Consider the following 57,671-nt stretch of genomic DNA (forward strand, 5'->3'; position numbering starts at 1 on the left):
CAACGGGTAACAGTGCAATTGCTGCGGTAAAAGGAGTAAAAGAAACTAATCCAAAATCAATCAAATTTCTCTGTCTTTTGGCAGCGCCCGAAGGATTGATGGCTTTTCATGAGGAACACCCCGACGTGATTGTCTATACCGCGGCGATTGATGAAAGGATTAATGAAAAAGGGTATATCATACCTGGTTTGGGTGATGCTGGAGATCGTCTTTATGGCACAAAATTACATAATTGAATTGGTGATGATGTGGTTCAGAAAAGGGTTCGAGATCTGAGTGATCCTTCAAATTCTCTCCCGCGCTAGGAGTCTGAATAATGGATGAGGTTCTTTGCGGGAGAGGCTGCTGCACCTGACCTGGTTTATAGGTTTTACCTCTTAAGAAATATAAGTCATATTAAACATAAATCCATTGGTGTAAAGATGACGAAGCGTTGGCCCCCTACTACCTATCGATTGCCCAACCGCAGTTCCTAACTGGCTTTGACCCCAGTCAGCAAATTGGTACCCAATACCGATTTGCCAGTTATTCATCACATGACGCTGTATACCTATCCCCAAGGAATAGGTAAATGAATTTTTCGAATAGGCGTAAAAGTTATTATTAGGTAATGCTTCAGTAATAATTGGAGAATTTGCAAATTCATTCGCATTATTAAAACCAATACCCGCAGAGCCACTAATCCAAGGGGTTACCCATAAGTGCAGGTCTGCCAGTATTTTTGCTTTTAAAGTGACTTGAGAATGTCTTAATTGATAATGATAAACATGATTAGCGAATTCTGGATCAGCATCATCCCAAATAAGTCCTGAGAGTCTGGTGTAACTTGCCAACGCTGCAGCGACACCAACTTGGGCTTGAAGGACATCGAATAGGGGACGTTGTATTCCTAGGAAAATTTCGCCTTCTACTATGGAATGATTTGCTCGACGTGCAGTGTAGGTTTTTTCAATTTCAGGAGCAAGGAAGAGAGTTTGAGTTTCGCCATTATGGGTCCATTGAGGACCAACACTTAAATCGATAATCGGGGACCAGGAGCGTGCTGGCTTAGCTTCTCCCATCGTACCTCCGAATGCGATTGAAGATAAGAGGCTCAAAGCCATTACGAAACCCGTTTTATTCATGTTATCTCTCTTATGCAATGTCGTTGTCCAGCAAGCCCTATATACTAATACAAATTTTACTATTAATCATGGGGGAAGCGATGAACAGAATTATCTGCTATTTTAAGCAATTTCGCTTTCATAATGCTAGTAGTAAGAGAAACTCTATCTAGGATAAAGTCTGCATCAAAATATCCTCAAGAACGTTGCTTCAACCATCCAGTTATAAAAGTTCAATCTGGTTTTTTGTTTAAACTTAGCTAAGCTATAAAAATCGAACTCCTTAACTATTAAAAAAGATGAAGAAGAAAATAAACACGATTATGAAAGAAGCCGTTTATAAAGGTTATTTGCAACTTTATAAATTCGAATTAGAGATACCCAGTTTTAACGCCGAAAAAGATCACATCCCTTCGAAGAAGCGCGAAGTGGTCCAATCTAGAGATTCTGTTTTAGTACTTATTTATGCGTCGATGGTGGATAGCCTTGTGATGTGTCAAGAGTTTCGGCCTGGTGTTTTTTTTAATGTTGCCCATGATGATCCTTTTATTCTCGAATGTGTGTCAGGAACGATCGATGAAGGTAAAAAGCCTGAAGAAACGGCTAAAAAAGAAGTTTTTGAAGAAACAGGCCTCACCATTGATGCCGTTAAACTGATTGCTTGCGCTTATAAAAGTCCTGGCTTGATGACCGAAAAAACTTATATTTATTACGCCGAGGTCGAGGGAACTCCAGAAAGTGGTTTACATGGGGTGGACGACGATGAAGAAATAATGACCCATCTTATTCCTCGCAAAAAAGTATTTGAATTATTGGATGAGTTGAAAATAATTGATGGGGCAACGTTAATTGCTTTAAATTGGTTTAGGGCTGTGAGAGGAGAATGAGAGAAGGGGTTAGAAATAGGGATTCTTAATTCCCGGGTCTTCACACCTATCGTAGTGGGCCAAGGCCTTTATCTACGATAGGTGTATTAACTATTTCTCAAGACTATAACCCGCATCCAACCATCCTTGGGACCCGGTACTGAGAGAATAAACATGCTCATATCCCATTTTTTGGAGGCTATCTGCAACCAACGCGCAGCGGAAACCGCCACTGCAGTACACAACAATGGGCGTATGAAGCTCGGGAACTTCTTTTTCAATGTCGCGTTCAATGACGCCTTTTCCTATATGGATTGCTGAGGGAATATGTCCAGAAGGCCACTCATTGTCTTCACGTACATCAATTAGACGAAAAACCTCATGATGCTTAATTTTTTCATTGAGCATGTCGGGTGTGATTTCTTTGATGCGTTTTTTAGCATCAGTCACTAGGGCTAAAAACTGTGGTGAGTGTTGTTTCATGGGCTCTACTCCTGGTTAGATATACCAAGATACTGCAAATTGCTATTTTGAGTCCATTGTTTTAGGCTCAAAAACCTAGTGTTGATCAAAATAATCTGAGGGAACCCCATAAATCGAACAAGCTAATTGTTTATGGGATTTTTTCTCCCATTCAGGATTAGCAAGTACTTCGACGGTATTTTTATAGCCTGTTTCGAGACGATAATTAATTGCGGAGCGAATAAAATTAAAATCTTTAAAGGAATGTGAAAAAGGAGTGTCGTGATAAATAATATGTACCACGCTAAATCGTTTTTCATGTCCCAATGCAAGCAATTTTTGAATTTCAGGATCTGCTTGGGCTTCAGGTGTCAGATGCTGTCCTAAAAAATTAATCGCGGCTTGTAAATTTTGTCGACTCGTATACACATTGGTTAAACGGCGTGAATGACTCCCATAGCGAATATCTTTTTGTCGTTCTTCTAGCTCATCCATGGTTTCTGGCAAACGCCCCTTTAAACTAAAGCAATCGACAACGAAACAAAGTGTATCCTCTTCAGGTAAAGCATCAAGAACGGTCACTAAAGGAGTATTCGCGTAAATACCGCCATCCCAAAAATAATCCTCACCAATTTTAACAGCGGGAAGTCCGGGTGGAAGTGCGCCACTGGCCATAACGTGGTCAGGAGTAATTTCCATATTTTGATTGTTAAAAAATACCATTTCGCCGCTGACGACATTCACAGCGCCTAAGCAGAGAGTTATTTTTTTGGCATTAATTCGATCAAAATCAATTAATCGCTCCAAGGTACTCCGTAGCTCTGCAGTATCATAGTAGCTTAATTGATCCGGGGTATTTTTTGAGAAAATAGAAGGGGGAATGGGGCGTGGTTTAAAAAATCCATCGAGTCCAAAAAATAATGAATACAAAGCACCCATACGATTATGGAGGTGATGAATAGGGTCAAAAACGTCATGATCGATGGAATCGCACCAGATTTTAGGAGCAATGGTATCCCAAAAATCAGCTAATTTCTCAAGTTGTTTGTTTCGCGGGTTTCCCGCAATAATGGCGCTATTAATTGACCCAATAGAAACACCCGCAACGAAGTTAGGGTGGTAACCCCGTTCATGGATAGCGCGAAAAGCACCCACTTGATAGGCTCCCAGCGCTCCCCCTCCCTGAAACACGCAAGCAATTCGTTGGTAGGTTTGCTTTCCTGCAGTAGCTTTAGCGGGTTTGTTAATTAGACCAAGTGCTTTCTTTTGATGCTTATTTGTCTTATCCACTTTAATGGCTTTTGTCATGGCAAGTTTCTCTTCATCAATGCTCTATTTTACAAGTATATACCTAGTAATAATTTTTAGTAAAAATTTACCCATCTTCTTGGTAATAGAGAGATTATCGACGCAGAATTAGGGATTTTGCTGCTAAGCTAAGCTAATTGCCTTTAAATCAGTCAGAGCTTGAGTCAGTGGGAGTAGGGGAAGGCCTAGAATGGTACTTTCACTGCCTTGAATTTCTTTAAATAACCATTTTGCTGGTCCTTCATAATTATAGGCACCGCAACTTTGATAAGGTTGTGCAAGGCGCAAATAAGCTTCAATGGTTTCATCACTTAGCTCATGCATCGTTAAGCTTGCGATATCATCATGCTGCCAAACGATGGCATTATTTTTGGCAATACAGGTTGCGGCAATTTGCTGATGGGTTTTACCACTGAGCAAGCGCAGGTGTTTAACTGCGTTCTCATGGGTTAAGGGTTTATCTAAATATTGATCACCAACCACACAGAGTTGATCGGCAGCAATCACAAAATGTTCAGGATAACGTTGACTTAAAGCTAGGGCTTTAGCAGAGGCAAGGATAGCGGCCATATCAATCAAAGAGCCTGAAGTCTTAAAATTTTGTTTAATACTGTCCTCATCACAATGAGAAGGAATGACTTCGAAAAGAAGGCCCAGAGAACTTAATAACTTAGATCTAACCGGTGATGCCGAAGCTAAAATAAGAGGCTGTTGAGTGATAAAATTAGACATAAGAAGCGACCGCAGCCATTAAGCCAAAACCAATAATAACAAAACTAAAATCACCTAAGTTACAGCAACGTTCTACCAATACACAGCGCTCTAGGCCATGTAAAGTTCCTAAATAAAGGAAAGTTCCGGCTGAAGCGGCAATCAGAATCGGATCAAAAAGAGAGTGAGTTTCTACGCCATGACCAAAATACCAACCTATGAAAATGCCCAGTGGCGTCATTAAGCTAAAACTGAAGAAAAACCACATGGAGTTTGAGAGTGATAAGGCGCTTTTATTCAATTGTACAGCGATAGCAAAACTTTCAGCCCATTTATGGGTAATAATTGCTAAAAATAACATGATAATCATTGAGTTACTGTGGTTTAAACCAAGCGCTGTTCCCAGCATGATAGAATGAATTGAAAGCATCGCCCAAGCAAGGATAGCAAAACTAGGGTGTGAAGCATTGTGATGATGATAGAGCTCTTTTCCTAAGTGCTCGAACCATAAAAAAAATAAGAATACCGCCCCCGTAATAATATAGGCTAGGGGGTAGCTGTAGCCCATTTCCAGAAACAATGCGTTCGATTCAGGAAGCATATGCAAAAGCGCTGCACCCAAAAAGACACCAGTTGCCAGGGTTTCACCAACGGGAAAATCGATGTGTTTATCATCTTTAACTCGTTTTCTGAAGGGATACCAGCCAGCGAGTAAGATAACTACAAAAGTAACAATGGCAAAAATTAATTTTAAACTGCCCGCGGTCATATGCGTTATCCTCTATGAAGCTTGCACGACATTGATAGGTTGTCGATTAAGAAAACGAATAATATTTTCACAAACTGTATTTAGCAAGCGTTTTCTTGCAGTAAGAGATGCCCAAGCCATATGCGGGGTGATGATACAATTCTTTAATTGGAGTAGAGGATTGTCTGCTGCAGGTGGTTCTGTGCTAAGTACATCAAGATAAGCAGCTGTAATTCTTTGTTGTTGCAGAGCTTGAGCTAGCGCTTTTTCATCAATCAACCCTCCGCGACTCGTATTAATTAAAATACTGGACGGCTTCATTTGCTGCAGCGTGTTGCTGTTAATTATATTCTGCGTTGCCAGCGTGAAAGGACAGTGCAAACTCAGAACGTCAGCTTGTTGCAACAGTTCGGTTAGCGACACTGAGCGTACCTCTGGATCATGAATGCCGCTCGGTTGATGGGCAATCACTTGCATGCCTAATGCGGCAGCAATCAAGGCAACTTTTTGAGCGACGCGGCCAAACCCAAGTAAGCCGAGAGTCAGGTCTGTTAATTCGGTAATTGAATGGAGCCAATACGAAAAATAAGGTTGTGTCTGCCATTCATTTCGTTTAACCGATTGATTATGCAGTTCAACCTGATTGGTATGGGTAAGTAGCAGGGCAATGACATGCTGTGCGACACTGTCAGTGCCGTAGCAGGGGACATTCGTGACGATAATGCCTCGTTTGGTGGCGGCATGGATATCAACATTATCAGTGCCAGTTGCGGTGACACCAATGTATTGCAGACGAGGTAATTGGGCAAAATGGTAGTCATTTAATTTGACTTTATTCACCAAAATAATCTCAGCTGCTTGCGCGCGCTCTATAATTTCCGTCTCAGAAAGGGTTTGCTCAAAAAGTCTAACCTCTCCTAGTTGGCATAATTTGTCTAGGCTAAGGTTGTCGTTGATCAGTGGCTTAGCATCGAGAACAGCGATATTAGGCAGTTTCATCAACAATGACCTCTTGTGGGCACATTAAACGCACTTGCTGAATATCATTGTGCGACTTTAGATCATATTGGATTCGCTCGCGCAAAGTCTGCCATTGTTTAAAGTTTTTGGCACATTCAAGATCGATAAGCATTTTGCCGTCAAGATAATGGAGTGTCCAAGTTTGCAGTTCAGGGAAATCCCTTTTCCAGGCTAAAAATAATCCTTCTTGCACGGTTGTACGATTTTGCAGATGCAAGGAAGGGCAATTGAGTTCGTCATCTTCTGGATCAACATGCACGGTGACATCTTTCACGGCATCGAGTTGTTCCACCAAGGCTTTATCAACATGTTGCGCAATATAATGACCCTCCGATACGGATATGTAGGGGTTAACTAAAATATGTACGTCAATATAGATATCACCACCCATTGAGCGACTGCGTAATTGGTGGATTTTTTCTACGCCATCAACGGCTTGGATGATGTGGATAATTTTTTCCAACATCTGCGGCTCAACCGCGCTATCGACTAATTCTTTGACGCTGTTCCAACCATAGCTCATACCCATTTTGATAATCATACATCCGACAATAACTGCCGCAAGGGCATCAAGATAGGAAAACCCTAAAATACTTCCTAATAAACCGATTGCCACCACAATTGATGAAGCGGCATCAGAACGATGATGCCAAGCGTTAGCGATAATTAAAGGCGATTGAATGCGTAGGCCAACGTGATGGGTATAATGAAATAATCCTTCATTGGCAGCGATAGACAGCAAGGCGATCGGGAGGGCAAACCAGCCTGGTTTTTCCACTGCGGAATGAATGAGTTCATCGAGCGAATCCCAAGCAATCCCGGCACCTGCGAGAATAAGCAATACGGCTAAGAGCAGGGTAGCGGCTGTTTCGATACGTTGATGACCATAGGGGTGAGATTCATCAGCATCTTGGCTACCGTATTTGGAAGCAAAAACGACCATACAGTCCGTCAGTAAATCAGAAAAAGAATGCACACCATCTGCAATTAAAGCATGAGAGTGAAAGAAAAACCCACCCATTACCTTGATAAGGCCTAATAAGGCTGTAATCGTCGCTCCGATGAGAGTGATCTTTTTTGCCTGAAGGTAACGCTCCTTTTGTGTCATTCGCCTTCCTTTATTAATTGCAGAGTTATGTGGAATTCGCCATCCATTTCTTTTGATTCGATGACCTGATGTCCGTTGATACGACACCAACAGGGTAAATCATGTTGAGCGCCAGGATCAGTTGCAATAACCGTTAAGGTATCGCCATGTTCCAAGGTTTTGCTCATGTTTTGCGTTTTAATAACCGGCATAGGACAGAGTAAGCGCCGAGCATTTATTTCGTAATGTGCCATCGTAATCTCACAAATACCAATTAGGTTGAATCTCTTCAGCACGCATTGGCTGTATGTTTAAGGTTTTCGATTCGCCATTCGGATGATGTAAATCGATTTTAATTTCTGGTTCTTCGCGTCCTGAGCAAAATCGGCCAGCAATTCGTGCACAAATCATCAAATCGTCATCATTGGGTTGGCCTTCAATCAAAATGATTGGCCCACGATGTTCAATCACTTGCATGTGAATAAATTGCTTGCGATAGCCAGTTAAGAAATTACTTTCTGCCTCGTCTCGAGCAATAATCATTTTGTAATGAGGCATGAGTCGCAAATGTCTTCCTGCTTTTAAAAGAATAATATCTTCCATTTCGTAATCGCGTGAACCACGATGAGCCCACATATCACGCAGCCGTCGAGTATAATTTTCATCGGTCAACACGCAGCAACCGCCTGCAGGCTGTGCAAACTCTTCGATGGCCATGGAGGCAGCAAGTTGAAGTTGAGGTTTACGATTTCGTCCCCTGAAGTCATGCAAGGCTTCACGATTCACCCAACCTTCGCGCTCAGGCAAAGTAGGGGGTAGAAGTTTGGCACATAAGGGACGCAATAAACGATCCTCGGCACCTGATTCATGAGCAATGACTGGCATGGTGGCACTACGTTGGGATTTTGCTCGCTGCCCAATGACTTCACCAGTGATAATAAAGTCAAATTCATGCTCCAGCATCCATTGATAAGCTTGCTGAACCATAAAAATTTTACAATCTAGACAGGGGTTTGCATTTTTGCCATAACCATGTTTGGGATTTAGCAACACGTCTTTATAAGGTTCTACAATGTCAATGATATGAAGCTTAACGCCAAGTTGTTCTGCAACCCATAGTGCATCATTGCGCAAGGGTTTTTCATTTTTGCGATTACGAATGGCTGAAGTATGACCAGAATGGCAAAAACCAGTATAAAAATTGATTCCTTCAACATGGATACCTTGTTCTTGAATCACTTTTACAGCAAGCATGGAGTCGAGTCCGCCAGAAATTAGCGCGACTGCCTTAGGTTTTAATGACATGGAATGACCTGATAACAAAATGACCAGTATTTTACCCCAAATGCAGTGGGTCGATCTATAGCTGTTATTTGGCTAAAAATAGAACTGGTAACTTCTCGGGCATACCGACTTGGGGCTTTATTTTTAAGGTGTTTTACACCCTGTACACAGGATTATCCACAGATTTTGTGGATAAATGAATTTTAAATTAAATCGAGAAAAAATCAGATAACCGAGAACCCATCTGGTTTGGATTAATAGTCAAGGGGTAGAGCTGTTATTTTTACAGGAGTGGGAGAAAAACTTATCCACATGATGACTCATTGGCATGGAGAATTAGCCCAGCTATATTAGCTAAAGAAAAAATGAAATAACAGTCTTGACTGAAAGTATTTAATATATTTATTTTGTTAATGGATCTTGACTTGAAACACTAGTTGGTTCTTTGTATAAAAATCTAACCTTGAAGAAATTGTTCAAATTCGCCAAGCCAGCGTTTAGCGATTGTGTGAGCTAAACTTGGGTCTCGTATGACCAAATCTTTAGCGAGAGCAGCTACTGCAGAAAGAAGTTGCTGGTCGCGTTGTAGATTGGCAATTTTAAATTGGCGATAGCCTGTTTGTCTTGTGCCTAAGATTTCACCTGAACCTCTTAATTGGAGATCCTTTTCGGCGATGATGAAGCCATCGGTGGTAGCACGCATTACTCGCAAACGCTCTGCACCCAGTTGTGATAAAGGAGGTTGATAGAGTAAGAGACAATGTGATTGTGCACTGCCTCGTCCAACTCTGCCACGTAATTGGTGGAGCTGCGATAAGCCCAAACGCTCTGCGTTTTCGATGATCATCAAGCTAGCATTAGGGACATCAACCCCTACTTCAATCACGGTCGTGGCGACGAGTAAATCAATTTCACCTTGTTTAAACGCAGCCATCGTGGCTTCTTTTTCGGGGGTTTTCATGCGCCCATGAACCAAACCAATCCGCACTTCAGGTAATTGCTCTTTTAAACTGCTGGCAGTAGCCGTTGCTGCCATGCATTGTAGTTTTTCTGATTCTTCAATCAAAGTGCAGACCCAATACGCTTGACGTCCATTGGCTATTGCCGCTTGCAGCCGACCGATAATCGGTTCTCTCTTGGCTTGATTCACCACAGCAGTAGTGACTGCAGTTCGACCCGGTGGTAATTCATCAATAATCGATAAATCGAGGTGAGCGAATTGAGTCATGGCCAAGGTTCGCGGAATGGGCGTTGCTGTCATGAGCAATTGATGAGGAGTCAGTTCGTCTTGCTGACCTTTTTGTTGCAGAAGTAAGCGTTGTTCAACGCCAAAACGATGTTGCTCATCAATAATTACAAGCCCAAGTTTTGCAAAAGACACTTCTTCTTGGAAGAGCGCATGGGTCCCTATGAGTAGTTGGCATTCATGATTAGCAAGTTGTGCTAAAGTTTCTCTTCGTTCACTGACTTTCATTTTGCCAGTGAGTCTGCGGCAATTTAAACCGAGCGGAGTTAGCCATTTTTGTAGATTGTTAGTATGCTGTTCACTGAGTAATTCAGTGGGGGCCATGAAGGCAACTTGATAACCATTGGCAATGGCCTGTAAAGCAGACAGTGCGGCGACGACTGTTTTGCCCGAGCCCACATCACCTTGTACTAGACGTAGCATGGGCTTTGCTTGCGCTAAATCTTCCGCAATTTCATCATTCACACGCTGTTGGGCAGCAGTCAAATTAAAAGGTAATTGTTTAAGGAAGCGTTCACGGATAGCGGCGTTGATAGGAATCGCCGGGGCAAAGCGAAGACTACGATGCAGTCTGGCAAATTGCATACTTAATCGCTGTCCTAATAATTCATCAAAAACGAGCCTTTGCAAAGCCGGATGGGAACCTTCTTCTAAAGCCTGCAGAGAAATGTCCGGCGGTGGATTGTGCAGTAATTCCAAAGCGGTAGCTAGCGGCTGAAAATGGTAGTTGTTTAAGAGTTCCTCATTCATCCATTCTAATTGGTTCAACTGCTCGCGACTGCTTGTCAGAGCAAGTTTCACCAATTGTCGCAAACGAGTTTGGGTTAAGCCTTGAGTGGTAGGATAAATGGGAGTGAGTGTTTCATCGACAACACAATCATCTTCGCTGGCTAGAAGTTGGTATTCAGGATGAATCATCTCCAGGGTATTGGCAAATTCACGTACTTCACCAAAAGCTCTTATCATCTTGCTTTCATTCAAGGCTTTAATTTGTTGCTTATTGAAATGAAAAAAACGTAATTTCAACACCGCGGTTTTGTCTTCTATATAACAATAAAGCATCATGCGTTTACCGTATTTAATTTCGGTTTTACACACTTTGCCTGCAACAACGCTCCAATCATTGGGTCGTAAATCACAGATAGGCGTTATTCTTGTTCTATCTTGATAACGATAAGGAAGATGAAACAGCAGATCAGCAATGGTATTAATCCCGCATTTGCTGAGTTTGGCGCTAAGGGTTGGACCTACGCCTGAAAGCGTTTCACAAGATTGTTGAAGCACGGCATACTTTGTTAAGAAAAAAACTGATAATAGCAGGAAAATAAGTTAGAGTTGATGTGCCAGAGATAAAAAATCAGGAGCGACTGCATGAATAATCGTACCATCATCTTCACAGCAGGTTTAATTTTGGTATGGATTATTGGTTATTTGCTTATTATCGGTCGAAATATATTAATTCCTTTGGTTATTGCCATTTTTATCTGGCATTTACTCAATACAGCAAGAGAAGGGGTGCAGCGCATTCAATTTAGGGGAGTCCGACCTCCGTATTGGTTGAGTATGGTCTTAGCTCTATTGATTTTTGCGATCTTGATTAAAATTATAGTCAATATTATTACGAATAATGTCCACGAAGTCATTGCTGCCGCGCCGCGTTATCAGGAACATTTAAATAAAATTCTTAGCGTAGTTGATCAACGATTTCATGTTAAAGCATTGATGACTATGGATCAGTTTATGAAAAATCTCAGTGTGCAGGGTATTTTAGTGAATATCTATGCGGTTTTTAGTACCATCATGAGTTCGGCTGTATTAATTACTCTTTATGTCGTTTTTTTACTCGTCGAGCAACATTTTTTCAGTCAAAAATTGAATGCTCTTTTTCCGCAAAAGGAACACCGTTCTCTGGTGAATAATATCATTACGCACATCGTCAATGATACGCAAATCTATTTAGGTTTAAAAACGCTATTAAGTCTGATTACGGCAACAATGAGTTGGATTATTATGCGATTAGTCGGCTTAGATTTTGCTGAATTTTGGGCATTATTAATCTTTTTTCTTGATTTTATTCCTAATATTGGTGCCATCATCGCCACGGCTTTTCCCGCTGTATTGGCCTTAGTTCAGTTTGAAAGTTGGGGGCCCTTTATTATCATTACTTCTGGTATTGTCGTCATCCAATTTATTGTTGGTAATATCATTGAGCCACGCTTTCTTGGAAAATCCTTAAATTTAAGCCCGCTTGTCATTCTACTCTCTTTAGCATTATGGGGTGCAGTTTGGGGTATTTTAGGTATGTTTCTCTCGGTGCCTATTACCGTGATGATGATGATTATTTTTGCTCATTTTGAACCAACTAGACCTTTGGCAATTATGTTGTCACAAGATGGGCAAATCAAAAAAGCCTATGAAGCAGTTTAATACCAATAACTGGTATAGGAGCTTGGGATGTCTATTTGTAAAAAGTTGAAAAAATTTTATCAAGCCTCGGCAGAAAATAAGCGGCAGATTCATTTGCTGCTGGCATTTTTAATTATTCCCGTTATAGGAATGAGTTTGCTATATATTTATGTAAATCTATTTTGGTTATAGAGAAGAGCCATGACTCAAAGCAATCATTTGATTAACGAACCTAGTCCCTACTTGCAACAGCATGCTCATAATCCCGTGGATTGGTATCCCTGGGGCAAAGACGCTTTGGCAAAGGCACAACAAGAAAATAAACCGATTTTATTGTCGATTGGTTACGCGGCCTGTCATTGGTGTCATGTAATGGCTCATGAATCGTTTGAAGATCAAGAAACGGCTGAGTTAATGAATAAGTTATTTGTTAATATTAAAGTGGACAAAGAAGAACGCCCGGATTTAGATAAAATTTATCAAACTTCGCATTATTTTTTGAGTCAGCAAAATGGGGGTTGGCCTTTAACGATTTTTTTATCGCCGGATCTTACTCCTTTTTTTAGTGGTACTTATTTTCCTCGAGAAGAACATCATCAATTACCTTCTTTTAAACGTATTTTGCGACTTATTGCTGAACTTTATCAAAATAAAGCGCCTGAAATTAAGGAGCAAAACCAAGAATTACGAAGAATATTACAACAGCAACAAAAAGCGTCGCATGGCGTTGATTTAAATGAAAAGCCCCTGCAACTTGCTTTAACCCAGTTACAACAAAACTACGATGAAAATTATGGTGGTTTTGGCACAGCGCCGAAATTTCCTCAAGCAAGTAAATTAGAATATTTATTGCGGAATAAATCGCCGATGGCTTTATCCACATTAAGGCATATTGCCAAAGGGGGCATTTACGATCAGTTAGCCGGTGGTTTTTACCGCTATTCCGTTGACGAACAATGGAATATCCCGCATTTTGAAAAAATGCTATACGATAATGCTCAATTGCTAACGCTTTATCTGCTTGCTGGCCAACAATTTCAAGAGCCTTATTTTTACGACATTGCTCAAGAAACAGCTGCATGGATTTTGGATCAATTACAGGCACCTGAAGGAGGATATTTTTCAAGTTTTGATGCCGATTCTGAGGGCGAAGAAGGTAAATTTTATCGCTGGACTCCCAAAGAAGTTCGTGACTTATTAAGTCCAGAAGAATATGAACTAATAAGACTTTATTTTGGTTTAGATCAAAATCCAAATTTTGAAAATCATTGGCATTTTTATATTGCTCATTCTTTAGAGGAAACGGCGCAATTTTTAAAGATAAATCCAGAGAAAGCTAAACAGAGCTTGTTAACCGCAAAAAGAAAGCTATTAAACGCAAGAAACCAACGTATTCCACCTTTTCGCGATGAGAAAATTTTAACTTCATGGAATGGGTTAATGATCAAAGGATTATTGCTTGCAGGAGCGGCCTTGAATGAAGAGCGCTTTACAGTTTCAGCCCAGAAAACACTACAATTAATCCAACAAAAACTTTGGAAAGATGGTTATTTATTAGCAAGTTACAAAGAATCTAAAGCTTATCTGTCTGCTTATTTGGATGACTATGCCTTTTTGCTGGATGCCTTGCTGACCTCACTTCAACTGTCTTGGGATAGCAAGCAATTGCAGTTTGCTATCGCCATTACAGAGCGAATTTTAGCTTCGTTTCAAGATAAAAAGTCAGGGGGGTTCTTTTTTACTCCAGAAAATCATGAAGCCTTACTCTATCGACCTAAAACGATGATGGACGAGGCTATTCCAGCGGGCAATGGCGTTATTGTTCGCGCACTCTTAATTTTGGGTCATTTACTGGGCGAGTCTCGTTATTTAGTCGCTGCTGAAAAAACTTTACAAGCGGCTTGGCCAATTCTCATGCAATATCCCGCAGAACATTGTTCGTTGTTATTAGGATTAAAAGAATACCTAAATCCTTCGCAAATTATTGTGATTCGCGGTGATAAAAAAGAAATTATTAATTGGCAGACTGAAAGTAAAACCCTCAATAATTATGTTTTTGCCATTCCCGCGGATGCTTCCGAGCTTCCTGAGTCCCTCGCTTTAAAAAAAGCGCAAGGAAATAGCTGCGCTTATGTTTGTCAGGGTTTACAGTGTGAAGCGGCTGTAACAGACAAAAATCAGCTTAAAGCGTTAGTTAAAGAATAAGTCGTTGCAAAATGATTTCCAAGGTCCTGTGCTAAACTTTGAGGAAATGAGCTAAAAGGATTGATGCAAGTGAAAACCATATTAATTACCGGGGCAAGTCGTGGTTTAGGTCTGGAATTTGCCAGACAATTAAGTGCTCAGGGAGAAAACGTTATCGCCACTTGCCGTCATCCTGCGGGGGCGTCTGTCCTCCAAGACTTAGGCAAAAAGCGAGATAATCTCTCAATCATTACCCTCGATGTCAGTGATGAGCGAAGTATCGCTCGATTAGTTGATTTACTCGGCGATAGACCCATTGATTGGCTTATCAATAACGCCGGTATTACGGGTACGCAGGGAGTGACCATCGGTAACATCGAGCGAGAGAATTTTTTAAATGTCATGAATGTTAATTGCTTTGGGGCGCTTAAAGTCAGCGAAGCCTTATTGCCTAATCTTCTTAAAAGCGAGGATAAATTAATTGTTAATATGACTTCTCGTTTAGGATCTATTTCTGATAACCAATGGGGTCGAGCGTATGCTTACCGCGCGAGTAAAGCTGCTTTGAATTGTGTGATGCACGCTTTTGCGATGGATGTCGCTGAGTTAGGCGTTAAGGTTTTGCTTCTACACCCAGGCTGGGTGCAAACCGAATTAGGAGGATCCCAGGCCGATATTGATGCCGCCACTAGCATAACCGCTATGTTAAAAGTAATTGAGGCTAATAAAACGAATAGCCATGCGGATGTGATGCATACTTATGAGGGGAAAACGGTTGATTGGTGATTCGTTTAACTAGGTCGTTTGACGCTTTCAATAAGCTGGATTATTTCATCAGAATTAAAAAAATCGGTTAAGACGAAAGTGAATTTATTTTTAAGGATTTCGCCAAAGATAAGAAAATGTTTTTCGAAAAAAATGGACTCAAAATAATTAACGATATTTTTTTTAAAAATACTTTGTGGTTTTTTATTGTTCTTAAAGTGGTCTAGGCAAATAATATTTTCGTTTTTGCTTTCTTGCTCTTCAGCATTTATTTCTTTCATAATGAGCTTGTTATAAAGAGCTTCTAGCTTTTTAATGGCAGTATCATCTATTTTCAAATATTGAACGAGAGTTTTTAGAAAACATAACTCTTTGTATTCTTTCGATTGCTTGTAAATATATTCTTGAGACCAGCTGGTATTTAGCTTGGAGGAAACCGCATCTAAAACGATGCACACGGACCATTCCTCCGATTGCCGTTTAGGTTGGTTTTCGTTTCGCCATACTAATTCCATACCTTTAGCGAAAGCCGAAGTGAGATCATTAATTAAATTATCTTCGTCAGCTTGGTATAAATAATCAGGATAGAGCTGCTGGGCATGGGTTTGCCAGTTTTTGAAAAGAAGCTTTGCAGTCCCTCTTATTTTAAATATTAAAGCGGATTTAAGAACCGCTTTAAAATAAATTGAATTGATATCTGTACTTTTTTCCACTTTAAAACATAAATTCATCTTAGAAACAGGCGGGCTAATTTAACTTATTTACCGATAAAATTACAGCGTTACTGGCATGCGCCGCGCAGATCAATGTCCCAAACATCCACGACAATCCCATTGCTGACAATGAAAAATTGATTAAACAAATTAATAGTTGGATCGCAATGTGGAACAATTAATTCAAGGATTTCTTTATTAGCAGGTAAGGGCCCGCCAGTGACCGAGCTAATCTTCCCATGCTCATCCCCAAAACCACCCCAATCATAGGCGAGATTTGGATGACTAATAATTTTTGGTTTATTGTGCTGATCGACATAGATAGCTTTGGTGCCGGCATCGACAGTTACATGTTCACTGCGATTACTTGAAATAACGGTAGTCAGTAAAGTCATCGCAGGTTGAAAATAGTTAAAGCTTTGCGTTTGCTCTTTCGAGCCAATCAGTGAATATTCCACATCCATGACAGTATAAGAACCCGGTTGAATCTCGGTAACGTTGGTCACTTCGACATCAATGTCATAAGTACCTGTCCCTGTACCAGTAAGAATTTCACAAGGAAGATTGTTGTTCCGAAAGTCGCTTACCAGGTTACTCGCTAGTTGCATGATTTGTAATGAACGTTCTTTGCGTTCTTGGTAGGAGGTAATATGTTGTAAATTGCCTGCATAACACTGAATACCGCGAAGGTTTAGCCAAGGTGAACGCATAATTTCTTTGCCGAATTCTAAGGCAAGTTGCGGTTTCACACCGGTGCGACCGATTCCTGAATCCAAGTCGACTAGCACATCGATTTTTTGCTTGATAGATGCCGCTGCCTCATTGAGTTCTGTTAAATTTTGTTCATTATCGATAACAATAATCGTATCTGGCGCTTTTACTAAAGATTTTAAAAGTCGAGTGATTTTGTGCTGGCTAACCACCGGGGAGGTAATTAAGATGCCTCGTAATCCTTTTTCAATCAGCACTTCCGCTTCGGCAACTTTGGCAACGCTGAGGCCAATGGCACCGTATTTAAGCTGTAATTGAGCTAACTGACTGCATTTATGCGTTTTACAATGGGGTCTGATATTCACTTGATGGCGAATTGAATGTTGCTGCATTTGCTGCAAATTATAAAAAAGTTTTTCGCGATCGATCACTAAGCAGGGAGTATCTAATTCCGATTTGGCTAATCCGATAAATTGATCTGTCATATTGGCTAATGGGAGGGGCGATTTTGATAGAGGATAGCAAAGAATTGGATTTAAAAGAATAAAAGAATCGATGTGGTTGTCTCCCTGCTCTATTCCCTCTCCCCAACCCTCTCCCGCGCAAGAAGCTCAACTAGTAGGATGATTTCCTTCGCGAGAGAGATAGCGAAAAGGCGCTGCTCACTAGCCCCTCAAGAGATTACCAATTTTCCCCAAAGGGACGGGCTTCTACTTCAAAAGCCCAGGCAGAAGCGGGTTGTTGAGTTAGCCAGAAGGCAGTATTGGCAACATCCTCTGGTTTTACAAAAAAATGATCGGGTTTGTCAGGCAGGGATTCACGAGTTCTAGGCAAATCCACCACACCATCAATAATAATCAAAGCCACATGGACTCGTTGGGGCCATAAATATTTTGCCATGGATTCTGCGAGACTGCGTTGTGCAGCTTTTGCGGGGGCAAAGGCGGCGGTCTTGATTCCACCTCGTCGTGAAGCACTGGCACCGATTATAATAATGCTGCCTTGACCTTTCTTCTTCATGTCGGGAATAACTGCCTGGCCAACCGCAAGTAAACCAAAGGTATTAACGCGCCAGTTCATTTCGAAATCCTCTGGCTTGATTTCTTCAATATTTCCCCAAATGCCTGAACCCGCGTTATAAATGACCACATCAATCATACCTAAGTCTTTAGAGATTTGCTTAAATACGCGCTGAATGGAATGAATGTCGCTCACATCACATTCAAAAGCTTGCGAATCCCCGAGCTCAAGTGCGAGTTGGTTTGTAAAATCTTTTCTTCGTGCCAGCAATGCGACTTGATAACCCTCCTTAACGAAACGAGAAGCAAAAGCTGCTCCATTACCGGGACCAACGCCTACGACGACACAGACTGGCTTTCTCATTTGATTACTCCTTTAATTGAGTCGCTGGATAAAAAAAAGTGGCTTCGTGTTTGTTATAGTACATGTTAGTAATACAAGAATTTGGTATGGCTTGGAATTGCTTAATTTCTTCTAAATCAACCTCTCCTTGAAATTTTATAGTGAAAATCATTTGTTTTGCTCTCCCGGAAGCAATCCATTTCTTAATCAGTTCATAAGCTCTGGCGGGATAGCAAATGACATCTGATAAGACCCAATCATAGATTTCGTCTAAATGAGCAGGATCTAAAGCAAAGGCGCTTTGTTGCAAAAAATGAACACGGGGAAGTTTGGCAATTTTAGAATCCAGCACGGCCTTATCCACAGCGGTGACTTTGGCACCCAAAGATTGAGCCACATAGGTCCAGCCACCCGGGGAAGCGCCTAAATCCAGTACTGTTTCATCGTTCTCGGGCTGTTTTCCCAATAGGGTTAAAGCTTCCCATAATTTCAAATAAGCCCGATTGGGTGGGTTGATTTTATCTTCAATGAAATAACATTTTCCCTGCGGCCATTTTTTCCAGCGTTGCGCACTATAAACGAGTGTATTTTTATCAAGAAGGCTGAAACTACCTATCGTTGGGATTTCTTCTTCAATGGGAAAAGGACGTTCCAAACTCGTGTACCTGCGCAATTGTTCTTCGATTAAGCGCGAGCGTCTTATTTGAGTAAGGGGGTGTAAGTACCAAAATTTTCCAGCTTGGCGTAGAATTTTCACCGCTTCGGAGATGGATTGAAAACTGACAATTTGCGGTTCTAGCCAGACATCTAGAGCGAAGCAGGGAGCTGTTTTTTTGACTGAAGAAAAGACGAGATCTTCTCGAATATCAGAAAACTCTCCTAGCTCTTCGCAGAGTGCGGAGAGAAATTCGGGTTTTACAACATAAATAGCGGCGATTTTTTGCATTTCTGGCCTGTAAAATTATATCGAAGTGACTTGTTCATTAAATTCTGTTATGTAAACTTATAGTAGTAAAATATTGCAAGGGAAATCGTAGTAGTGACTCAATATAAAACAATTAAATCCTATGCTTTTCCTATGATTTTGATTTCCTCTATTATCTTAGGTGGTTTAGCGGGTCATATATTAGGGCCAAATACTCAATATTTAAAACCTTTTGGCGAAATATTTCTCAATTTGATTTTTACAGCGATTGTGCCGCTCATTTTTTTCTCTGTCTCTTCGGCTATTGCGCGCACAGGCGCATTGGGCAAATTAGGTAAGATTATTTTATCAATGACCGTGGTTTTTTTGTTTACCGGAATAATCGCGGCTGTGTATGCCCTTTTGATCGTGAAACTCTTCCCCCCAGGCCAGGGAGTTTTTTTGCATTTAGCTTCACCCGAAACCTTTTCTCCTCCTAGTTTATCAAGTCAAATGGTGAGCATTTTTTCCGTTCCCGATTTTATCAATTTGTTGTCGCACAAAAATATGTTGGCTCTAATCGTATTTTCATTGTTAGTTGGCCTGGCAGTGGCGACAGCGAATGAAAAAGGGAAAAAATTTCTTATTTTTTTACAAGCCGGTGAAGAAGTTTTTATGCGTGTTTTCTCACTCATTATGTATTACGCACCGATTGGTTTTTTTGCTTATTTTGCAGTTTTAGTGAGTGAACTTGGTCCTCAATTAATGGAAAGTTATCTACGCATTGCTATTATTTATTATATTTCTTCCATTGTTTATTTTATTGTTGCCTTTAGTTTTTATGCCTACCTGGCCGGTAAAATCGAAGGTATAAAATTATTTTGGAAAAATTTATTTTTGCCCATGGTAACCTCGATTGCGACTTGCAGTAGTGCAGCCAGTATCCCTGCTAATTTATTAGCCACCAAAAAAATGCGTGTTTCTTCGGAAATTGTCGAAACAGTCATTCCGCTTGGAGCGATTATTCATAAAGATGGCTCGGTGATTGGTGGGATGTTTAAAATCGCATTTTTATTCGGAATTTTTCATTTAGATTTTAGTGGTCCATCGGTTTTACTTATTGCCTTGGGTGTTTCATTACTCGTGGGTACCGTCATGGGTGCAATTCCTAGTGGCGGCATGCTCGGTGAATTATTAATTTTGACAGTCTATGGTTTTCCTCCTTCCGTTTTAATTGCCATTGCCGCGATTAGTATCATTATTGATCCGCTGGCTACAATGCTCAATGTGACTGGTAATTGTGTCGCGGGTATGATGACTGCTCGTTTAGTCGAAGGCAAAAAATGGTTAACTACGCGAGTAGCTTAGATTTTTTGTATTGACGATTGGCATAAAAACTAAAAGTACTCACTGAACCGGTAACCGCAAATAAAATCGGTACAAGGAAATTAAAATTGATGCCGGTGAATTCGGCGGTCAGAACGATAGCGGTGATTGGCATTTTCTGGGCTGCTGCAAGAAAAGCGGCTGCCCCAATCACGGCAAAGGCGCCGGAATGAGTTCCTGGCCAGATCAATGACCATAGACTACCGAGAACTATTGCCATTAATACGCCATTTGCCAGCGACGGTGTCAACAATCCACCCTGTGCTCCTGCCTGCAAACTGCTCCACACTATAATCACTCTAAGAATTAACAATCTTAGAGCTAGATCCAATCCCAAGTTATCAGTAAATCCAAGTTGAATGGGACCTTTGCCATTGCCTAATAACTGAGGGAAATAAATAGCCAAGATACCAATGATAATGAAATTAAGAATGCATAAAATGAGTACCCGACCATCACGAGGAGCAATTCGACGCGCTGCAGCAGTTATTTGATGAAACCAAAAGGCAGCCACGCCGAACAGAGGACCTACAATAATTGACCAGGTGATTAAAGAAAGGCTCAGTGGATAATTCGGCAGAAGATATTGCGGTTCATTGCCCAAACCAATCCAGGAAATGGCGGTAGCAACGGAAGAAGTACAAAGCGCAGGAATTACTGCCGACCAGCTAAGTGAACATAGCAGCACTTCGAGGGTAAAGACTGTGCCACCCAAAGGAACATTATAAACAGCAGCCAATCCAGCCCCCGCTCCACAAGCCACCATGATTTGTGATTCTTTAACACTTAAGCCGGTTCTGTCTACTAGCCAGCAGGCAAACGCTGCCCCAATTTCACGGGGCGCTACTTCTCGTCCCAGCGGTGAACCCAGCGCAACAGTAATAATTTGCAGTAGGGCGTTGAGAGACGTTGTCACCATCGGCATCATTGGTTTGTCCGATTTTATCGCTTTAGCAATACTAACTAAAGGTTTGCCATAACGGTAAATCGTCCACCATCCAAAACCGGCCAGAAAACCACAGAGCGTGAGAACAAAAATTCGTCTTTGCCCGGATGCAGCAGTTACCCCTTCTAGAAAGTTTTCTGGGTGCTGTAAGGTATGGGTGTACCCATAAGCGACATGTTGAATATAATGTAGTAGTAAAGCCAAAAACATTCCGGCAAGCCCCGAGACAATCCCTATACAAAGCGTGACAAAAATAAGGATGGTTAAAGAGGCTTTAGATTTTTGTGGTGATTTGGATTGTTTCACAGCGAATCTTTTTCTCCACTGAGATTGGTGGTGAGTGATTTCAACTAATAATCTTAACACTAGGCAATTCAAAAAAGCGAGCATCTGCGGGTTTGGCTTAACAAATTCCTTTATGCTTTGTGAACAGACGAATTAGGATCTGATTTCTCCTCAGGCGGTTTTACCTCATCATACAAGACCGGATTTGGAAGGAAATAAGTAAACGTGACTAAAATAAGTAAACCTACGACTATCCACCCCATCAAAAAAAAACAATCATCGAGAGCCAAGGCAGTCGCTTGTCGTTGTAGATAAAAATCTAATTGGGCTAAAGCTTGTTTTCCTTGAATATTGAAAAATTTTGCCCGTTCAAAAAATTGGGTCGTATTTTGCGAAAAGGCAGTTAAGCTGCTCCCCAAACGTTCGTGATAAAAGACCTGTCGGCGATGCCATAAAATGAGAAATAAGGAAACACCCATTCCACTTCCAAAAAGCCTTGCTGTATGGAAAAGACAAATGGCTTCGGGAATTTTTTTAGGATGAACGGTTTGAGTGCATAAACGAAAAAGAGGGGCTAAAAACACTGCCAATCCTACGCCGGTGAGAATGCGCGAAAAGGCAATGCGGTTAAAATTAATATCCGCATTAAAATAGGTAGTATAAAAACTAGAAATAGCAAGGGAAATTAAAGCCACTGTAAGGGGTAGGCGCGGATCATAGCGCATGTAATTGATGAGTATTGGTATCCAGGCTCCGAGTGCCATTGTGCCAATAATTAATGCGATCCAATTGGGAGTATAGTTGACATAAAGTTTCAACCATAAGCCTAGTAAAATGACCATTCCAAAATAAATTGAAAAAAGTAGGAATAAATTCACTATAGCCACTGAAAAGTAAAAAATTTTAAACAATTGGATATCAAGAATGGGATGTTCCGCTGACCAACTTCGCAGTATAAAAAAGATAAAACTAATGCCGCCTGCAATGGATAGAAAGGTGATGAGAGAAGAGCGAAACCAATCTAATTCTTGGCCAACTGTTAACACGGTACCAATAAAAACAACGGCGATGGTATAAAAAAAATAACCAATCTTATCAAGATGAACTTTTTCTGACCGCTGGTTATCGAATTTGCGATATCGGTAGCCTACAAAAATAATTAAAAAAAGACATAAAGGAATATTGGAATAAAAAAGAAGGCGCCAATTATGATAGTAAGCTATCCAGCCACCATAAGAAGCAGCGAGTACAGGCGCCAAAGAAAAACTAACTAATAAAAGTGATATAATAACTGCTTTCTCTTTTTCTGGAGCTAGAAGAGGAATCAGCGTGTAAGTAATTAAAATAAATAGCGGTCCAGAAGCCACGCCTTCTAGGAATCGGAATAAAACGAAATTAAAATAATCGGTTGCTATCGCACATTGCCATGAAAAAAAACACATGCAAATTAAGCAGACCACGAAAAGTTGGAGGCCGCTTAATCCTGTATGTGCTGGTTTTCCAAGAGGAACGCCAATAATATTGCCGATACAAAAAAAACTAACTGCATAAGAAGTTAGATAAGAACTACCGCCCAAATCACTGACTATATAAAGACCAGCCATGATGGGTAAAGTAAGATTAAATACAACTGCAACTAGCGATAAAACCAGGAGGTAAAGGACCATGTTCTTTTCCCTCCTAAAGCGTGTTTATTTTGCATTCTTTTATAGTCATTTTTTGCTTAGTCATTTTTTTTTTATTCTTCTTTTTTCTAGATTGGTTTTGCTGAGGCGCTTTTTTCTCATTACCATTTTTCTGCACCGCCGATTCCGGGGAAGTGTTGTCGTTAGTTCCTTTTTGTCGCAGATTAATATCTGAGATAATCAGCGGATTTCTAGCAAATTCTTGTAAATTAGGGTCGAGATTATTTTTAATGATACTTTCTATAAGCTCTTTATCTCCTTGTTCTTCCAATTGAAAAATATCGGTGGAATAACGAGGGGAATTGTTAAAGGTGGTGGGTACTAAGAGGCCATCTTGATTGGTGAGATCGGCAGTGACCTCCAGGGATAAGCCGAGGCGTAGTGGATGTTTCTTTAACTCCTCAGGATTTAAGGCGATTCGCACGGGTAATCGCTGGACAATCTTAATCCAGTTTCCTGAAAGGTTTTCAGGAGGTAGCAAGGAAAAAACGTTACCAGCACCGCCGGGTAAGCCTACAATTTTTCCATGAAAAACAACATCTCGACCGTACAGATCCGAAGTAAATGTTACTTTTTGACCGATACGCATTTTTTTAAGCTGCGTTTCTTTAAAATTGGCATTGACCCAGATTTGATCCAGAGGAATGATAGACATCAACGGTTCATTGGGTGAAACCCACATTCCCACTTGAATAGTGCGCTGAGCGACAAGCCCTTCAACAGGTGCATAGATCCTACAGCGATAAAGCTGTACCCAAGCATCGCGGACGGTTTGTGCGGCAGCTTGTACCCAGGGATGTTCTGTGATGGAGGTGCCTTGTACGAAAGCCAGCATTTTTTGATAGTTATTTTTAGTTCGTTTTAACGCCGCTTCACTGGCTTTTAAATCGTCGACTGCATGTTGATAATCCTCTAAAGAAACCCCTTTCGCGCCGATGACATCGTAACGATGTTTGAAATTTTGTTGGGCTTTTAAAAGTTCAGCTTCTTTAACCTCGATTTCGGCAGCTAGGATAAAAACATCATGAAAGGCCTGAGATACTTCCCGAACCGTTTGGGCAAGTTTCTTTTTTGCCTTTTCCAAAGCAATGATGGCATCTGTTTCATTGAGGGAGACAATGACTTGTCCTTTTTTTACCAAAAAACTATCATCGGTATAAACCCCGGTGACAAAGCCCTTACGCAGGGATTTAACATAGACTTGGTTGCCCTGTACGTAAGCGTCGTTGGTATACGCTTGAAATCGCCAAACAAATAACCAATATAAAAAAAAGAACAGCAAAACACAGAGCACTAGTAGGGCGAACAAAAAAGAGGCTGAGTGTTTTTTCTTCATAGTTTCTTCACCAGAGGAACCTCTGTTTGGCAGTAGCCTCCTCCTAACGCCTTAATTAATTTAATTGAGGCTAAATATTGGTTATAAAGTAAACTAACGTTGGCTAGTTTAGTTTCAATAACTGCTTCTTGATAGTAATACGTATCAAAGTCACTATCTAAGCCTTTTTGTTGCCTTAATTTAGTTAAGTTATAACGCCGTTCAGCATAATTAACAATCTCTGTTTGTTGCTTTTTCTGTTGGTACACATCTTGCGCAAACGCTAATACGTCGAGAACCTCTTGAGTGCTGTGTAATAACAAATTGTTATAAGCGAAAATGGCCGCATCGAATTTTGCTTTGATTACATTGACGTTAGCAGCAATGGCTCCTGCTGTAAAAATTGGCAGATGAATAGCGGGCTTAATGCCTGTTTTACCGCTACTACTATATAAGAGCTTGGTCCATCGAGTACTTTCCAAACCAATAAACCCAGTAATATTAACATCCGGATAAAACTCAGCCATTGCAGCGCCTGTTTCATAAGCTAAGGCTTTAGCGCGCCAAATTTGTGCCATTAAATCAGGTCTACGGGCTATCAGATCGACAGATAAGGTTTTAGGAATTATCAGTGCACGAGGCAAGGCTGGCAGAGAGCAATCAAGTTGAAGCGGGGTATCGGGATTTCGTCCCGCCAAAGTATTGATCAGATGCTTAGTGACAATGAGTTCAGTATCAATACTTGAGAGAAATTGTCTGGCTTCGAAAAAATTTTCTTCTGCTGAAAAGCTCGGTAAATCCGAAGTCAGGCCTTTTGAAAACACTAAATTTTGGAGCTGCAGAAGTCGCTGCCGTACCGTAAATAATTGCTGATATAATTGCTTTCTTAGCAAATTTGTCCTGTAGGCGATGTAAGCCTGAGCCATCGAAGTAGTGGTAATTAACGCAACTTGGGCCGCTTCTGCTTGAGTAGCTAGGGCTTCACCAATAGCAGCACAGAAAAGATTATGATTTTTATGCCAAAAATCGAACTCATAAGTAAAGGATAAAGTGAGATCAATGAGTGTGGCATTGCGATGAATTTTTGGGTTAAACGCTCGATACAAGCCATTTTTGCTTAAATATTGCCTAGTCATACTTGCATCAAAAAATACAAGTGGGAAAAGAAGCGAACGAGTTACTATCGCTTCCTCTTTTGCCGCGGTAATGCGACTTCTAATTTCGAGAAGAGAAGGGTTATTGACTAGGGCTTCTTCGATTAATTGATTTAATTCTGGTGAGTTAAAAATTAACCACCATCTTTTGTCTGGCCAATTCCCCTGCGAAAAGGTATTTGTTTCTGCTAAAAGCCTTGTAACGGCTCGATCCATGTTCGGAGTTGCTAGCAGATTTCTAAGCTGGGCTTGCGGGGGCAGAGAAATATTACAAGATATTAATATGCTTGTACTTAAGCAAATAAATATCCTGAACATGAGCCGCATAAGCAATTCCTTGATTGTTAGAACAAAAGGCGTTTTATAACACAGTATTTCTAACAATATACTATAAGAGAGTAACTCTAGGGATTACAACAGGTTAATGGTTCAAAAAAAAATTAGAGTTGCTGCTGCGATGGGGGTAAGAAAGATTTGGTATCTCAACTTGGGATAAAGCTAAGAATGCTAGAAATCCAGTTTCGGTCTAAAATTATAATTGGTTTTCTATCAATAAGGATTTGACGATGGTTACAAGGTTCTTCAAGTTGGGCTTACTCATTTTCCTGGCTGACTTACCCACAATGGCATTTTCAAATTTGCCTGGTGATCCTTATCGATTTGATATGAAAACTTGTGTGGAACAAAATATAGAAAATTGCCTAAAAGGAGTTTGTATTCCATCCACGCCGACAGATTGTTCGACGCAATGTAAAGTGAATGCTGTCAATAAGTGCAAGGCAATCTCACAGCAGGAGAAGTTATAGGATCAGACAAACATCAGAATTGAGAAGTTTTTCTTTTCTGTTGATTATCTCACCATAAAAAGATAAAAATGATATATTCTGACCTTTTTGCATAAGAACAAACCATGCCTGCTTATAAGGGAAAAGCACTAACAAAAACCAAGGATAAGGAAGGTGGTAAAAATCATGATGTCGTGGATGGTTTTTACTGCAATGAGGAGGGTGAAGAGTTTTTTATAAAAAAACCTCATGATATTAAAGAGTTATTTACTGAATTAGTCGCGGGTAGATTAATAGAGGAATTCAAGAAAAGAGGCTTGATTGATGAAATCTACCACGATTCTTTAATTTGCGCTGACTTGATTCAGTTTGAAGATAAGACCTATGGTCTAATACAGCCGAAAGTTTTCTTCACTGAGTTGCATAAACTTATTGGAACATCTTATTGGAATGGTTCCGATCGTGATCCGCTGTTCGAGATGTTTTTTGGCCCTCGTCGTTATCGTTTGCTAACTCGGAACGGACAGCATTTTGGACTTGCTATAGCACTGATGGTTTCACTTCTTTTGGGAGATTACAGTGTTCATAGCGGTAATATGGTCTGTTTGAATGTTGCATCGCTTGAGGATATCATTTTTACGCAATTTGCTCGTATTGATTGGGGGGCTGCGTTTCGTTATTTCGGTCATAAGAATAATCTTATCGATTTGCTGCATCCGGTTGAATATCAGGGTTTGCTCAATCCAAAGGGATATACGAAAGGCTATGTCCTCAATTACAAATTCATTCCAGGATTATTTCTAGCGATTGCTGAGCAGGCAAAACTATTTGGTAGTCGATTAAATAAAGCGCTTCTTACCGATATCGTACTGACTGTATTTGAAAAAATACCCGCTGATCTAATTACGGAAAATACAAGAAAAGATCTTGCTCAATATTTATCCATTGACTCATTCAATACAGTCAATTTTGGGGAGAAAAAATATCAGCAATTTTCGGAAGATTTTGTCGATTTATTAAGTACCAGGCTGGAAAAAATTACGGAATTGAAAGAAATTTACCCCATTAATGATACTCAACCTGCATTTAGCGAAAAGGCTCCAATTTCTCTCCGATTGCGGGCTAATTCCGCGCTAAATTTTCCTGAGCAGTTGCAAGCTTGGCAAGAAACTCTGGCAGCAACTAATGAAAAAAGCAGTTTTAATTTTAATACGATTAAATTATCCATTTTAACTCAACAATATAATGATCTTGTTTACAATTTAATAAGGCAAGCTGAGGGATTAGAGCAACTCTCTACCAATATTGATTCCAGTGAGTCCGAACCTCAGCAAACTGGGGAAGAAAGGATAGCTGTCATTTTACATCGAATATTTATGTTAAAACCCGATGCAACACCCAGCAGTGCTTCTGATGGAGAGTCTTCTAAGGATTTTAACAATAAATCTAATGCGTTAAAACTTCTGGCTTCAGTTCTTACTCTAGGTTTTGATGTAGTTGTTATTATCCGAGTAATGAGAGAGACACAAAATGCAAAACACTGGGATATCGCTACAGTTTCAGCTATTCATTTTCTAATTGATGCATTAAAAGAACGTATCCATTCTTTTCAAGTCGAATCCTTAAGGTTATCAAAAAGCGTCGAAGAGGTTTTTTTGCAAGCGTCAGCAAATTCTAAGGTTGATAAGATAAGCTATAAAACAGAGACCAATACTTTTTTCTTTAATGCCATAGTCGATAACAAATTAGAATCAGTAAGGCCTGAGGGTATTCATTATGATGTATGATTAATGGCAGAATATACTATGCTTATTAGCAGTTATTAGTTACGTATCACGGGAATTAATAATGAAAAAGAAATATGGGATGATGCTTTTTATCTTTTTAGCCTGTTTAAGTTTAGGAAGCTTTGCTGCTAGTTTATCTTTGAATAGTCCGGCATTTAGTACCCATAGTCCAATTCCTCCACAATATACCTGTAATGGTGCAGATATTTCTCCTCCTTTGTTTTGGCAATCTCCTCCTGTGAATACTCAGTCTTTTGTGTTAATTGTTGACGACCCAGATGCCCCATCAGGCGATTGGGTTCATTGGCTCATTTTCAATATCCCCGTTGATACTTGGTTACTTTCTGAGGCAACAGAGGTGCCAGCAGGGGCCGTGGTTGGAAAAAATAGTTGGGGACAAACGCGTTATCGAGGGCCTTGCCCACCCAGTGGAACTCATCATTATTTTTTTAGACTTTTTGCACTAGATACTGTGCTCAATCTAAATTCTAAGGCAGATAAGTATGAAGTATTAAAAGCAATGCAAAATCATGTTCTTGAAACAAGTGAGTTAAGTGGAGTTTATTCAAAAGAATAATTAATTATCCTTATTCTTAATCATTCTCTGTGATTATTCTTGTCCATTGGTCTTTGTTTGTTAATTTTTGATCGGCTAAAATATAGCTAGATATTTTACGAAGTGCATAGAGGTAATAAAGTTAATGGTGCTCCAAGATATGCCAGATTCTGTCAAACAATTACCTCATATTTTGCTGGTAGAAGATAACCTTATTGCATTAAAAATCGCTGAAGCACTCGTAAAACAAGCAGGTTGTTCTTATTCCTCTGCTGCTAATGGCGAATTTGCTTTGCAGCTCATCGAAGTAATGGATTTTGATTTAATCATCACTGACTTAGGTTTACCCGGTATTTCAGGCAATGAATTAACGCAAATTATTCGTGAGGGGGAAAGTGCTCTACAAAAAAAAACAGTGCCCATTGTGGGTTTGACTGCCCATACTTTGGAGGAAGAAGAACAGCGATGTTTAGAGGCTGGCATGAATAAACTAATCATAAAACCTCTTCGGTTACCCCTTCTACAAAAACTCATCAAACAATTTATTGCAATGGATCAGCAAGATAAGAAGCAAAAGAAAGGGAAATTGGATCTTGATTTACCTGAAAGTGAGGTCCAACTCTTTAGTCTTGATAATTATCCTTTACTTGATATCGATAAGGGCATTAAAAGTCTAGGTAACAAGGAAATTCTGAAAGATTTAATAGCCCTCATGTGTGCTGAAGCGATACCTGAAGATTTGCTCAGTATACAAAACGCTTACCAAGAGAAAAATTGGGAACAAATTGAAAATTTGGCCCATAAAATGAAAAGTGGGGCAATCTATTGTGGTACCGTTAAAATGCAATATGCTTGTCAATTTCTTGAGCGATATAGTAAAGCTGGACATTTTATTTTATTGGAAGAATTGTACCAACAACTTATCGGCACCGTAGAAAAAACGAAAAAATATTTAGAGCATTGGCTATCTAAGCAAAACAATTAATCCCATACTAAAAATTTCTCGATAAGTGAATCCGTGGAAGACTTTCCTTTTTTAGCAAGTTTGGAAGAGCTTTCCTCAAACGATTTTAAGGCATCTCCCAAACTCACAAAGGTGTAACCATGTTGTTTATAAAGATTAATCAGATCTGATAAAACATAGGCATTTAAAAGATTTGCATGGATTAATAAAATCTGTGCTTGTTCTGGTTTATGGGCGAGACGGTTGTGTTCCTCGGCTTTTAAAGTCTGTTGCCAGATAAAATTAAGATAGCAAGGTTTCAGAACATTAAGAAAATTACGACGCTCATTTTGTTGCACGCCTAGCAATAGTTGATTAAAAACAAAATCACGACTGTCAATTGTAATAGGAGCGACCTGATAGTTTTTGTTGGCAAGATAATCAAGAACCTTCGATTTTTTCGCCCCGCCACTCATTGCCAAGTAAGGATAACGAAAATACTTAGGCTCAGTAAGAACCGGTGTTAAGATTTTATCCGCTGCCTCAATTTCTTGAATGTAAGCGTCACTATTTACTCTATTTAAATTAGTGTGTGAAAGCGTATGGTTGCCTAATCCTAAACCTGCTTCACGAAATTTATGAAGGGTTTGCCAATTGTTTGCAGCAATTTGGCCGGCAATCACAAAGCCAGTTGCAGGTACTTCGTTTGTTTTAATGGTATTGATAATCATATCCAAATGAAAATTCTTACTTTCTCCGACGAAAGGTAAATCATCGATGGTGATTGCAATTTCTCGTTTTTGCGCAAAAGCGTTATTGATAAAGAGAAAAAAGAATAGCAGTAAAAAAAATTTCTTTAGCAAAGTAGTTCTCATTAGCCGTTAGTCAGTCAAACAATGGATTCGTTTCAAGTGTAGGAATCTAATCTCAGCAGATAATAACATATCCGCGCAGACGTTACATGTCGCTTTTCTAAGCAAATTGAGTCTTCTACCTTGGTCTACTCTCTTATTTTAAAAGTTGAAGCAGTCCTACTCTCAATGTAGATTAAAAATTAATCAATATGGTTTAAATATGTTATAATAAAGAAAATTTAGCGATTGGTTTCTCCTAAAAGATTGAGGGTTGACAACTTGGGTTTTTATCCGATGTTGCCACAGAGGTTGGAGTATTATGAACGACTTAATGACTTCGCAGATTTACGCTAGTGCTTTCTCAAAAACAGGTGATTTTCTTTATATTCTAGATACAAATGGATTCCTTATCGATTGCAACCACAATTTATTACGTTTTCTAGGTTTTTCTCATATCGAAGATAAGACCATCGGTGCGATTTACGAAATGATGCACAAGCAGGGATTGTGGACCTCCGAACAAATCGAAAAATTTCAACAACAAGATATTGATGTCATGATGTCGGGCAGAAGTAGAGTAGAAGAACAGGCGATGATTAATAACCATGGTTCTATTCTTTACTTTGAAATTTCGCGACTTCCTTTAGCGGATAAATCAGGTAATGCGCTGGGATTACTGGTTGTTTTACGTGATTTGACGAAGCAAAAACAATTAAATACCCAGTTAAGAAATATAAAATCACAGCTTCGTTATAGTAACCCCCTCGCAGTCAGTTCCCCTGAAAAAGGTACGCAAATCAACGCGTTAAAAATATTACTGATTGAAGATAATTTGGTTGCGCAAAAAGCTGAAAAAACGGTTCTAATGAGCTGTAAATGCTTAACCGATGTGGTAGCCACACCACGACAAGCTGATGAGCTTTTTAAACCTGGTAAATATGATCTTGTTTTGATGGATCTTACCTTAGAAGAGGGTGATGGTTATCAACTGACTGCTTCACTGCGAAAAAGAGAGCAGGGCAGCAATTTTAGAGTTCCAATTATTGCTTTAACCGGTCACGATCCAACCGTAGTCGGGTTTAATTGTGAGGATGCAGAAATGGATGGCATACTTCGCAAACCTTTAACGATCGAGCAAGCCAAGCAACTGATACAGCGTTTTATTCGACACATTAATGTGGATGTGAAAGGATTAAAGGAATTCAAGCAATGAGGGCTTTATTGCGAGATTGTGTATCACAACTTTCATAAGGAGCTTACGTTAGGTAAGGGCGAATTCTGTGGTCATAACAACGCAAGCCGACATGTAAGTCCTTGCAATTTTATCCTAAACCAGTATTCTAAAAGTGTCGGGCCGTTAGCTCAGTTGGTAGAGCAGGAGGCTCTTAACCTCTGTGTCATAGGTTCGAACCCTATACGGCCCATCAGTAAGAATCAATAGTTTAGTTCTAACTTACTGTGAAAAAAACCTGTCATAAATTCGTTTCCGGCGTTTTAATAAATCGACAGAGAGGTAAGAGCGTTCGTGTTAAACCCGGGGCTATTTATTCCACAAACCCCAATTCCACTAAAATACAAGGTCCTTTAGCGATCACATTTACATGATTTTTCAAACAATTTTGTATTGCAGTATCGCTTTCTGCACCGGGCTGCATCCAAATATTTTTTATGCCTTTTTTTATCGCTTGTTCAACCACTTTTTCAGTGATTGCAGGAGGCGTTATAATCGAAATACTAGCGACAGTTTCAGGTAAATCGACAATATTATTAATGCAGACTAAGCCTTCAATAAACCCTTCTTTGGGATTAACAGGATAAACTGTTTTGTAATGTTGCAAATAACAACGCAACACTTTATTACCAAATTTTTCTCTGTTCGTTGATGCACCAATAACTGCATAAGCACTGGAAGTAAAAAAACGTTCAATTTGATCCGACATACAAACATCCAAGCTGGTTCTAACTTAGGTGAGTGAGCTTCACCTTCAATTTAAAGTGTAGTCCTTTTTGCAATGGAATCCTTCGCTTTATTATTTTCTGCATTTATTTTTTACTTTGCTCAATCTAACTCATTGATAATAAACAGAATGTATTTTATAGGGGCACAGGGATTAAAAAATAATCATATGTTATATTATAATGACTATAGGTGCGTAGTGATGTCGAGGGGTAGATCGGGTGATGCAGCGATTGAAACAAACTGTTACTAGCATCGGTTAATAATTCTTTGTTGCTGATTACTCAAAAAAATAACCCCCAGAAACGCGACATAACTAATTCGCAAATCATTAAGTTTATCTTAAGAATAAAGAGATAAAATTATAGAATGAAAATGCCACATTGGAGCTTTCTGGATGGCTTATTGCAAAAAGTTTATTGATGGAATTAATCTGATTAATTTTGCTGATGAATCTGCTGAATTACTTCGTGATATATTAATTCATTATGCGATTAATGATTTAAAAACTAATTCGGAAAAAATTAAAGAAGATTTGGAACGATTACCTCTTTCAATTCCTGATAATAAATTTGCAGATGAACAGTTGAAAATTTACAGGGAAAAACAAGAGGCTCTGTTAAAGCATCTTAATAATCAAGTGGGTATTATTGCTCCCCTTGGTAGTGCTTTGAATTTTGAGCAAGAGCCAGAAATTGATATTGATAAATTTATATCTAACTTTGCTGTTTATTTCCGTAATCTCCAACATCTCTCCGATACTTTATCTGATGCTCCACCTCAAATTAAAAATTTGCAAACTCGCTTGTATATTGAAGTGCTTTTTAAGCTTGATCAGTCAGAACAAGAATCACAGTTGCAAACGCCATTTCTTGATCTCAATAAGATGATAAATAAGGCAATGAGTTTCTATGAGGCTACAACTGATGAGAAGCTGCGGATTCAAAGCCATAAACTAGTGCAAATGGCTACTTATGAATTAGTACGGCGCGAATGTGAAAAAATAACGGCGACAAATAGCATTAAACCTCGATATCGACAATATCAAGATTTTCTCAATGTGTTAACTGCGCAAATACCTGAGGTTGGTAAATCAGCTATCTTTGATAATATTAGTGATTATAGAGGTGCTGCAGGAAAATCAATCTCTGATTTACTATCTGAAGTTGAGAAGAAATTAAAGATATCACCCTCCGAAAATTGGGATAATACCAAGAAAATTAACGCGTTCATTGAAAGAAAATACCTTTTTAATAAATTAAGATTTGGTCAAGAAGATCGTCGGGAATACGCGAAAAAAGTACGGAAAAATGCAGAGAAAGATTTATTCTGGGCAAGGGGTCAAATCAGAGATATTGAGCTGTTTACAGAAAGTTCTTTAGTGGATCGTTCATTTGCTAATTTGACCGAAATAAGATATCTAAAAAGGGATAAAAAATTCAAACTACTGAATGAACAATCTGCCTATGAAATTGTATATAAAGCTAGTGATCAAAAAGTTAAACCTCAAGCTAAAAAGCGTGGTTCAAAAACTAATTCTTCCGTCGATGATAAATTAGTATTTGAAGATACTTTAAAAAAGCAAAAATTAGAAGTTGCGTTTGAGGCTGTAAGAGAAGCCAGGGGTACAGAAAGGAAAGGGAAAACACTGTTTGCAAAAGGAGACGCAACGTCTCCTTTTCAAGAGGCTTCAAAAGATAGAGCAAGTGATAAGGATACAGCTCTTGCAACAATACGAAGAGCTTTAAACAAGAACTTTGATCAGCCTGTAGTTGAAGTTTTGGATGGAATAATCAGGGTTAGTGTTTTTAGTTTCAACCAACCGACACAAAAGATTGCTGAGACCCTTCTAGGTAATATTTTACCAGCTGGTTTTGGACTCGGGGCTTACTCGATGGTTCTCCGTGCTGATTCTAGTGCAATTACCTGTCATTCTTTTACTGGAAGAACGATTTTAGATATCGAAAAGCAAGTTATTGCTTTATTTCCCCAATGCCAAGCTAGTGGGTATTTAGCCCATTTCTCTGATATCAAACGTGAAACTAAAGCGCAGGGAGAGGAATTAGTCCGTCATTTAGAGTTAACCGATCTTAGAAAAATACAATTACTATCAAGACTATTAGAGTTAAATTTAAGTGCTCCTTATCTTACTCCGCAAATTAATTTCCCCCAAGAAATAGCAAAAGCTTTTTTACAAATAAGAGATAAAAACTATCTTGCCGCTTTAGAAATTCCAGGGTTGAAAACAGCAGTAGATAATATTTTTTCACAATTGAAACCACTTACAGGTTTCGCGAAAGTTAAAAAAGAAGTTGAAGATAATGTAGAAAATAAAATTAGCCAATTAGATTTAAATAATAATGATCAAATATTATTGTGTAAGTTAGTAGAGTTGAGATTTTTTTATTCACAGCTTAAATCTAAAAAGGATTTTCCAGTCGAAATAAAAAAGGCTTTTGAAACTGAAAAACTTCAGAAAGCTTTTAATCTAGTTGGGGCTGGTAGATATTCTTCTGCTTTAAAAATGGTTGAGTTGGAAGAAGAGGTCGATGAACTCTACAAGCAAATAGCCAAGCTTAAAGAAACAGATATACCTAAGTACACTCGCTCTACTGTCGATAAAGCAAAAATACTTTCTTTGTCTGAAGGACAGCGAAAAGAAAAAATAAAACGTTTAAGAGCTGTTTTTGCATCCGACGAAGAACCAGCCGGCAAAATCGAAGGGATTACGAAAATCTTCTTGGAAGAATATCTTGAAATGTCTAAAACACTTGGACTCAGTAAAGAAGAGCAGACAAGAACAAAAGATGATCTTCATCTTATGGCTGAAGAGCTAGTTGAGCTGATGGAGCGCACAGCTAAGGGGGAACCGGCTTTAAAAAATGAGGAACAAGCCGCTTATTTTTCAGCGATAAAACAAATAGCAGAAAAGATTGCTCCTAAAAAAATAGAAGACGTTCATTTTAAAATACCTTATACCTCTAAATCGCCTCTGACGATTAAGGTTATTCATAACTTCGATGAAATCGAGGTTGAAATTGATTTAAATAATGTGAAATTACCCTATTCTCTTACTAAACCACCTGGGAAAGAAGAATTCATATTATCTTACGGCGGTAGCCGCGGGGTTATTGCTCCCTTTGAAGGTTTTGATAGTGCTTATGCTAGTCCTGGAACCAAGAAAAAACGCTTATTCACCCATCTGCGTCTACTGGGTGTGGGGCAATATGCTGCGGTTAAAGAAGTTGAAGATCTGCTGAATGGTTTGAACAAAGCGATGAAGAAAGGTTTTATTCCCACCAGCGAAAAGACCACGTTTGAAGAATCCAGCTTTCTTAATCCGCGAACAAGACCGCTTGCTTCAAGAAATGACTCGCATTATTTGGCTGAATATCATGTGGTCGAAAATCTATTGAGAGCAGAAAAAAAGGATCAGTTGGTTGAAACTGAAAAGCCGCGAACCTGGAAAGTAACGGACAAACTCAGACCAAAGGGAGCCCTCTACTCGGAAGAAGGGAGACCTATTCAATATCGCACGCTCATACCACGAGCAAAAGGGAAAACCTTTGCAGATGCCGTGAGCAAAAAATTAAACAGCTACGCTAAAAACAATATTGGCTACCATGATCCTGTGGTTCGTTCTGAGGAAGGAATATCATCTGATTTAAAAGAGATGCTTGCTCTAGCACAAGCCGTATTAGATGAGTCAATGCGTTTAGAAGATATAAATTTTACGCATAATGACATCAAACCAGAGAATTTTCTCTTCAGAAAAAACGCAGAGGGTAGTTATCAAGTCAAATATATCGACTGGGCAACCGGTGGATTTTCTCGCGAATATGAAGGTGAGAAAAAGACCGCTCCTGAAGTTTTTGCTGAAGTTTTCGGACCTGATTCGAAGTTCACCGGCAATAATGAACAATGTGCTGACGAGTCTGGACGTTTTGTTGAGATCGATATCAAAGGCCAGATTAAGTTCGGCATTAATCCAGTATTAGAAATTTTACATGGGGAGCGCAATGGCACTCTTCCTTATATCAGTCCAAAGGTTTTAGGAGTTGACAGAAAGCGTAGATCGATTGAAGGAAGAGATCCAAGCTACAATACTTCTTTAAATGCCGGCGATACCTCTCTGGATGATTGGGCTTTAACGGCAATGACCTTTGGTATTTGTAATCGCCAAGCCTATTTTGCTTTAGTGAAAGGACGTGCAGTCAACGATTACATAGTACCTGGTATTTTAGAAGCTGACGATCAAAAGCCTCTAGGGCTAAAAGTTGTCAGTATTAAAGACTTTAACCAATTTTTTGCTTGCGGTGCTGATGTCGCTAGTGATGAAAATCTAGCTAGTCAGGAGTTTTACAATCAGTTAAACGCCGTCATGTATATTCCCTCGAATCAAAGAGAGGGAGAGCCTATGCATTTGTATCGCCGATTGATAGCGTTGCAAGAACAATTAAAGAAAAAAATGACGGAGGCGAGTAGTCCCGAAGCAGAGCTGGTTAAGAATATTGAGGGAATCCTTTCAACAGTACATGATGCAGTTGCTAGCGGTGATGGTCTTAAAAAATCTCAGCTAAAAGAGCAGTTTAATTTAGCGCAACGGTGCTTACAAGATTACGACAAATTACAGGATAAATCTTATCAAAAATCTCAGAAAGATATTGATATTCTCAATAACTTGATTAATCAATATGAGGAAGAAAAAGAAAGAAAAGAAGAGAAAAAAGGAAAAGAACTTTCATTTTATGATCTGCTAAAGCGACCACAAGACAAAAGTTTATTGGAAATTTTATGTACTTTTCCCAATACCAGAAAACAGAAAAAAGTAGCTGTTGAAATCTTAACTAAAGTCATTGATCAAAGTGATTTTACAGATAATTTTCTGAATGAAGGGACTTCTGGAAGCGCTTTATTAATAGAATGTATAGCAGGTGAGCAAGATGAAATTCTTGTCGCCCTCTTATCTAAAATTACTGAAAAAAATCCCTTGTTTATTCAGTATGTCGAGCAACATGCTTTATTGCATTATGCTGCTGATCAAGGACTGAATTCAGTCTTTACCAAACTCATTGAAACCTTACAAACTGCTGGCGCATCGGAAGACAAAATATTTGAATTATTACTCAACGAATATGGACCTGGATCAAATCGTAAAAAGGGTGCTCCTTATATAAAATGGGCGACTAGTTGCTTAGATATTATTATACGGAATAATAATCCTCCTCAATTAGAAGCAATTCTAAAAATAATGCCAGCTGATGTGGAAGAGAAAGCGATTCAGCGCGCTCTTCACCTGTGTGCAGCCTTGGGAAATAAAGCATTTTTTGATGAAATTATTAAGCAATATAACGACTTAAACCCAGATAAAAAGTTAGGTGTTAATGAAATCATAGGAATGAAATTTCCACCCGATGATCTATCGCCCTATCATCTTTTTTTACGCGATGCAGCGACTTCTTATGTCATTGATGAATTAGCAGTTGAACCTAAACTTGCTCACGAATTTCTAGCAATCGAGTCGGAATTACTCAGTCCAATTCCCACAACAATTGCTGCAGAAAATGGCAATTTTTCAGCGATTACAAAGTTAGTTCAGCTCGCTAGTAAACTTGAATTGTCAGGCCCAGAATGGGTGAAATTTTTTACTCAAAGCGATGAGCATGGAAAAACTGTACTGAATTATATTTTAGAAAAAGGGCAGCTTGAGTATCTGACCACCTATATTGCAACGATTAAAGAAATTTGTCCGCAGGATAGCGCAACTATTTTGGTTCATTTACTGAGTAACACAGATCCTGTTAATCCACTAAAAAATTATTTAAATACTAAAGCAGTGAATCCCTCTCAGCAATTTGACATTGTTAAGCTATTGTTGGATTCCATTTGCGATAATTACAAAGACGCTTCCGAAGAACAGCAACGCGCACGAATAGTCGCTCTCCTAGTCAATCGGGAGTGGTTTATTACTCAAGCTCAAAGTTCAATTTATCACGATCAGCTTCGTGATTTACTACAAAATTCAGCCTTATCCTTTTCGGCCAAGAAATTTCTTTTCGACAAACTAAACGATGCCGCACCGCACGATTCCGCCGCAAAACTATTTTACGAGAAATTACTTGGCGAAGTTAATTTGCAGGCCCAAGAAGTAGGCAAAGAACCAATACAAGTCGATTTTCCTCAAGTAATGGTAGACCTTGCCAAACAAACTAGCGATGTGAGTGCTTTGATCAGGGCGTTAGTAGACGATCATAGGCTTGAAAATGAGATTAAAGAATACGAAAAAGCGAAAGAAGCCATTGAGAAAGAATTACATCATTTAAAGGAAGACTACGATGGGCTTAATGAGCAGAAAGAGTTATCAGAAAAACGAGCACAGGATGCGGAAGAAAAATTAATCAAGACGAAAGAAGAGCATGAAGTAGCACGCGAGTTTTTACAAAAACAATTAGACGTGAAGCAGGAAGAGTTTTTAGGCGAGCGCGAAGGGAATAGTCAACTTGCGGAACAAATTAACCAACTTAAAGCTGAACAACTTAAGGCTAAAGAAGCGAATGAAGCGGAGTTAAAACGCCTAGGCGAAGATTATGAAGAGAAATTATCTAAGCAGCAAGCCTTGTTAGAAAAGCAAACGGAACAAGCAGCAGAGATTTTATCCGCAGCGAAAGAAGAGCATGAAGTAGCACGCGAACTTTTACAAAAAGAATTAGACGCGAAGCAGAAAGAGTTTTTAGGCGAGCATGAAGAAAACAGTCAACTTGCGGAACAAATTAACCAACTTAAAGCCGAACAACTTAAGGCCAAAGAAGCGAATGAAGCGGAGTTAAAACGCCTAGGCGAAGACTATGATAAGAAATTGTCTAAGCAGCAAGAGCTATCAGAAAAACGAGTCCAGGATGCGGAAGAAAGGTTAGTCAAGGCGAAAGAAGAGCATGAAGTAGCACGCGAACTTTTACAAAAAGAATTAGACGCGAAGCAGGAAGAGTTTTTAGGCGAGCACGAAGAAAACAGTCAACTTGCGGAAGAAATTAACCGACTTAAAGCAGAACAACTTAAGGCTAAAGAAGCGAATGAAGCGGAGTTAAAACGCCTAGGCGAAGATTATGATAAGAAATTATCTAAGCAGCAAGAGCTATCAGAAAAACGAGTCCAGGATGCAGAAGAAAGGTTAGTCAAGGCGAAAGAAGAGCATGAAGTAGCACGCGAACTTTTACAAAAACAATTAGACGTGAAGCAGGAAGAGTTTTTAGGCGAGCAAGAAGGAAACAGTCAACTTGCGGAAGAAATTAACCAACTTAAAGCAGAACAACTTAAGGCCAAAGAAGCGAATGAAGCGGAGTTAAAACGTCTAGGCGAAGACTATGAAGAGAAATTATCTAAGCAGCAAGCCTTGTTAGAAAAGCAAACGGAACAAGCAGCAGAGATTTTATCAGCAGCGATTAAGTTGCATGAATCAGAGCAAGCTCAGCTTGAAAAAGAGCTGGAAGAGTCTAAGAAGCTACTGGCCTCCGAGCAAGGAGAAAAGAGCGAGCTAACACTTAAAGTGAAAGCGATAGAAGAAGAACTGCAAAAAGCGAACCTATTGGGTGAGCAAGCGATCGAAGACTTAAGCAAGAAGCATGAAGCGAAGGTTTCTGCGCTAGAAGAATTATTGAAAAAACAAACAGAGGATTCAGAAAAAGCGTTAGCTGGCGCCAAAGAAAAGCATGAATCAGAGCAAGCTCAGCTTGAAAAAGAGCTGGAAGAGTCTAAGAAGCTACTGGCCTCCGAGCAAGGAGAAAAGAGCGAGCTAACACTTAAAGTGAAAGCGATAGAAGAAGAACTGCAAAAAGCGAACCTATCGGGTGAGCAAGCGATCGAAGACTTAAGCAAAAAGCATGAAGCGAAGGTTTCTGCGCTAGAAGAATTATTGAAAAAACAAACAGAAGATTCAGAAAAAGCGTTAGCTGGCGCCAAAGAAAAGCATGAATCAGAGCAAGCTCATCTTGAAAAAGAGCTGGAAGAGTCTAAGAAGCTACTGGCCTCCGAGCAAGGAGAAAAGAGCGAGCTAACACTTAAAGTGAAAGCGATAGAAGAAGAACTGCAAAAAGCGAACCTATTGGGTGAGCAAGCGATCGAAGACTTAAGCAAGAAGCATGAAGCGAAGGTTTCTGCGCTAGAAGAATTATTGAAAAAACAAACAGAAGATTCAGAAAAAGCGTTAGCTGGCGCCAAAGAAAAGCATGAATCACTGCAAGTGGGTCTTGAAAAAGAGCTGGAAGAGTCTAAGAGGCTATTGGCCTCCGAGCAAGGAGAAAAGAGCGAGCTAACACTTAAAGTGAAAGCGATAGAAGAAGAACTGCAAAAAGCGAACCTATTGGGTGAGCAAGCGATCGAAGACTTAAGCAAGAAGCATGAAGCGAAGGTTTCTGCGCTAGAAGAATTATTGAAAAAACAAACAGAAGATTCAGAAAAAGCGTTAGCTGGCGCCAAAGAAAAGCATGAATCAGAGCAAGCTCAGCTTGGAAAAGAGCTGGAAGAGTCTAAGAAACTACTGGCCTCCGAGCAAGGAGAAAAGAGCGAGCTAACACTTAAAGTGAAAGCGATAGAAGAAGAACTGCAAAAAGCGAACCTATTGGGTGAGCAAGCGATCGAAGACTTAAGCAAGAAGCATGAAGCGAAGGTTTCTGCGCTAGAAGAATTATTGAAAAAACAAACAGAAGATTCAGAAAAAGCGTTCACTGACGCCAAAGAAAAGCATGAATCAGAGCAAGCTCAGCTTGAAAAAGAGCTCGAAGAGTCTAAGAAACTACTGGCCTCCGAGCAAGGAGAAAAGAGCGAGTTAGGGCTTAAAGTCAAAGAGATAAAAGAAGAGCTGCAAAAAGGGAAAGTATCGGGTGAGCAAGCGCTCGAAGAATTAAGCAAGAAGCATGAAGCGAAGGTTTCTGCACTGCAAGAATTATTGAAAAAACAAGCAGAGGATTCAGCAAAAGCGTTCACTGACGCCAAAGAAAAGCATGGGTCTGAACTAAATCATTTACACGAAGCTTTTAAAGAAAAAGAAAGTTTTTTTGGGGATTCAAACAAAAGGTTAAACGAAGAATCGGAAAAAATACGTGGTGAAGTAGATACTCTAAAAGAAGCGCTAATAATAGCTAATGAGAAACGAGCAATTAAAGCTATAAATTATAAACTTAAAGATAGCAATGATTTTGCGCTGTTAAAGGATATTGCTAAAGCTCAAGGCAATGATGATCTGCTCCATATAGGTTTGAAAGAAAAACATGTGGGCGCTTTAAAGTCAGAATTTGCTTTCAAGAAAATTGTAGCTGTCGCCAACGAACGTTTAGATACTTTGGGCGAGATAGCATTTAAAGCTTTGATAAAAGAGGTTAAGAAATCTGGCGATATTCATCTGCTAAATGAGATAGTTAATGTTGCAGAAAGAGATGAGGCAACCAATACTGATTTATTAGGCCTAGGTTTAAATGACGATAATGTTGCCGCTTTACGAGGTAAGGCTTATCTGGCAATTGCTGTGGTAGCTAACGAGAAATTAGATATTTTAGATGAAGAAGCGCGGAATGTACTTATAAGGGATGTAGAAAAGCGTGCGGATTTAGATTTCTTGCGTGCCTTTTCGCACGTTACTAGTAATCAAGATTTAATTGATATCACCAGGCTAGATGCCTATTACGTAGATGCATTGCGAAGTCTTGATTTTTATCAAGAACTTGCCGAAATAGCAGCGCAACGTATAGACGAAGATAGGCAAACATACAATTATCTAAAAGCAACCATTGAAACAACCGATGATCAAGGTTTATTACATAGCGTCATTCGTGCTCAAAGCAATGCAGATTTAAAGATAGGTTTGGAACCTAGAGACGTAGACTCATTGGTTGGCGAGGATACCTATTACTATCTTGCTGAATTAGCTGAAAAACGTCTGGATTATCTAAAGAGTGAAGAGGTAAGGCGTATTCAAGAATCGGTAGTTGTGAACAATCCTTACCGTGAAGCTCAAGCAAAAGCTGTAACTGCTTTAATAGAGGTGATTGCAAGATCTAAAGACGATGAAATGCTCAACAAAATTTCCAATGCTGTCGCTAGTGAGGATTTAGAAGATGCAGGACTTGATCGGAAGTTGGTCAGACGTGTGTTTGAAGATGCTGCACTCTTAGAGCTCACTGGTGCAGCAGAAGAAAGACTTGAAAAATTAAAAGAACGCAGAGAAGCACGTAAAGTACTGTTTTTGGATCCTGCACAATATCATGCCACTTTAACTAAAAATGATAAAACGAAAAAACTAAAGGATGCTGAAACCAACCTCCTAGAGATCATTGGGCTTGATAAAGACATTCAAGAAGATTTAAGAACCTTAGCAGGCTTGTCTCCTATACATTTTTTTAATCCAGGATTTCAGGCTGAAGCTCAAAAGCATGCTGACGAATTAGGTACTCATTACGAGAATTTGGCTAAAAATTGTACTTCTCTTGTTGAATACCTTAAAATCTTGCGAGCTGATTTAAGGGATCAATTAGTGAGTTTGCCAACTGATTCGGAAATGGCCCATTTACCGAACAGTTCTGATCACAAAATCGCCCTCAAAACCCGTCGACAAATAATAGGTAGAGTCTTAGCAAAAATACAACCCGAGTTAGCTCTTCATGAGCCTCTGCAAAAGCTATTTCATGGCGATCGAAAAGCAACCAATTCCCTTTTGCAGCAAGGTCTTGTAGAGACAATAAACCAGGCTAGGTCAGGTCGGTTTAATCTTAACTTCCTTGGTTTCTCGAGTGATTATGATAATTTCGGTATGGAAGATAAAAGTACTTTCTTTAGAAGGGATTATGTACCTAAGGGAACAGGTCAGAGAAATCTTTCTTTGGTCGGACAGAGAACCTTAAATTATCAGATTGTCCATTCATTAAGACCTGGTCAGGGGCGAATACACACTATTAATCCCGATAAACCAAAAGTTACTGGAACCTACATTGAGGAACAGCAAGCTAGTTTTGCGATGAGTGATCATAGAAAACCAGATCGTATTGCACAGCCACCAAAAGTGAAATTTACAATAACTAAGTTTCCAGAAGGTGATGAAAGTGATCCTGCTGTGGTAGCTGCTCGTGTTCAATTTGCTATTGGCATGGCCAGTGAGATGTTAGCTCGCTATGATGCTCCTCCTTCAGCAAAAAATCCTGTAGGTCTAGAGTCCGGTACTCCCTTGCAGCAAAAATATGTAGGGACGGCGTTGCTTTTGCTTGGTCAGGAAGTACCTTATATGAAATTTGATCATCGCGCGATTGCCGTCTCTGACCCTACAATTTTTGATCCCGAACGTGAAGTGGTACGAGGATTTTTTGGTGGGTATAGTTTTTCTGATAAATCCTTTTATGCCACCCATTTTAAAGCTCAACCAGCGCTTAAAACTTATCTTAACGGAGTCAAAGAAACGATGACCGATAAGTATGGTCATCAGAAAACAAGAGAAAAAGTGAAGGGAGTATTGGAAAAAGTGGATCAGACCTTTTTTAAACCTGAGTCAAAACGAACAGTCGAAAAGGTTGAAAAAGCATTAGGTAAGCCTCCTCGTGTGCCTTAAATGTATTGGGTGATTGGTTGGATCAGTACCCCCTAAAACTGGCTAACCAAATAAGGCTTCGAGTTGGTCCACGGCCTCCTCGACCTGAACCGATTTCTAAAGCAAGCACTTATAAATTGACAGTCTCTTATTGGTCGCTCAAAATGAATTAAATAATTTAAAGCAATCAGGACCATGGAATATAAAGATTATTACAAAATAATGGGGCTTGAACGTGGAGCGAGTCAGGAAGAAATTAAACGGTCCTATCGCAAACTTGCGCGAAAATACCATCCTGATGTCAGTAAGGAAGAAAGCGCTGAAGAAAAGTTCAAGGAATTAGGTGAGGCTTATGACGTACTCCGTGATCCGGAAAAACGTACTAAATACGATCGTTATGGCCAATATTGGAAGGAGCAAGGTCAAGCGGGTTATAATCCACAGGCTGATCAACAATCCTATCAACATCGTCAACATTTTGATGAAGATCAAGCCGCCGATTTTCAAGACTTTCTTAATAGTATTTTTCGCGAGCGTTATGGGCAGCAACAATCCAGTTCATTTTATGATCAGGGACGGGATATCCATGCCAAGTTGGCCATTAGTTTAGAAGATAGTTTTTTCGGCGCAGAAAAAACCTTACAACTACAGACCCCCGTTATCGATAAATTAGGACAGGTTCAATATCACGAACGTGCGGTGAAGGTGAAGATACCTAAAGGTATTGGTGACAAAAAACAAATTCGACTAAAGGGGCAGGGAGGTAAGGGGCCTCATCAACATGCCGGTGATTTGTACATTGAAATTAATATCAATCCTCATCCTTTATATAGTTTACAAGACAGAGATATTCATTTGACTGTGCCGATTGCTCCCTGGGAAGCTGCACTAGGTGCCACGATTCAAGCCCCGACTCTGGCGGGGCCTGTGAATTTAAAAATTCCTAAGCTTTCGCAAACCGGCAAGCAAATGCGATTGAAAGGTAGAGGGTTGCCGGGTAATCCTGCTGGGGATCAATACATCACACTCGAAATTGCCATTCCTCAAGTCGAGAATGCACAAGCGACAAAATTGTATGAGCAATTGGCAAACACCATTCATTTTAACCCACGAGAAAAACTAGGAGTGAGCAAATGACTGAGCCTAAAAAAGAGCCTGTCAAAGCGGAAAGTGAGGAATGGTTTTACTTATCCTTGACTGAAGTCACTACTTCTTTTGGAATTTCTCGCGAGACCGTTATTGAAATTATTGATGAAGGAATTATTTCTGCGCAAAAAGATGAGAAGGAGGAATGGAAATTCGATGACGAAGCGCTGCGCTGTATCCGCACTGTATTGCGCTTAAATCAGGATTTAGGAGTCAATTTAGCCGGTGCGGGACTTGCTCTTGAATTATTAAAGGAGATTGACCGGTTACACGCTTTACTGCGCGATAAAGGTTAGCTCATGGTGCAAGATATCCAATTAATGATGGAAAGCAATCCAAGTGAGGCTGACAGTACTATTTTGAGGAAAGGCATTGTTGATTTTAATGCCAGTTGTATTCACGAAAAGGCAAGTCAATTTTTTGTCTTCGCTCGAGATGAGAAAAATACCATCATCGGTGGGGCCTCTGTCTGGCAACACAGTGATGCGTTTTATATTGATATTTTATGGATTGAAGAAAATTTTCGAAAGAAATCAATTGGTACCCGTTTGATAAATGAAATTTTCGCCCAAGCTAGACTCAAAAATTTAAAGCAAATATTTGTTGATACTTTCGATTTTCAAGCCTTTGAGTTTTATAAACGACAGGGGTTTTATGAGCTTGGACGCATTGAAAAATATCTGTTGGGACATGATCGGATTTATTTAAAAAAAGAATTAAAAATCTAATTTTAATTCGTTAATGACAAATTTATTTTTTAAAAATCCATCTCAATTAGAAATTCTAATCAAGACGTGTTAAGGTTGCACATCTAATCGGCACATTGAGGAAAAATCTATGAAAAAATACTATCTAAAAGGGTTAATCGGGCTCTGTTTTGCGCTATTAGTTGGATGCCAATCACTGACAAATGAAAATTTTTTTAGAGTAGGACCTTCTGACGCAACGATTACTTCTTCGGTCAATTCTGCTTTTGCAAGTCACCAAGATCTTTCCACACAGCGAATTCATGTTGAGACGCAAAAAGGAACTGTTGCTCTGAGTGGTTATGTGAAGACAATTCGTCAAAGTGATACTGCAGGCGATATCGCTGGAAAAATTGCCGGCGTTAAATCAGTACAAAATGGGCTGATTGTCCGAAAATAATTGTCATCTATAGTTGTGGTCGTTAGCTGTCAGGCTAAGCCACGATCTATTATATTAATGCCCAACCGCTCTCTGGGAGTTCCCCTCCAATATTTTCTCAGAGATCGGTTTATTCCCTCAAAGAACCTGCTCCCATCATTCAGATTCTTTGCTGTCCATTCTTGTCATCAAAATCGGCGCGTAAACAAGTTGCAGAATGGATCAATAAAGGTTTGTCTTGTGGATGCTTTTGCTGAACATATTTAAACAGCGAAATAAAGTCGAATTAGATTGCGAGAGACCGTTTATGAACGTTATCCTACCTTATGCGACTGAAGAAGTTGTCGCTAAATTTTTAGCAAGAATAGCCGTTAGAGCGCTGTATTTCTATTCGAGGCTATGATTTTATCTTTGAATTACTACCGGCTTTCATTGCTTTATATGAAGAAACTCAATGATACAGTTTGTTGATTTGCTTATTTAGAACTTTTAAACAAAGTTGATGATACGAATGGGCTTTATCGAAAAGGAAAATCTGGCTTAGATTATGCTAAACAAATTGCGGCTGAAATTTTAATGATTTCTTGTCTTAAAACTCGCCTACAGCAAGCTGAGAAGACTCATCATGCCTTTTCACAGGATGGGATAAGTCCTGGTCAAGTTGCTGATTTGATTGCTGTTTTATGGTTTCTTGGCCAATTATTTAGTGAGCAGCTACGATGTCATTATTGATTGCTTTTTCAGGACAAGGTTCGCAACATAGCAAAATGTTTGCTCAATTAAGTGCCGATCCCTACGGAAAAATTTGGCTGAGGGAGACAAGCGCCGCAATGAACCTTGATTTATTTGACGAGGATATTGTTAGTCAGGCCTGTGCGGATGTTATACAAGTTCAGTGTTTAATAACTAGTCTGTCAGTGGGAACCTTTTATTCCCTCAAGGAGAAAATTAATTTAGGGTTTGATTTTCTCTGTGGCTATAGTTTAGGAGAAGTATCGGCCTTTTGTGTGAGTATAAATTTAAGCGCAAAAGAACTGTGTGAACTCGTAAAAAATCGTGCGTTGATAATGCAAAAATCCGCTGAAGAACACAGTAATAATCAGCCTTGTGGATTAATTGTTTTAAAAGGAAGAGTTAATCCAGAGCAAGTTAAAAAATTAACTGAAAATCATAGCTGTTATGTGGCAATCATTAATGCTGAAGATCACTACATTATCGGAGGATTGTCAACGGATTTATCTGCTTTAATTGAAGAAGCAAAATCAATGGGGGTATTGAGAGCAATAAAGCTTGCAGTGGATTTACCTTCCCACACCCCTATTCTCAGCGAAGCGACCAATGCTTTTGCTGTTTATCTGCAACCTTTTCAATCCTGTGTAATGAATTATCCAATCCTTAATGCGCTGACACAGGAGCTTAGTGATAATGCTCAATCCATGACAAACATTTTGGCGCAAGAACTTTCGCAGCCTTTGCTCTGGGGTAGAACTATGCGTATTGCACAAGAATATGGTATTTCGAATTTTCTTGAGTTGGGCCCACGTGCAGCCTTAAAAAATATGGTAGCGGCTTCGCTGCCCCAAATCAAAACCTACAGTTCAGCAAATTTTTCTACTATAGAAGGGTTAGCGACGGTGATTAAAACGCTTTAGCTTAGGCAAAGGCTATATATACTGGGGCCCGCTTTCGTGGAGGGCCCAGGTTCAATCTACAATGTCTATCTTCCTGAGGTCTAGCGTATCTCCGTGGCTAACTCGGTTTAGGCGTCTCATCATTCAATAGAGAAGCGATGCTAATTCTATTTTGACGATTAAAGAATGGATGATTATTCTGCTCATAATGAGATTGTGTGTCTGTATCAATAATCCCAGATTGAGGTTCATCAGAACTCTCGTTATTAGTATTGCTCGTAGTGGTTGAGGTCTCAGAATTTCTCGCACTATTTGCTGCTAATAGGTTTAGCAGTTGAAATCCTTGAGCTTGCTGTTCATCTTTAACTCTTGCTAATTCATCGCGTAGACCTGCAATGACTTCATCGTTTAATCGACATTTTTCTTGTAATGATTCTATTATTCTACTCCAGCTGTCTATATCTGAGCGGCGAATTCTTATGATGGGATTGGCAATACCTATGTTTGGAATATTTCTAGGTTCCAGTTCTGTACGAGTGGTAGGCCTATACTGTGCTGGATAAGGAGCTTGTCTAGGCTGTGCGAGTTGAGGAGCCTGTCCATGCTGTGCTGGATGAGGGACCTGTCTATGCTGTGCTGGATGAGGGGCTTGTCTATGCTGTGCCGGATGAGGGACTTGTCTATGCTGTGCTCGATGAGGGGCTTGTCTATGCTGTGCCGGATGAGGGACTTGTCTATGCTGAGCTGGATGAGGGACTTGTCTATGCTGGTCTGGATGAGAGACTTGTCTATGCTGTGCTGGATAAGGGACTTGTCTATGCTGTGCTGGATGAACCTCTCCATGATGCGCTGGATGAGGGACTTGTCCATGCTGTGCTGGATGAGGGACTTGTCCATGCTGTGCTGGATAAGGGACTTGTCTATGCTGTGCGGGATGAGGGACTTGTCTATGCCGTGCGGGATGAGGTACCTGTCTATGCTGTGATTGATCAGCAGCGTGCATAGGATTAAAAAGAGGCTCAGGTGATAGTATAGACCCTTGCGCATTTTCTAAGGCGAATAGATTAGGATATCCTTTGCTTTTAGCGAATTTAGTCATGTGTATATAGTCCGCAACCGTGCGTCCCCAAATATCTCTGTGCTGTGGATTGGCCATTGGGCTCAATTCTATTATGCATTCCGTACTGCTCGCTTGTCCTATCGCCACCATTAAGGGGGTCGCGTTTTGGCCCAAAATAGGCTTATTAGGATCGATATTTCTTTCTCCTAGTAAGATTCGTAAGATACCCGGCTTATTCACCATTACAGCAATTCCTAAAGGTGTTATTTTAAACTCTTGGCCAGTTCTTCTATCTAAATAGGGCATTTCTTGGTTGACATCGATTCCTTCAAATCTAAGTAATAACTTTGTGACTTCTTCATTCCCATTTACAATGGCTACTCCTAATGGGGAGAGGTTTCTTTCTGCATTTATAAAATTGATATCCATGTCTCTATCGTTTCTCATTCGCCAAATCGCGTCTAAATCACCATTCTCAATTGCTTCAAAAAACTCATTCATTGTTGTTCACCGCTAAAAAAAAAAACAGATACTATCCCTCTGATTTTTTTTTATACAGAGAAAATTTTGACTGGCTGGATTCCACAAAGGAATGCGTGACCTTTAACTAAGTTTAATTTGAATAAGATCATCAAGGGCGGTTTTTTCCATTTAGTTTGTTCCGCATAATCCCCCGCTTGTGTGCGCTAGGCTAAAGCCTGACATAGAGCAGATGGCGTGGCGACTCTCATCCCCAAAATTCATTAGTTAATCCCTGTTTTTAATTTCCGAAAGTAAAGGTATAAATCTCCACCCCAGGCTCAGTCGCAATAATTTCTAAGACCCCACTAGTAAATTGTTTTTCAGTCACCGCTTCGTAAATTGAATCTTTATCTACCAAAATGCTGCTGTTATTAACCTCTTTTCCTTTATCGCCTGTTAATGGTTTATTGTTTAAGAGTAACTGAACTTTAATCGGTTTTTGTGTGCTATTACCCATAACAATAAAAACTTTACGTGCATTAAAATGGATTTTAAGCGCTGCATTGGCTCCAGCAGAAATAATTTTATCCTCATTCACCTGCCAAGCGCCTTGCAAAGCCCAGGCGTTTTTGGGTAATTCTGCTGGGAAATGGTATTGGGCAATTTCGTCATGAGTCAAAGAGGGACTTGAACTCCGGTCTGCACGTGCATAGCCTAAATAAGTTTCTGGCGTTTCAAAATAAGAATAAGGTTCGCTGGTCGTTGCTTTCACTTGGCTTAAATTATCAATTCCCAATAAAAAGCGAATATTATTTTCAGTGACATCGTAGGAACCTTCACCAAAATGCTGATAAACCACCTCTCCTTTTTTGTTGATCAAATAGTGAGCTGGCCAATAATGATTATTGAAATTTCGCCAAGTTTCAAAATTGTTATCAAGCGCGACTGGATAAAGAATGCCATAGCGTTTCACTGCAGTTTCTACATTTGCTAAATTTTTTTCAAAATCAAATTCGGGCGAATGCACGCCAATAATAACCAAACCCTTATCGTGATATTTGTTATACCAATCTTTTAAATAGGGCAGGGTTCTAACGCAATTGATACAGGAATAGGTCCAGAAATCAATCAGTACCACTTTTCCTTTTAGCTCACCAATCTTTAATGGTGGTGAATTAATCCAGGCTGAAATGCCCTCAATTTCTGGCGCCTTGTAGGGAACCCACAGGCCATCTTCTAAATCAGTTACAGTGCGAATAGTGGTTTCAGGTGCCGCAGAGGGGACAGCATAACCCTCATCTTGATAAATCATATAGCCCACACTGGCTATGATAATCACTCCTAGAGTTTTACGAAAAAGCCCAGCTTTTAGTTTAAAAAAGCCAAAGGTTTCGATAATTTTTCTCCCATAAAGAGCAATAATAAACATCGGAATGATTGCTCCTAATGCAAAAGCGAGGAGAGTGAAAAAACTAATAATGGTTGTTTTCTGAATAACTGTCTGGACAATCACCGCGGCTAAGATAGGCCCAGCACAGGGCGTCCAGATAATGGCTATCAACCCACCCACTAAAAGTCCGCTGTAAAATCCACCCTGGGGATTAATCACGGAAGAAAACGATGAGCCCACATTGGCGAGATTTTGCGTAAGACGACTAAATTTTTCGGTCAAATAAGTAGAAATCATAATTAGACCTAAAAGGAGCAAAATAAGGTAGGAGAGATGCCTAATCGTGTTTAAATCAATACCCGTATATTGAACAAATTTACGCGAAAAGAAGGCAACTAAGGCGAAGCTAAGGGTAAAACCGATGATAATTCCCAATGGACGTTTTTTAGACCCGGCAAGTGAGCCAGCGAGTACAATGGGCAAGATGGGTAGAATACAAGGTGAAATAATAAGGGCAAAACCTTCTATAAAACCTAAAATGATCGTTATAAAATCGGATTGCACTTGAGTTGTCTCCTGGGCTTATTAATTAATAATAGCATTGGAGAGAAGTTCAGGTGGTATTTAAGTAGTCAACGAACTTGTTTTCTGTTCCTAAATTCTTTGACTAAATTTGTTATATACACCTACGAGCAGTTTTCTATTAATACAATCTTTGTCCAATACTTGGATTGCTGGGGATGATTTATGAAATCATCCGCCGCAAGATATCATCTTTATTAATAAAATGATGTTTCAACGCGGCAAGGGTATGAAGAATGATCGTAGCGATTAATCCATAACCTAGCCATTCATGGAGACTGGTAAAAAATACTAAATTTTCATGATTAGGTCCGACTAGATCAGGTAAGGTGAATAAGCCAAAAAATGAAGCGGGAAGGCCGGCTGATGAGGTGACAAGCCATCCTGTAATTGGCATAGCAAACATAAAACCGTAGAACGCCCAATGCACAGCTCGAGCAGCGATTTTCTCAAGAAAGGGAATAGACAAGTTAGGTGTGATGTTGATAAGACGCCATCCTAGTCTCAGGATCACTAAGGCAAGAGCTAATAAACCATATTCTTTATGCCAGCCATACAGTTTAAGTTTTTCTAAACTGATTGGCAGATCAACCATATATAAGCCTAAAGCGAGTAAGCCAATAATTAAAATGGCAATGATCCAATGGAGTAGAATAGTAATTAAACCGAAATGTGTTTCACTGTTTCTTATGCGCATTAACTGTACCTTCCTTTAAATAACTGCTGCTAACAACCCTGATTGAATCCATCCCTTCAAGAGAGAGGCGGCATGCAGGCCTACCTCGTCTTCTTCAAACCATTGACAGAGTCCTTCACATAATTCACCAAAAGAGGAGCCTTTGATTAAGGCATCAAGTGCCCAGGCTTCATCTTCTCCAAGGGTATAAAAACGATTAATGTAATCATGACGCCACAAAGCCCAGCGTGCTATCTCAGCATTTTTGGCTGGTTTTTCTATTGGCTGCTCGTTAGAGATTGCTTCCCATATTTTTACTGTATTCCAAGCAAAATCCATACGCTGAAGAGAGGCCTGAGGTTTAAACTGCAGATCAGGCCATGAATCTGGAGGAATGCTAGCCATATGTTCAATTTTTAATATCTCATCATCTGCTGCATCAAAGCTAAGCGTCATTTTCCATTCAAACTCAGCTAATTCAGCTAAGAAAGGCTTATTAAGCTGTTTTAAATAATCACTAAAAGAGTCACCATACCAGCGAATTGAGCGATAGGAAGAAGGGAATTTATCAATATAATTTCCACCTAATTGGTGAAATTCTTTTGGGCCTAAATAAGTACTCAGAATAGGAAAATTACTTACTAAAGAGTCAAGCAACCGATAACGATAAGCATCAAGATAAATACCCAGCCTCTGATTGATTGAAACTTTTTCAGTAGACACAATTGATTTTTCGATATCCACCTGATTTTTTAATAAGTAATTTTGAAACTGACTTTGTAGGTGAAGTAAATCAGTCATACTAATAACTCTTCAGAGTGCGAATTTTCCATGATTTTCCTGGCCTGATTTAATTCCACCAATAACTCAGCTAAAGGAGGAATATTGTCATCACGCTCGATCATCGTCGACCTAGGACCTAATTTGGCGATGGTTTTCGCATACAAATCCCAAACAGGCTGGATAATTGGCGCGTCATGAGTGTCGATAATGTAAGTACCGTAGTCAGAATGGCCTGCAAGATGAATTTGGACTACGCGTTCAGACGGTATTGCATTCACATATTCAAGCGCATCGAAATTGTGATTGATTGAACTGACATAGATATTATTAACGTCCAGAAGAAGATAACAGTCAGCTTGGTTAGCGATCTCGGAAATAAATTCCCATTCCGTCATTTCAGACTGGATATAAGTAAGATAACTTGAAACATTTTCAATCAGAATGCGACGTCCTAAATAATCCTGTATTTCTTTAATTCGGGAAACTATGTGCGCAATAGCCTCTTCCGTATAAGGTATCGGTAGTAAATCATGCATATTTAACCCTTGGACACCAGTCCAACATAAATGATCGGAAATCCAAACAGGGTTTATACGTTCGGCTAATGATTTTAATTCTTTAAGGTAGACTCGATCAAGCGGGTCAGCACTGCCAATCGATAGAGAAACACCATGCATGACCACGGGGTAGTTCTCGCGAATTTTATCTAAATAATAAAGCGGTTTGCCGCCGGGGATTAAATAATTTTCACTAATAATTTCAAACCAATCGACATCGGGTTTGAGTAGCAAAATATCTTCATAATGCTCAGGTCGTAAGCCTAAGCCGAAGCCCAAATAGGGTAATTTGTGATGAGCCATGTATTAAAATCCAGGTATGCAAGGCATACCTGGTATCCTTTTATTACTGAGAAGTGCCAGTGCTTGAATCAGTGCTGCCAGTAGCAGAAGCTTCTACAGTTCCACCTGCTTTTTCACATTGGTCTTTAGTCATAGCGCTTAGGCCTTGTCCTTTGCAAGAGTTTTGACCTTTGCAAGAGTTAGTAGCAGTTTTGCAGCTACCTTGTCCTTTACAAGCGTTAACACCTTTGCAGTTAACTGTAGTAGAAGAAGCATCAGAAGAAGATGCATAAACAGGCGCCATTGCAAACATTGCTGCTGCACCTAGAGCTAATACTGTACCAGTCGCTTTAACCTTATTCATAAAAGTTCCTTTTTAGATTTACCGAAAATTGAGAAAGAGCTATGAGTTGAGACTTATAGCCTTAGACAGTGTAGATAGGTTAAATTGATGATGTCAAGGTTGTTTGCATTGAATTTCTTGTAATTGGCACGAGGCAATCTTTGTCTAGAAAAATATATAATCAGACTGAAATTAAATTAATCAAATTATTTATTTTTCAAAGGCTTGCTGACTAATGCTGCCATTTTAAGTTTCATAAGCTGCAATAGCCGCTTTTACCTGCGGTCGTTTGCCGATCGTTTTATACCATTTTACTAAATACGGAAATTCATTTTCATTAATTGGAGTTTCATAGAAATTTTCATAACAATAAAGCCAGGGCCAAATCGCCATGTCTGCAATCGTGTAGTCAGTCCCACTGATGTAAGAATGTTGTTGAAGTTGCTTATCCATGACCCCCATTAAACGCAAGACTTCATCGCCATAGCGCTTTTTTGCATAAGGGAGTTCTTCTGAAGCATAGCGATAAAAATGGCCGTATTGGCCAAACATAGGTCCAACATGTCCAACTTGGAAATAACACCATTTCAGTACATTGAAACGGCCTTTTAAATCTTTTGGTAAAAAGCGTTGATGTCTTTCAGCAAGGTATTGGAGAATGGCAACACTTTCGAAGAGATAAAAATCCATTTCAGGATCATAGATCACTGGAATTTTATTATTAGGTGAAATACGTAAAAACTCTGGAGTGAATTGCTCACCTTCGCGGATATTAATTATTTCAATTTCATAAGGTGCTGCCAATTCTTCAAGCATTATCGTTGGTTTTATTCCATTTGGAGTGCCCAGTGAATAAAGTTTATACATCTTCATCATCCTTGATCGCTGTTTAGAAAACCATTGAAACACTACTATAATTCAGAACCTTCTCGATAGGAACTAGATGGAAAAGATTAAACAGCATGGGGTTTAATCCAACCAAGACTAAATGCGATGAAGAGAAACAGAAATAACACCAAGGATAAAGCAATACGCCAGGTTAGGGCTTTGACAGTTCGCTTCGTTTTGCCTTCATCACGCACGAGGAAAACTAAACCACTGCCTAAGGAAAATAAAATAATCAACATAGTTATAATGATGATTGCTTTGGTTAACATTTGATATACTCCCGAAACTTCTAAGTTGAGTATTAGTAAAGATGGTCAGTTTAACCTGTTTTAATCGTCGTTTCACGCCTAAATGGTGGATGGTAATTCTTAGTTGTTTATTTATTGCAGTTTTCTTGCGTTTAGGATTTTGGCAATTAGCGCGCGCTGAAGAAAAAAAGCAAATGTTGGCTGTACAGGCGAATTTTGCACAACAAGCGCCTATTATCTGGAAATCTGGCGCAGCAAGGCCTGAGCAATATCAGCAATTGCAAGTTGCAGGAAACTTTTTACCGCAAATATTGCTTTTGGATAATCAGCATTACCAGCACCAATTCGGCTATCATGTGCTTAATCCTCTGCAATTAAACGATAATCAGGTCGTGCTCATTGATCGGGGCTGGGTTGCCGGAGATCTCAATAGAGAGTTGTTACCTAAAATTACAGTGCCAACTGCTCCCCTAGCGCTAAAGGGTTATGCTTATTATCCCTCTGACAAAAATTGGGTTTTGGGACCGGCCTACGAAAGGAAAAAAGATAATGTAACGATCATTGAGCGCATTGATACAAAATTAATCGGCCAGTTTTTGCATAAATCGGTATATCCGTTTATCATTCGCCTCGATAAGGACAATGCCCAAGGGTATGTGCGTGAATGGTCTATCGTCGCTATGCCACCAGAACGGCATTATGCTTATGCACTCCAATGGTTTGCGATGGCCTTAGTGATCTTAATCCTTTTTATTGCATTAAATTTGATGAAAAAATATGACTAAACGTAATTATTTGACTTTAGTGTTATTGGCCTTGATCTTTGCAGCTCCAGGCCTCACTGCTTATTTGTACTATCGCAATCCACAATGGCTGAATGCGACTACAACCAATAAAGGGCAGTTATTAAATCCTCCTCTCTTGCTGAGTAAGGTAGAAGATGGAAAACAAAAATGGCGATTTGTACTTTGGTATCCGACTCATTGTGAAATCCAATGCTTACAAGCAGTCGATAAGCTTGCGCGTATTAGGCTTGCTTTAGGACGGCATTTGTATGAAGTGGATCAATGGTTGTTGCTGAGTGAAACTAGCCTAGCCATGCAAAATGCTGACGCTCAAATGCTGCGTGAACACGATATTCATATCTCTCGTTTATCCGAAGAGACGTTAAAGCAATTGCCTATTCTCGTTGATAAGCCTCGTGTGCTTATTGCGAATCCGAAGGGTTATTTAGTATTGGCTTATGAAGAAAACGTCAACCCGAAAGATATTTATCAGGATATTAAGCGATTATTGGGTACAGAGAAGAAGAGTGGATAGCGAATGCAATTGAAAGCGATAAAATATGCAACAACGATAGCTCTGATTTTGGCCTTATTTGTGGTCATGCTCGGTGCTTATACGCGTTTAACGGATGCAGGTTTAGGTTGTCCCGATTGGCCTGGTTGCTATGGTCATATGGTTCTTCCTAGCGCGGAATCTAAACTGCAATCGGCCCAGGAGCAGTACCCACAAATACCGATTGAGTCTCGCAAAGCTTGGACAGAAATGGCTCATCGCTATGCTGCAGGAACTTTGGGACTTTTGATATTATTCATTGCCGGCTCAGTGATTTGGCGACGCGCTCAAGGAGTTCGAATGCCTTGGCAATTAGCGCTAACCTTAATTCTGTTGCTGTTGTTCCAAGCGGCATTGGGTATGTGGACAGTGACCTTGAAATTATTACCTGTCGTGGTTATGGGGCATCTATTGGGGGGGATCCTCATATTTGCCTGCCTCAGTCGCCTGCGTTTGCAATTAAGTTCTGCTAAGCCTGTGAATTTACCACAATGGCGTTTTTGGATTTTATTAGGCACTTTAATTGTCTTTTTCCAAATCGCTTTAGGCGGCTGGGTGAGTTCAAATTATGCAGGTATCGCCTGTATTGGCTTTCCTCAATGCAATGGTCAATGGCTGCCTGAATTACATTTCTCACAGGGATTTAACTTGTTTTCGCCTGTAGGAGCTAATTATCAAGGTGGGGTACTGGATAATGATATTAGAATGACCATCCAATATATCCACCGATTAGGCGCGATGATAACCGCAGTTTATATTGTAACCTTAGCCATTTTGTTGTTAGTTAAGGTCAGTAACTACTACTTAAGACGGCTGGCTGTAGTTGCAATCTTGTTAGTGTGCATACAATTCATTCTTGGAATAATGAACGTTGTTTATTTACTGCCTTTATGGATTGCTGTGGCTCATAATGGTATTGCTGCTGTCCTCATGGCGACAGTTTTAATGATGTTCTATCTCACGCAAAACGGCCCTAAACCGGAGCAAAGGAGAGTTGGCGATGGTTGCTAATGCGGAGTCAGGTTTAACCAAACTTAACTGGCGGGATTATTTAGAGCTTT

General features: G+C 39.7%; 49 protein-coding genes, 1 tRNA gene and 1 pseudogene (2 of these 51 only partly in view). 23 read left to right on the plus strand and 28 right to left on the minus strand.

Going from position 1 to position 57,671, the window contains the following annotated elements; translation table 11 throughout:
* Positions 1-236, plus strand: partial view of a uracil phosphoribosyltransferase gene (gene upp, locus Ldro_RS05680; RefSeq protein WP_058495439.1) — the 3' end only. It extends 409 nt beyond the left edge of the window; only the last 236 of its 645 coding nucleotides appear in the window; its start codon lies off the left edge, out of view; its stop codon occupies positions 234-236.
* A 141-nt stretch (positions 237-377) separates the two neighbouring features.
* Here the strand turns inward: upp and Ldro_RS05685 are convergent, their stop codons facing one another.
* Positions 378-1,124 carry an outer membrane protein gene (locus Ldro_RS05685; RefSeq protein WP_058495440.1) on the minus strand — a complete coding sequence of 249 codons (747 nt, stop codon included), beginning with the start codon at positions 1,122-1,124 and terminating at the stop codon, positions 378-380.
* Positions 1,125-1,402: 278 nt separating this feature from the next.
* Here Ldro_RS05685 and Ldro_RS05690 point away from each other — a divergent pair, with 278 nt between their 5' ends.
* The gene (locus Ldro_RS05690) at positions 1,403-1,990 is read left to right on the plus strand and encodes an NUDIX domain-containing protein (protein ID WP_083497901.1); all 588 of its coding nucleotides are present in this window, start codon (positions 1,403-1,405) and stop codon (positions 1,988-1,990) included.
* 90 nt (positions 1,991-2,080) lie between these two features.
* Here Ldro_RS05690 and Ldro_RS05695 read toward each other — a convergent pair whose 3' ends face one another.
* From Ldro_RS05695 to recG, 9 genes are all read right to left on the minus strand, one after another.
* Complete coding sequence (locus Ldro_RS05695; protein ID WP_058495442.1) at positions 2,081-2,452, minus strand: rhodanese-like domain-containing protein; 372 nt, start codon at positions 2,450-2,452, stop codon at positions 2,081-2,083.
* A 75-nt stretch (positions 2,453-2,527) separates the two neighbouring features.
* Positions 2,528-3,739 (minus strand): patatin-like phospholipase family protein, encoded by a 1,212-nt coding sequence (locus Ldro_RS05700; RefSeq protein ID WP_058495443.1) that lies wholly within the window; start codon positions 3,737-3,739, stop codon positions 2,528-2,530.
* Between the two features lie 123 nt (positions 3,740-3,862).
* On the minus strand, positions 3,863-4,471 hold the full coding sequence (locus tag Ldro_RS05705; RefSeq protein WP_058495444.1) for a Maf family protein: 609 nt from the start codon (positions 4,469-4,471) through the stop codon (positions 3,863-3,865).
* Positions 4,464-5,219 (minus strand): ZIP family metal transporter, encoded by a 756-nt coding sequence (locus Ldro_RS05710; RefSeq protein ID WP_058495445.1) that lies wholly within the window; start codon positions 5,217-5,219, stop codon positions 4,464-4,466. Before Ldro_RS05710 ends, Ldro_RS05705 begins: the two co-directional genes overlap by 8 nt.
* A gap of 12 nt (positions 5,220-5,231) precedes the next feature.
* On the minus strand, positions 5,232-6,197 hold the full coding sequence (locus Ldro_RS05715; RefSeq protein ID WP_083497902.1) for a D-2-hydroxyacid dehydrogenase: 966 nt from the start codon (positions 6,195-6,197) through the stop codon (positions 5,232-5,234).
* A complete protein-coding gene (locus Ldro_RS05720; RefSeq protein ID WP_058495446.1) occupies positions 6,184-7,326 on the minus strand; it encodes a cation diffusion facilitator family transporter in 1,143 nt (380 codons plus the stop codon). Before Ldro_RS05720 ends, Ldro_RS05715 begins: the two co-directional genes overlap by 14 nt.
* On the minus strand, positions 7,323-7,559 hold the full coding sequence (locus Ldro_RS05725; protein ID WP_058495447.1) for a sulfurtransferase TusA family protein: 237 nt from the start codon (positions 7,557-7,559) through the stop codon (positions 7,323-7,325). Before Ldro_RS05725 ends, Ldro_RS05720 begins: the two co-directional genes overlap by 4 nt.
* A gap of 7 nt (positions 7,560-7,566) precedes the next feature.
* On the minus strand, positions 7,567-8,610 hold the full coding sequence (locus Ldro_RS05730) for a tRNA (5-methylaminomethyl-2-thiouridylate)-methyltransferase (protein WP_058495448.1): 1,044 nt from the start codon (positions 8,608-8,610) through the stop codon (positions 7,567-7,569).
* Between the two features lie 436 nt (positions 8,611-9,046).
* Positions 9,047-11,119: an ATP-dependent DNA helicase RecG gene (gene recG / locus Ldro_RS05735; RefSeq protein WP_058495449.1), complete on the minus strand. Its 2,073-nt coding sequence runs from the start codon at positions 11,117-11,119 to the stop codon at positions 9,047-9,049.
* A gap of 87 nt (positions 11,120-11,206) precedes the next feature.
* Here recG and Ldro_RS05740 point away from each other — a divergent pair, with 87 nt between their 5' ends.
* The 3 genes from Ldro_RS05740 (at position 11,207) to Ldro_RS05750 (ending at position 15,211) form a co-directional block, all read left to right on the plus strand.
* Positions 11,207-12,262, plus strand: a complete 1,056-nt coding sequence (locus Ldro_RS05740) for an AI-2E family transporter (RefSeq protein ID WP_058495450.1) — start codon at positions 11,207-11,209, stop codon at positions 12,260-12,262.
* A gap of 180 nt (positions 12,263-12,442) precedes the next feature.
* Entirely contained in the window at positions 12,443-14,446 is a 2,004-nt protein-coding gene (locus tag Ldro_RS05745) for a thioredoxin domain-containing protein (protein WP_058495451.1), read from the plus strand.
* A 69-nt stretch (positions 14,447-14,515) separates the two neighbouring features.
* Positions 14,516-15,211, plus strand: coding sequence for an SDR family oxidoreductase (locus tag Ldro_RS05750; RefSeq protein ID WP_065235914.1), 696 nt, complete (start codon positions 14,516-14,518; stop codon positions 15,209-15,211).
* A 5-nt stretch (positions 15,212-15,216) separates the two neighbouring features.
* Here Ldro_RS05750 and Ldro_RS05755 read toward each other — a convergent pair whose 3' ends face one another.
* From Ldro_RS05755 to Ldro_RS05770, 4 genes are all read right to left on the minus strand, one after another.
* A complete protein-coding gene (locus Ldro_RS05755) occupies positions 15,217-15,903 on the minus strand; it encodes a hypothetical protein (protein WP_131764340.1) in 687 nt (228 codons plus the stop codon).
* 68 nt (positions 15,904-15,971) lie between these two features.
* The gene (locus tag Ldro_RS05760) at positions 15,972-17,099 is read right to left on the minus strand and encodes a DSD1 family PLP-dependent enzyme (RefSeq protein WP_058495454.1); all 1,128 of its coding nucleotides are present in this window, start codon (positions 17,097-17,099) and stop codon (positions 15,972-15,974) included.
* 196 nt (positions 17,100-17,295) lie between these two features.
* The gene (locus Ldro_RS05765; RefSeq protein ID WP_058495455.1) at positions 17,296-17,997 is read right to left on the minus strand and encodes an SDR family NAD(P)-dependent oxidoreductase; all 702 of its coding nucleotides are present in this window, start codon (positions 17,995-17,997) and stop codon (positions 17,296-17,298) included.
* Between the two features lie 4 nt (positions 17,998-18,001).
* On the minus strand, positions 18,002-18,922 hold the full coding sequence (locus tag Ldro_RS05770) for an SAM-dependent methyltransferase (protein WP_058495456.1): 921 nt from the start codon (positions 18,920-18,922) through the stop codon (positions 18,002-18,004).
* 132 nt (positions 18,923-19,054) lie between these two features.
* Between Ldro_RS05770 and Ldro_RS05775 the strand changes: the two genes are divergently transcribed.
* The gene (locus tag Ldro_RS05775; protein ID WP_058496074.1) at positions 19,055-20,248 is read left to right on the plus strand and encodes a dicarboxylate/amino acid:cation symporter; all 1,194 of its coding nucleotides are present in this window, start codon (positions 19,055-19,057) and stop codon (positions 20,246-20,248) included.
* On the opposite strand, the gene Ldro_RS05780 is transcribed toward Ldro_RS05775, so the two are convergent.
* The 4 genes from Ldro_RS05780 to Ldro_RS05795 all read right to left on the minus strand — a co-directional run bounded on the left by Ldro_RS05780 (position 20,232) and on the right by Ldro_RS05795 (position 25,978).
* Positions 20,232-21,518, minus strand: coding sequence for a chloride channel protein (locus Ldro_RS05780; RefSeq protein ID WP_238583978.1), 1,287 nt, complete (start codon positions 21,516-21,518; stop codon positions 20,232-20,234). The two genes, Ldro_RS05775 and Ldro_RS05780, sit on opposite strands and share 17 nt — an antisense overlap.
* Positions 21,519-21,628: 110 nt before the next feature.
* A complete protein-coding gene (locus Ldro_RS05785) occupies positions 21,629-23,164 on the minus strand; it encodes an MFS transporter (protein WP_058495457.1) in 1,536 nt (511 codons plus the stop codon).
* A gap of 13 nt (positions 23,165-23,177) precedes the next feature.
* On the minus strand, positions 23,178-24,518 hold the full coding sequence (locus tag Ldro_RS05790) for an HlyD/EmrA/EmrK family protein (RefSeq protein ID WP_083497904.1): 1,341 nt from the start codon (positions 24,516-24,518) through the stop codon (positions 23,178-23,180).
* On the minus strand, positions 24,515-25,978 hold the full coding sequence (locus tag Ldro_RS05795) for an efflux transporter outer membrane subunit (RefSeq protein WP_058495458.1): 1,464 nt from the start codon (positions 25,976-25,978) through the stop codon (positions 24,515-24,517). Before Ldro_RS05795 ends, Ldro_RS05790 begins: the two co-directional genes overlap by 4 nt.
* A gap of 239 nt (positions 25,979-26,217) precedes the next feature.
* Between Ldro_RS05795 and Ldro_RS05800 the strand changes: the two genes are divergently transcribed.
* The 4 genes from Ldro_RS05800 to Ldro_RS05815 all read left to right on the plus strand — a co-directional run bounded on the left by Ldro_RS05800 (position 26,218) and on the right by Ldro_RS05815 (position 29,764).
* Positions 26,218-26,457 (plus strand): hypothetical protein, encoded by a 240-nt coding sequence (locus Ldro_RS05800; RefSeq protein WP_058495459.1) that lies wholly within the window; start codon positions 26,218-26,220, stop codon positions 26,455-26,457.
* 104 nt (positions 26,458-26,561) lie between these two features.
* Positions 26,562-28,223: a hypothetical protein gene (locus tag Ldro_RS05805; RefSeq protein ID WP_058495460.1), complete on the plus strand. Its 1,662-nt coding sequence runs from the start codon at positions 26,562-26,564 to the stop codon at positions 28,221-28,223.
* 61 nt (positions 28,224-28,284) lie between these two features.
* Complete coding sequence (locus Ldro_RS05810) at positions 28,285-28,800, plus strand: YbhB/YbcL family Raf kinase inhibitor-like protein (protein WP_083497905.1); 516 nt, start codon at positions 28,285-28,287, stop codon at positions 28,798-28,800.
* A gap of 139 nt (positions 28,801-28,939) precedes the next feature.
* On the plus strand, positions 28,940-29,764 hold the full coding sequence (locus Ldro_RS05815; RefSeq protein WP_162263969.1) for a response regulator: 825 nt from the start codon (positions 28,940-28,942) through the stop codon (positions 29,762-29,764).
* Here Ldro_RS05815 and Ldro_RS05820 read toward each other — a convergent pair.
* Complete coding sequence (locus tag Ldro_RS05820; RefSeq protein WP_058495462.1) at positions 29,761-30,597, minus strand: polysaccharide deacetylase family protein; 837 nt, start codon at positions 30,595-30,597, stop codon at positions 29,761-29,763. The genes Ldro_RS05815 and Ldro_RS05820 overlap by 4 nt on opposite strands.
* Before the next feature lie 298 nt (positions 30,598-30,895).
* Between Ldro_RS05820 and Ldro_RS05825 the strand changes: the two genes are divergently transcribed.
* Both Ldro_RS05825 and Ldro_RS05830 read left to right on the plus strand, forming a co-directional pair.
* Positions 30,896-31,789, plus strand: a complete 894-nt coding sequence (locus Ldro_RS05825; protein WP_058495463.1) for a response regulator — start codon at positions 30,896-30,898, stop codon at positions 31,787-31,789.
* A 138-nt stretch (positions 31,790-31,927) separates the two neighbouring features.
* Positions 31,928-32,000: transfer RNA gene (locus tag Ldro_RS05830), tRNA-Lys, on the plus strand.
* Positions 32,001-32,120: 120 nt separating this feature from the next.
* Here the strand turns inward: Ldro_RS05830 and Ldro_RS05835 are convergent.
* The gene (locus Ldro_RS05835; protein WP_058495464.1) at positions 32,121-32,516 is read right to left on the minus strand and encodes a CoA-binding protein; all 396 of its coding nucleotides are present in this window, start codon (positions 32,514-32,516) and stop codon (positions 32,121-32,123) included.
* A 414-nt stretch (positions 32,517-32,930) separates the two neighbouring features.
* Here Ldro_RS05835 and Ldro_RS05840 point away from each other — a divergent pair, with 414 nt between their 5' ends.
* From Ldro_RS05840 to Ldro_RS05865, 7 genes and pseudogenes are all read left to right on the plus strand, one after another.
* The gene (locus tag Ldro_RS05840) at positions 32,931-44,120 is read left to right on the plus strand and encodes a hypothetical protein (RefSeq protein ID WP_058495465.1); all 11,190 of its coding nucleotides are present in this window, start codon (positions 32,931-32,933) and stop codon (positions 44,118-44,120) included.
* A 174-nt stretch (positions 44,121-44,294) separates the two neighbouring features.
* A complete protein-coding gene (locus Ldro_RS05845) occupies positions 44,295-45,236 on the plus strand; it encodes a DnaJ C-terminal domain-containing protein (protein WP_058495466.1) in 942 nt (313 codons plus the stop codon).
* Positions 45,233-45,541 carry a chaperone modulator CbpM gene (locus tag Ldro_RS05850; protein WP_058495467.1) on the plus strand — a complete coding sequence of 103 codons (309 nt, stop codon included), beginning with the start codon at positions 45,233-45,235 and terminating at the stop codon, positions 45,539-45,541. The genes Ldro_RS05845 and Ldro_RS05850 overlap by 4 nt, the downstream gene beginning before the upstream one ends.
* A 3-nt stretch (positions 45,542-45,544) precedes the next feature.
* Complete coding sequence (locus Ldro_RS05855; protein ID WP_058495468.1) at positions 45,545-45,973, plus strand: GNAT family N-acetyltransferase; 429 nt, start codon at positions 45,545-45,547, stop codon at positions 45,971-45,973.
* A gap of 109 nt (positions 45,974-46,082) precedes the next feature.
* Positions 46,083-46,391 carry a BON domain-containing protein gene (locus tag Ldro_RS05860; RefSeq protein ID WP_058495469.1) on the plus strand — a complete coding sequence of 103 codons (309 nt, stop codon included), beginning with the start codon at positions 46,083-46,085 and terminating at the stop codon, positions 46,389-46,391.
* 513 nt (positions 46,392-46,904) lie between these two features.
* A pseudogene (locus tag Ldro_RS16755) lies at positions 46,905-47,102 on the plus strand (triphosphoribosyl-dephospho-CoA synthase); the annotation flags it as partial.
* Positions 47,090-48,022 (plus strand): acyltransferase domain-containing protein, encoded by a 933-nt coding sequence (locus tag Ldro_RS05865; protein WP_058495470.1) that lies wholly within the window; start codon positions 47,090-47,092, stop codon positions 48,020-48,022. The pseudogene Ldro_RS16755 and the gene Ldro_RS05865, both read left to right, overlap by 13 nt.
* A 97-nt stretch (positions 48,023-48,119) precedes the next feature.
* On the opposite strand, the gene Ldro_RS05870 is transcribed toward Ldro_RS05865, so the two are convergent.
* The 8 genes from Ldro_RS05870 to Ldro_RS05905 all read right to left on the minus strand — a co-directional run bounded on the left by Ldro_RS05870 (position 48,120) and on the right by Ldro_RS05905 (position 55,293).
* A complete protein-coding gene (locus Ldro_RS05870) occupies positions 48,120-49,562 on the minus strand; it encodes an ankyrin repeat domain-containing protein (RefSeq protein WP_058495471.1) in 1,443 nt (480 codons plus the stop codon).
* A 259-nt stretch (positions 49,563-49,821) separates the two neighbouring features.
* Positions 49,822-51,477, minus strand: a complete 1,656-nt coding sequence (locus tag Ldro_RS05875; protein WP_058495472.1) for a cytochrome c biogenesis protein DipZ — start codon at positions 51,475-51,477, stop codon at positions 49,822-49,824.
* 181 nt (positions 51,478-51,658) lie between these two features.
* On the minus strand, positions 51,659-52,192 hold the full coding sequence (locus tag Ldro_RS05880) for a cytochrome b (RefSeq protein WP_058495473.1): 534 nt from the start codon (positions 52,190-52,192) through the stop codon (positions 51,659-51,661).
* Between the two features lie 15 nt (positions 52,193-52,207).
* The gene (locus Ldro_RS05885; RefSeq protein ID WP_058495474.1) at positions 52,208-52,972 is read right to left on the minus strand and encodes an HvfC/BufC N-terminal domain-containing protein; all 765 of its coding nucleotides are present in this window, start codon (positions 52,970-52,972) and stop codon (positions 52,208-52,210) included.
* Complete coding sequence (gene bufB, locus Ldro_RS05890; protein WP_058495475.1) at positions 52,969-53,814, minus strand: MNIO family bufferin maturase; 846 nt, start codon at positions 53,812-53,814, stop codon at positions 52,969-52,971. Before bufB ends, Ldro_RS05885 begins: the two co-directional genes overlap by 4 nt.
* 43 nt (positions 53,815-53,857) lie before the next feature.
* Positions 53,858-54,157: a BufA2 family periplasmic bufferin-type metallophore gene (bufA2, locus tag Ldro_RS05895; protein ID WP_058495476.1), complete on the minus strand. Its 300-nt coding sequence runs from the start codon at positions 54,155-54,157 to the stop codon at positions 53,858-53,860.
* 225 nt (positions 54,158-54,382) lie between these two features.
* Positions 54,383-55,003, minus strand: a complete 621-nt coding sequence (locus Ldro_RS05900) for a glutathione S-transferase N-terminal domain-containing protein (RefSeq protein WP_058495477.1) — start codon at positions 55,001-55,003, stop codon at positions 54,383-54,385.
* An 86-nt stretch (positions 55,004-55,089) separates the two neighbouring features.
* On the minus strand, positions 55,090-55,293 hold the full coding sequence (locus Ldro_RS05905; RefSeq protein WP_058495478.1) for a twin transmembrane helix small protein: 204 nt from the start codon (positions 55,291-55,293) through the stop codon (positions 55,090-55,092).
* 41 nt (positions 55,294-55,334) lie between these two features.
* On the opposite strand from Ldro_RS05905, the gene Ldro_RS05910 reads away from it, so the two are divergent.
* The 4 genes in view from Ldro_RS05910 to cyoE are tightly spaced (at most 3 nt apart) and all read left to right on the plus strand, a layout consistent with a single transcriptional unit that may run on beyond the window.
* Positions 55,335-56,057, plus strand: coding sequence for an SURF1 family protein (locus tag Ldro_RS05910; protein WP_058495479.1), 723 nt, complete (start codon positions 55,335-55,337; stop codon positions 56,055-56,057).
* Positions 56,050-56,592: a hypothetical protein gene (locus tag Ldro_RS05915; protein ID WP_058495480.1), complete on the plus strand. Its 543-nt coding sequence runs from the start codon at positions 56,050-56,052 to the stop codon at positions 56,590-56,592. The genes Ldro_RS05910 and Ldro_RS05915 overlap by 8 nt, the downstream gene beginning before the upstream one ends.
* Positions 56,593-56,595: 3 nt before the next feature.
* Entirely contained in the window at positions 56,596-57,621 is a 1,026-nt protein-coding gene (locus Ldro_RS05920) for a COX15/CtaA family protein (protein ID WP_058495481.1), read from the plus strand.
* A protein-coding gene (gene cyoE / locus Ldro_RS05925) for a heme o synthase (RefSeq protein WP_058495482.1) crosses the window boundary here: on the plus strand, positions 57,611-57,671 show its 5' portion. 827 nt of this gene lie beyond the right edge of the window; only the first 61 of its 888 coding nucleotides appear in the window; its start codon is at positions 57,611-57,613; its stop codon lies beyond the right edge, outside the window. Before Ldro_RS05920 ends, cyoE begins: the two co-directional genes overlap by 11 nt.

This window comes from Legionella drozanskii LLAP-1 (genome assembly GCF_001467585.1).
In the GTDB taxonomy this organism is placed as follows: domain Bacteria; phylum Pseudomonadota; class Gammaproteobacteria; order Legionellales; family Legionellaceae; genus Tatlockia; species Tatlockia drozanskii.

What these genes read in the sequence shown, in the direction of transcription:
- Ldro_RS05720 (WP_058495446.1), bottom strand. Translation starts at nt 7,326, where the DNA reads ATGACACAAAAGGAGCGTTACCTTCAGGCAAAAAAGATCACTCTCATC.
- Ldro_RS05800 (WP_058495459.1), top strand. Translation starts at nt 26,218, where the DNA reads ATGGTTACAAGGTTCTTCAAGTTGGGCTTACTCATTTTCCTGGCTGAC.
- Ldro_RS05860 (WP_058495469.1), top strand. Translation starts at nt 46,083, where the DNA reads ATGAAAAAATACTATCTAAAAGGGTTAATCGGGCTCTGTTTTGCGCTA.
- Ldro_RS05865 (WP_058495470.1), top strand. Translation starts at nt 47,090, where the DNA reads ATGTCATTATTGATTGCTTTTTCAGGACAAGGTTCGCAACATAGCAAA.
- Ldro_RS05745 (WP_058495451.1), top strand. Translation starts at nt 12,443, where the DNA reads ATGACTCAAAGCAATCATTTGATTAACGAACCTAGTCCCTACTTGCAA.
- Ldro_RS05725 (WP_058495447.1), bottom strand. Translation starts at nt 7,559, where the DNA reads ATGGCACATTACGAAATAAATGCTCGGCGCTTACTCTGTCCTATGCCG.
- bufB (WP_058495475.1), bottom strand. Translation starts at nt 53,814, where the DNA reads ATGGCTCATCACAAATTACCCTATTTGGGCTTCGGCTTAGGCTTACGA.
- Ldro_RS05905 (WP_058495478.1), bottom strand. Translation starts at nt 55,293, where the DNA reads ATGTTAACCAAAGCAATCATCATTATAACTATGTTGATTATTTTATTT.
- Ldro_RS05695 (WP_058495442.1), bottom strand. Translation starts at nt 2,452, where the DNA reads ATGAAACAACACTCACCACAGTTTTTAGCCCTAGTGACTGATGCTAAA.
- Ldro_RS05840 (WP_058495465.1), top strand. Translation starts at nt 32,931, where the DNA reads ATGGCTTATTGCAAAAAGTTTATTGATGGAATTAATCTGATTAATTTT.
- Ldro_RS05740 (WP_058495450.1), top strand. Translation starts at nt 11,207, where the DNA reads ATGAATAATCGTACCATCATCTTCACAGCAGGTTTAATTTTGGTATGG.
- Ldro_RS05900 (WP_058495477.1), bottom strand. Translation starts at nt 55,003, where the DNA reads ATGTATAAACTTTATTCACTGGGCACTCCAAATGGAATAAAACCAACG.
- Ldro_RS05760 (WP_058495454.1), bottom strand. Translation starts at nt 17,099, where the DNA reads ATGACAGATCAATTTATCGGATTAGCCAAATCGGAATTAGATACTCCC.
- Ldro_RS05845 (WP_058495466.1), top strand. Translation starts at nt 44,295, where the DNA reads ATGGAATATAAAGATTATTACAAAATAATGGGGCTTGAACGTGGAGCG.
- bufA2 (WP_058495476.1), bottom strand. Translation starts at nt 54,157, where the DNA reads ATGAATAAGGTTAAAGCGACTGGTACAGTATTAGCTCTAGGTGCAGCA.
- Ldro_RS05805 (WP_058495460.1), top strand. Translation starts at nt 26,562, where the DNA reads ATGCCTGCTTATAAGGGAAAAGCACTAACAAAAACCAAGGATAAGGAA.
- Ldro_RS05690 (WP_083497901.1), top strand. Translation starts at nt 1,403, where the DNA reads ATGAAGAAGAAAATAAACACGATTATGAAAGAAGCCGTTTATAAAGGT.
- Ldro_RS05790 (WP_083497904.1), bottom strand. Translation starts at nt 24,518, where the DNA reads ATGAAGAAAAAACACTCAGCCTCTTTTTTGTTCGCCCTACTAGTGCTC.
- Ldro_RS05700 (WP_058495443.1), bottom strand. Translation starts at nt 3,739, where the DNA reads ATGACAAAAGCCATTAAAGTGGATAAGACAAATAAGCATCAAAAGAAA.
- Ldro_RS05880 (WP_058495473.1), bottom strand. Translation starts at nt 52,192, where the DNA reads ATGCGCATAAGAAACAGTGAAACACATTTCGGTTTAATTACTATTCTA.
- Ldro_RS05810 (WP_083497905.1), top strand. Translation starts at nt 28,285, where the DNA reads ATGAAAAAGAAATATGGGATGATGCTTTTTATCTTTTTAGCCTGTTTA.
- Ldro_RS05825 (WP_058495463.1), top strand. Translation starts at nt 30,896, where the DNA reads ATGAACGACTTAATGACTTCGCAGATTTACGCTAGTGCTTTCTCAAAA.
- Ldro_RS05870 (WP_058495471.1), bottom strand. Translation starts at nt 49,562, where the DNA reads ATGAATGAGTTTTTTGAAGCAATTGAGAATGGTGATTTAGACGCGATT.
- Ldro_RS05815 (WP_162263969.1), top strand. Translation starts at nt 28,940, where the DNA reads ATGCCAGATTCTGTCAAACAATTACCTCATATTTTGCTGGTAGAAGAT.
- Ldro_RS05785 (WP_058495457.1), bottom strand. Translation starts at nt 23,164, where the DNA reads ATGGTCCTTTACCTCCTGGTTTTATCGCTAGTTGCAGTTGTATTTAAT.
- Ldro_RS05685 (WP_058495440.1), bottom strand. Translation starts at nt 1,124, where the DNA reads ATGAATAAAACGGGTTTCGTAATGGCTTTGAGCCTCTTATCTTCAATC.
- Ldro_RS05730 (WP_058495448.1), bottom strand. Translation starts at nt 8,610, where the DNA reads ATGTCATTAAAACCTAAGGCAGTCGCGCTAATTTCTGGCGGACTCGAC.
- Ldro_RS05795 (WP_058495458.1), bottom strand. Translation starts at nt 25,978, where the DNA reads ATGCGGCTCATGTTCAGGATATTTATTTGCTTAAGTACAAGCATATTA.
- Ldro_RS05850 (WP_058495467.1), top strand. Translation starts at nt 45,233, where the DNA reads ATGACTGAGCCTAAAAAAGAGCCTGTCAAAGCGGAAAGTGAGGAATGG.
- Ldro_RS05765 (WP_058495455.1), bottom strand. Translation starts at nt 17,997, where the DNA reads ATGAGAAAGCCAGTCTGTGTCGTCGTAGGCGTTGGTCCCGGTAATGGA.
- Ldro_RS05915 (WP_058495480.1), top strand. Translation starts at nt 56,050, where the DNA reads ATGACTAAACGTAATTATTTGACTTTAGTGTTATTGGCCTTGATCTTT.
- Ldro_RS05910 (WP_058495479.1), top strand. Translation starts at nt 55,335, where the DNA reads ATGGTCAGTTTAACCTGTTTTAATCGTCGTTTCACGCCTAAATGGTGG.
- Ldro_RS05775 (WP_058496074.1), top strand. Translation starts at nt 19,055, where the DNA reads ATGATTTTGATTTCCTCTATTATCTTAGGTGGTTTAGCGGGTCATATA.
- Ldro_RS05885 (WP_058495474.1), bottom strand. Translation starts at nt 52,972, where the DNA reads ATGACTGATTTACTTCACCTACAAAGTCAGTTTCAAAATTACTTATTA.
- Ldro_RS05715 (WP_083497902.1), bottom strand. Translation starts at nt 6,197, where the DNA reads ATGAAACTGCCTAATATCGCTGTTCTCGATGCTAAGCCACTGATCAAC.
- Ldro_RS05710 (WP_058495445.1), bottom strand. Translation starts at nt 5,219, where the DNA reads ATGACCGCGGGCAGTTTAAAATTAATTTTTGCCATTGTTACTTTTGTA.
- Ldro_RS05705 (WP_058495444.1), bottom strand. Translation starts at nt 4,471, where the DNA reads ATGTCTAATTTTATCACTCAACAGCCTCTTATTTTAGCTTCGGCATCA.
- Ldro_RS05920 (WP_058495481.1), top strand. Translation starts at nt 56,596, where the DNA reads ATGCAATTGAAAGCGATAAAATATGCAACAACGATAGCTCTGATTTTG.
- Ldro_RS05835 (WP_058495464.1), bottom strand. Translation starts at nt 32,516, where the DNA reads ATGTCGGATCAAATTGAACGTTTTTTTACTTCCAGTGCTTATGCAGTT.
- Ldro_RS05770 (WP_058495456.1), bottom strand. Translation starts at nt 18,922, where the DNA reads ATGCAAAAAATCGCCGCTATTTATGTTGTAAAACCCGAATTTCTCTCC.
- Ldro_RS05855 (WP_058495468.1), top strand. Translation starts at nt 45,545, where the DNA reads ATGGTGCAAGATATCCAATTAATGATGGAAAGCAATCCAAGTGAGGCT.
- Ldro_RS05820 (WP_058495462.1), bottom strand. Translation starts at nt 30,597, where the DNA reads ATGAGAACTACTTTGCTAAAGAAATTTTTTTTACTGCTATTCTTTTTT.